The sequence below is a fragment of the Bartonella queenslandensis genome, assembly GCF_018155095.1.
GTDB lineage: Bacteria > Pseudomonadota > Alphaproteobacteria > Rhizobiales > Rhizobiaceae > Bartonella > Bartonella queenslandensis_B.
This window is the reverse complement of sequence record NZ_NAAI01000014.1, coordinates 1-41908: the sequence shown is the minus strand read 5'-3', so window position 1 is coordinate 41908 and position 41908 is coordinate 1. Positions and strand designations below refer to the sequence as shown.

Below are 41908 nucleotides of genomic sequence, written 5' to 3'. Positions count from 1 at the left end.
AACCGTTTTAAAACCAAAAAACATCATACACTAAAAAGTGTAAAATAAAAACCTAAAAGGCAAAACACTACATATATGATAAGTCTTAGTTCATAAAACAAGAGCAAAACCAACCATCGCAAGCAGAAACCGCTCTCGTTACTCGACGTATATAGTACTCTTTCAGCTAAAGAGTCAACATCATTTTTCACTTTTTTTCTATTTTAAAATACTAATACATATAGGTGTAGCAATATATTGTACAACCAAAAAACTTAAAATAAACAGCACACTTTAAAAAAAAACATAAACAAGCAGAGCTCTCTCATAAAGACGAATTGCATGAAAGTTTCTTGCGGAATAACCGGCTGCTCTTAGATCATAAGCCCCCTCCTCTCACAACAGGTTATAACCCTCCTTAAATAGTGCAACGTGCATCATGTAAAAGACGAAAAGACAGGCTACATATTCTACAATCACCATTGCATAAACATCTCACACGCTTTATGCTTTTCCATGAGAGCAAAAGGAAGATGTCAATGTCATCTAAACTAACGCGTAACCAAACATTGGTTTTGAACACTTTAAAAAATGCAAAAGGGCCTTTAAGTGCTTATGCGATTCTTGACCAATTACGTGAAGAAGGTTTTCGTGCACCTCTTCAAGTTTATCGTGCGCTAGAAAAACTCGTACAATTAAAGTGTATTCATCGTCTTGAAAGTGTCAATGCCTTTATGGTCTGTTTACATCCTGAAAAATGTCAACACGAACTCACAACTTTTATCATTTGCGAGAACTGTGACACAGTCAATGAAATACAAAATCAAATGATTGTATCGAGTTTAAAACAAATGGTTCAAGCTGTTGACTTCCAAGCGCACAAAAGCATCCTAGAAATACGAGGTCTTTGTAAAAAATGCGCAACAAAGTAAGACCTCTAACTTGCAAGTTTATATATTTAGCATTATGTGTCAGAGATTGACCTATTATTTGAAAAGCTCTTATCGCCCTTGCATGTATATCACCCTACCCTGTAGTGATAGGCTTACTATATGCATTAGAACATAAATATTGGAAGTGTAAATCATGTCCGTATCTGAGACAATTTCTTCAACAAAAAATCTCGATAAAACGAAACAAAAAAAAATAATCAAGGCTCTTTTTGTTGTCTTTGCACTTTTTGTACTTTGGTTTGGCTATAAGTGGATAACACATTGGCGTTATATGCTGGCCACTGAAGATGCCTATGTGCAAGGAGATATCGCCGCTATTGCGCCTAAATTAAATGGATATATTGAAAAAATTGCTATTAAAGCCAACCAAGTCGTAAAAAAGGACGATATTTTGTTTTACTTAGACAATGGTGATTATCAAATAGCCTTGGATCAAACAGAGGCGCGTCTTAACACACAGAAAAAAACACTTCTACGCATTGATGCACAAATCACAGCAGCGCATAGTGCTTTAGATGATGCAAAAGCGCAAAAAGCAGCCGCTTCAGCCATAGCAACCAATGCACAACTCACCTTAAAACGTGTAACAGAACTGAAAGCCAATCGTTATGCTCCTCAATCTAATGTTGATGATGCCAAATCAACTTATGAACAAGCTATTGCAAATGTTAACCGTGCGGATGCACAAATCGCTTCAGCACGCGCGAATATCCAAGTGCTAGAAGCACAACGAAGTGAAACAGAAAGCCAAACAAAGAGTTTAGAACTTTCACGCGAAAAAGCACAACGTGATCTTGATTCAACCATTATACGCGCGCCATTTGATGGAATTATAGGAAATTTAACAGCAAAAACGGGAGATTTTGTTGTAAATGGCCAGCGTCTTGCAGCATTAGTCCCCATCCATGCACTTTATATTGAAGCAAACTATAAAGAAACACAGTTGCAAAATATTCATGCGGGACAAAAGGCTTATATTTCTGTAGATGCCTTCAAAAATGAAGTCTTTACAGGAACGGTCCTTTCTATTTCGCCCGCAACAGGTGCTGTTTTTTCTCTTCTTCCTCCACAAAACGCTACCGGTAACTTTACAAAGATTGTCCAACGCATTCCCGTACGTATTTCTATTCCAGAAGAAGTCTTAAAAACCGGACATATCCGAGCAGGAATGAGTGTTTCAGTAGAAGTTGATACACGGACAAAACCACAAGATAACAGTCTTTGATAATAACAAGCAAACGACCGCATTAGTATGACATCTTCAAGCCCAAAGCCCATACAGTCTCAAAAGTGTATAGAAATCCGTAACATTGTGATTTTCATCGTTATGGCTTTTGGCATGTTTATGGCGATTTTGGATATACAAATCGTTGCCTCCTCTTTAGCCGAAGTTCAAGCGGGTCTTGCTGCAAGCTCTGAAGAAATTTCATGGGTTCAAACCTCCTATCTCATCGCTGAAGTTATCATGTTACCCCTTTCTGGATTCTTAGGAAGATTGCTTTCAACACGTGTTTTCTTCACCATATCAGCAATCGGGTTTACGATTACTTCTGTTCTTTGTGCAACAGCAACATCGATTGGAGAGATGATTATCTACCGTGCATTGCAAGGTTTTATTGGTGGAGGAATTATCCCAAGCGTTTTTGTCGCCTCTTATGTTCTTTTTCCTCCCTCCAAACGCCCAATTGTTACCCCTATTGTTGGACTAGTCGCAACATTAGCCCCCACTATTGGTCCAACGGTCGGAGGTTATCTCTGTCATATCTTATCATGGCACTGGCTTTTTCTCATCAATGTACCTTTTGGAATTATTATTTCAATTCTCGCTTGGAAATTGATTAATTTTGATAAAGCAAATCCATCTCTCATGGCTAAATTTGACTGGTTGGGGCTCATTTCTATGGCTGTTTTTCTGGGAACTTTAGAGTATGTACTAGAAGAGGGTGCACGTCATGATTGGCTGAATGATCGACTGATTCGAAACTTATTCATTATCATGATCTTGTCTGCCGCCCTCTTCTTCTGGCGCGCATTTACAGCAAAAGAGCCTATTGTTGATCTTACGACTTTTTCTAATTTTAATTTTTCTGCTGCCTCCATTTTTTCCTTTTCTTTGGGAATAGGCCTTTATGGTCTTACATATCTTTATCCTGTCTATTTGAGCCAAATCCGCCATTATGATGCCCTCATGATTGGAGAAACATTGTTTCTTTCAGGGTTTGTCATGTTATTAACGGCCCCTCTTGCCGGATATCTTTCTGCAAGAATGGATGCACGTTTGATGATGGCGATAGGACTTTTAGGCTTTGCAATAGGAACTTGGATGGCGAGTTCTATCACAGACAACTGGGATTTTTGGCAACTCTTTTGGCCGCAAGTTTTCCGGGGTGCTTCTGTAATGTTATGTATGGTTCCTGTTAATAATATTGCCTTAGGAACACTCCCACCCGAACGCATGCAAAATGCCTCTGGACTCTTTAATCTCACACGGAATCTAGGGGGAGCTGTAGGACTTGCCATTATCAGCACTCTCATGACAAAACGCACAGACTTCCATTATGAACGAATAGCCGAAACAATCAACCACGCAAACAGACAAGCAACTGAAGTGCTTTCAAAGTTCACTTTATTCTTCAAAACAGAAACCTTTGATTCGTATACGCTTGCTCTTTCTCAATTGTTTGGTATGGTACGCACACAAGCAACGATTATGGCTTTTAGTGATATTTTCTTTATCATAACCATTGTCTTTGGTATTTTGACATTTATGACTATTTTTCTCAAAAAAATACCGCCTCTCATGGATTCGCCATCAAGTCACTAAGCTCAATTAAAATTGAAAAATACTTTTTATTTTTATTGCTTTCTTCGATTCTTATTCACTTTGTCTTTTCTCAATAGGCAGTATAAATCAACATGTGATTCTAAATGATTCTTCTTGATAAAAATTCTTTTCAAGACAAACTCTTTATGCACTTTAAAATAACGTCTCACATGAAAAGTTATTTTAGATGATAACAAACAAAGAGATCATCTAACCTACTTGCACACCATAAAGACGAAGCAGCTATTTTTATAAGATTTTTGATTTTTCATCATAGAGTGGAAAAAAATATTAAAAGAATATTTGTTTCTGCTATTTATTCTGCCCCCCCATTTTACGTTCCCCTTTATAAAAACTATCCTATAAGATTCTTTATGCTTCACTTTTGTGACACTTACGAGAAACACTTATATCATCATTCTCTTTTCTGATTTCCCCATGATAGCCTTCTTTTTGAAGAGATTCATAAAAGAGACTCTCGTGATTTTTATTTACCTACCCATTTCCCTGATAACGTACAGGACAAAGTTTTTTGATTCTGAATACGAAAATTTGAAATGAGAAAATCATCCTATCTTCGACACGCTTATGCTCATTGCAAAACAGTTTTTTTATAGAAAAAAGTAATGGTAGATTTTTTCAAAAAAGCATCTTTTGAACATGTCATTTTATTTTTTACACTCTTTTTAAAAAAATGGATACTTATAGTTTTGATTCTATAGCCGCATATCTTTCTTAAGAGCCACTTCCCTTTCAGCAAACGCTAACATGGTATAAAATTTTTCTCTTTTGGAATAAAATTGATCGATGAATGGGGGCACCTTTTATGCCCTACTCTTACCACGGTGAGTCCACAACTGTTAACGACAGCAAAACTCCCTCACATCTTTAATATAAACGTCCATATACCTCTTTAATCCCTCAAAAACGCACATTCTGTCCCTATTGAATCCACCCCAAAAATACTTTAGAAAGGCTTTCAATATCTTTTTCCCGATAGTCAACTCATCATTTCTGATATGAAAAATTTAAGGGTACAAACGAAAAGCTCTCGTTGCCAGAATACACTGATTTATAATCATAGCTTACCATCGTGCATATTATAATGAGCAATCTGAATATCGTAAATAGCTTCCCATTTAAAAGCTATTCATGATGAAACAATCAAAACCATACCCTTGTGCATCAAAAGCAGAAAAATAAAAACTATTAAAAAAAAAGAGTAAAAACTGTCTCGATACAAGATCGGCCCATAACGCCCATGATATTGAGAGCAAGAAATTTTATGATGATACGAGAGCTAACGTACCCAAAATCACTCAAGAATTTGGTCTTTCAATATGATGAAATAGGACACGCGTTCAAAAAATAAGCTTTAACTATATTCCTACGACCTTAATTGAAACAATCAAAACAAGAAAGAGGCTCTATAAGAGAGCCATATAACACAATCGCAAAACAAATCTCCAAAACTTTGTACGAACATTTTGCCACCAACCAATATACTCTCTCTCAATTCTAGCACTGTTGAAAGACGCAATAACGACAATCTTCAAGCCACTTTATGATGCTGAAAACGACTCGAAACGGCTCGTTCTCCGCTAGCAACCAAAGTGCCATAACATCCAGAAAGATAGTGTGGTATCAGTTCCAAAGCCTGAAAACGATGCTTTTCGTAAGGACCAGGCATTGCAAAATTTTCTGTTAAGCGATTTGAAAAACCAAAACGTTGATAAAATTCAAAATCTCCTACCAAAAAAATAGCACCATATCCTAATTTTTTTGCTTTTTCAATTGCATGGCGGACGAGAATCGATCCTATTCCCATACCAGCATATTCAGCTGCAACAGCCAAAGGTCCCAAAAGTAAAGCATGTTGTATTTTATTTTTTTCTTTCAAAAAAGAAACATGCCAAAGACGAACACTCCCCACAAGCTCCCCAAGCGCATTTTTAACCACAAAAGAAAGCCCTTGAGCAGCTAACCGACCACGACGTAAAGACTCGGATGATTTACGTTTACGTCCCTGTCCCATCGTTGCATCAAGCAAAATTTCTCGATAAGGCTTATCGGCTTCTTGCTCCAATAAAAGTGTAAAACATGCCCTATTTTTTGTTTGAAAATTAATCATGTTCATCTCGATAACCCACCCTCTTATAGTGCAATGACGAGCATATAAAAAAAATCTAAAAAACCTATAGTTAAAAGGAAATTTCAGATCACATAGGATCGCAAAGGTTCAAAACCATTAAAGGCAACAGATGCGTAAGTTGTTGTGTAAGCACCTGTTCCATGAATCAATATCTTATCTCCTATTTTTAGAGATACAGGAAGCGGATAAGGTGTTTTTTCATAGAGAACATCTGCCGAATCGCATGTTGGCCCAGCCAAAATACAAGGCTCCATAACCTTATCATCATGAGGGGTCTCAATAGGATAACGAATGGCTTCATCCATAGTTTCAGCAAGACCATTAAATTTCCCAATATCAAGATAAACCCATCGGACATTATCATTATCAGCTTTTTTAGAGATCAGCACAACTTCTGTGCGAATAACACCAGCATTGCCAACCATCGCCCGCCCTGGCTCAATAATCGTCTCAGGGATACGATTACCAAAATGCTTTTTCAATGAATCAAAAACTGCCGTGCCATAAGCTTGCTCAGTAGGAACATCTTTCAAGTAACGCGTTGGAAAACCGCCCCCCATATTTACCAATTTCAATGAAATACCTTCTTGTTCCAAATTTTTAAAAACGGTAGCAGCATCCGATAAAGCACGATCCCATGCACTCAGATCAACCTGCTGAGACCCAACATGAAAAGAAACACCATAGGCTTGCAAACCTAATTGGTGCGCACGTTTTAGCACATCAACTGCCATAGCAGGAACACAACCGAATTTACGTGACAATGGCCACTCTGCCCCTTTTCCATCGGTAAGAACTCGGCAAAAAACACGCGCTTCTGGAGCAGCACGCGCAATTTTTTCCACTTCTTCAATACAATCAACGGCATAAAGTGAAACACCCAATGCATAGGCTCGCGCGATATCACACTCTTTTTTAATCGTATTCCCAAAAGAAATACGCCCTGGCGTTGCCCCTGCTTTGAGAGCCATTTCAATTTCTGCAACAGAAGCCGCATCAAAAGAAGATCCTAAAGAACTTAGCAAATGCAAGATTTCAGGAGCTGGATTAGCCTTTATTGCATAAAAAATACGAGACTGCGGCAGAGCTTTTTCAAAATTTAAATAGTTGTCACGAACAACATCAAGGTCAACAATTAAGCATGGACCTTCAGAACGATGTGTTGCAAGAAAATCGCGAATACGTTGCGTTGCCATCTGCAATTCTCCTTGAGGGAATGCTCCCCCACTCTATGCTTGGACAGCCAAAACTGCCAAAAGCCAAAGGACAAAAAACACACAACAACCATCCCCATTCTGATCATAAAAAACCAGAAATTAGCATTGCATGCAGCGAAAGAACAGCGCGAAAGCCGCGTCATTCCGTATTTATCTGCCTTTTTGATTGGAGTTGAGAAAACCACTTCCGCACTGAAGGCAATGAGGTGTGCCTCTATAGTTATCCCAGCATTTAAAAGCTGGAAGACACCAGAAAGGCCCGCACCGTCGTTGCTTCAAGATGTCCTCATTCTTGCAATGGGCTGTAAGAATGACTGGAGCGGTTAGTTCCAGGTACCGTACCGGTTAATCTCACCATTTGAGAACCAGCGGACACCCACAGGCACGTGCGACTTTGGGCAAGGGATTCTATAAAACGAATCCTTTCTCATTTCAATCACTTTTTTAATTTTAAACATTTTTTAATTCTTAAAGAGAATATGATGCAAAAAAACAACACTCTCCCCCACCAAACAAAGCCATTCATCCACTTTCATGGGATCACGTCCCTCCCCCAGCCATACGATATAAATCTCTGTCTTTCTTTAAAAGCACCTTATTTCTTCGCTTCCCCCATTCTATTTCTTAATATCCTTACAGGAAATAACGAAAAAAACTACTCAACACATTAATTTATAATAATAATTTATTATTTTGACCTTAGACAAAAATCCCATCGTACACTGCTTTCATTTCTCCGTCTCTTATCTCTCTTATAATGAAGCATTATCAAAACCATGTCTCTTGCACATCACAAGTAGAAAACAGCATGTCGCTCCAAAACAGTTGAAAAAGGAATAAAATACCTCTTATGAAGTCTCTCAATTGCCAAGAAGATAAACATTGGAATCAGGGGATATCCGAACTGAAGCATCATCATCCTTAAAGATCATGACATCCGCCTTCCAACAAAACACCATGATCTTTCTCATTGATAGCCTATACATTTTTTAAAAAATATCCGTTCTTCCAACGTCCATTTCACCACTTCCTTAAGCAATATATCATGCAAAATCCCCAGCAGCTGGTATGGTATAACGCAATTGCGTGTCCATCATCTTTATACTTATAAAAGAGCAAGCCAAACATAATCACACACTGAACCCCAATGTTGGGACAGCCCTTAAAATTTGAGACGATTCATAAGAGACATAGTATTTTCCATAAGAGACATGTCTTTCTTGTCTCGTTTTACTCCACACGACTTTCACTACTTGTAACGTTCCAAAAACACAGCTTTGATTGATTTAACATAGAACAGGCTTAGAATGAGAGAACCCTCACGGTATTCAGACCTCTTATTCAACATGTCAATTATTATAAATCATTATTATAAATCAATGTGCTAAACTATTCGTAAATGACTTTTCTATTTTAAAATAAAAAGTATTTGCAATACTCAATTCTATAAAATCAAGGAGAGCGAACGACTTACAATGATTATTTATAAACCGAATAATTTAACGCAGACCAAAAAATCAAACAAAATTTGATCTTATAAGAGATTTTTCTACAAAGAGCTACACTCTCTTCTCTCTGTAAAATTTAAGAGAAAAAAGCGAGAATTTTAATCCCTACACGACGATATCCTTATGTCCTCTGATGCGATTCAATTGCACGCAACTTCAACAATTGGAATTGTCTATGGCGCTCACGAAAGCGTTCTCTATCAGCTTCACTGCGCGTGTTATAACAAGCATCACAGGAAACACCTTCCTCATAATGCGGTGATAATTTGCTTTCAGCATTCAAAGGAGAACGACACGCGCGACAGAGTTCGCGTCCACATTCTTCAAGACCATGTTGCACAGAAACGCGCTCATCAAAAACAAAGCACTCTCCCCACCATAAACTTTCCTCTTTTGGAATTTTTTCTAAATATTTCAGAATACCCCCTTTTAAATGGTACACTTGCTCATAACCAAGTTCACGAACATACGCTGTTGATTTTTCACAACGAATACCGCCTGTACAAAACATAGCAATTTTCTTTTTCTTCTTTAAATCAGCTTCATGTTGACGTACCCATTCAGGAAATTCGCGAAATGTTTTAATCTGCGGATCAATCGCTCCTTGAAAACTCCCAATGGCATATTCATAGTCATTCCGCGTATCGATCAAAATTGTCTCTTCATCTTGAATAAGAGCATTCCAATCTTCAGGATCCACATAAGTCCCCACAACTTTTAGCGGATCAACTCCTTCAACGCCCATTGTTACAATCTCTTTTTTCAACCGAACTTTCATGCGATGAAAAGGCATTTTTGATGCCCATGAATACTTAATTTCGGGCGTTTGAAATGCTGGCTCAGCCATAATAAAATCCACCAACGCCTCAATCGCTTCACAAGAACCAGCAACAGTTCCATTAATCCCCTCTTGTGCTAAAAGAAGGGTCCCTTTAATATCATTTGCTTGACATAAATCCTGCAAAGGCTTTTGTAATTGACGGTAATGCTTCAAATCTGCAAAGCAATAAAGTGCAGCAACTTTAAAATTCTTTTCCATGTGTTTTGCCATAACGCGCGTTTCATTCAATTTCAAGATCTATTCATTTACTCTTTAACATATTGTGCTTAATCAAACTATATTAAACCATATTCTTTCCAAGAAGAAAAAATATCATGTGCCAAAAAATAGACAACCTTTTAACACTTCTCCAAGGACAAACTGTTATACCTGTTTTGTTTATCGACAATATACAAAGTGCTGTACCCTTAGCACGTGCTCTTGTCAAAGGTGGATTAAAAACAATTGAAATCACCTTACGAACACCAAACGCCCTCCAAGCAATTAAGACAATTACACAAGAAGTCCCTGAAGCAATTGTTGGAGCAGGAACAATTCTCAACACAACACACTACGAACAAGCTGAACAAGCTGGAGCAAAATTTATCGTAAGCCCCGGATTATCCAATAAATTAATCAATTGTGCAAAAAATAGTGAAATTCCCCTTCTTCCCGGAGCAATAACTCCAAGTGAACTCATGAAAGCATTAGATAAAGGCTATACATATCTTAAATTTTTCCCTGCTGAAGCCTCTGGAGGTATTGCCTTCATCCAAGCCTTAGCATCTCCCTTCTCTGAAATTTTCTTTTGCCCAACAGGGGATATAACACAACAAAGTGCAACGCAATGGCTCCAACTTCCTAACGTTTTTTGTGTTGGCGGTTCTTGGATAGCGCCCCATCAGCTCATCGCAATAAAGGATTGGGATTCAATTAGTGCGTTAGCGTATACTGCAACGCAACTCTCCTCTCTCTCAAAAAAGGCGCACTCGATAACTTGAAGATTCGGGAGCATTATTAGCGCCTTCAACAAGACCAAAGCCTTCACACATCCTTGCGCAATCTTTTAACACTTGGCCATGGAAATGCAAATCATCACCTAATCTTCATCAAGGTTAATTTTGGAAAGACCCTTAGTTTCAAAAAAGCACCAGAGCCCACCATCACTCCACAAAAGCGCGCTCTACGACATAAGTTGCAGGGGCATTATTAGCACCTTCAACAAGACCAAAGCCTTCACACATCCTTGCACAATCTTTTAACATGGCCATGGAACCACAAATCATCACCCGATCTTCATCAGGGTTAATTTTAGGCAAACCGGTGGTTTCAAAAAAGCATCCATTCTCCATAACAGTCGTAATACGTCCCATATGCTCAGAAGATTCACGAGTGGTCATAGGATAAAATTTTAACTGTTGTGCATACACGCCAATGAGTGGATCTTGTTGCAAAGAGTAAACAAGATCTTTTGCATAAGTTAACTCATTCTTTTCACGTGTTGTTTGAATAAGAACAACTTCTGAAAATTTCTCATAGGTTTCAGGATCACGAATAAGGCTTGCAAAAGGGGCAACCCCTGTACCAGTTGAAAGAAGATAAAGGCGTTTCCCAGGAATAAGCGCATCAAGAACCAGCGTTCCTGTAGATTTTTTACGCATGAGAACTGTATCACCAATTTTAATTTTTTGTAGATGCTCGGTTAATGGTCCCCCTGGAACTTTTATCGAAAAAAACTCAAGCTGTTCATCCCAAAAAGGGCTTGCAATTGAATAAGCACGATAAATCGGCTTTTCTGCATTTGGCAAACCGATCATAACAAATTCACCGGAACGAAAACGAAAACTTTCCGGACGATTCAAGCGAAATTTAAATAACCGATCGGTATAGTGACAAACCTCTTGGACAGTCAGAGCAAATACATTCGCAGGAATCGGAAAATTTGCAACGCTGCTGATGTTTGACGGAACATTGGTAGCAGACGTATTCATACTCTTCCCCATATCTTTATTGAACGTTAAATTTCGAATCCCTGACGTGGTATAGTCCTTGTATAATTATCTGCCAACAATTTTCTTAAACCAAAAGCCTTAAGATTAACATCTTTGTGTCAAATTCAATCGAATAAGAAAAATACGAAGACACCTTACCCCCAAAGAAAAATAAAAACATTGGGTATTAAACAATGACCACACTCTTTCTCTTTGCAAAATTTATAACTGAAAACCCTAAAATGAAGAGAGAAAAAACTTCTGTGGATTGAACAATAAACGCACGACTCTTCAACAAAGTTTCCAGCATTCCATCTATTAGTTTTCCTTACTAACCTTCGTTTTACATTGTTCTTACCGTCAATCAATGAGTCCAATGCACTCTATGATCAATAAAATTAATTTCACTTAAAACCAATCAAATGATAGAAAGTAAATCATATCCAAATCAATAGTTTTTAATGTATCAGCAAGTGTTTACACACTCTTTACCCATTTGATAAAAGTGACTTTAAGTGCATGAGACAACGTTCCAAATTGCATATTACAAGTAATCGCTCCCCTCCTTGTGGTAAAAAGCTTGTAAGTCATTGCTTATAATTATTCCTCGAGAGTAGATAATTTATCATTTTGCATTCTCTTGTATGCGTTAAGCCATGTCTGTTTATGAGAAAACACTCCCCACCCACAACAACAGCATGATCTTGCGCTCTTCAAAAGGATACAATAAGTTATGCTTTATTTTTTTAATATGCCTCAACAAGAGCAAATTAAGTAAAAATCAAAAATCTATGTTGCATAAATTATCAGAACACACCGTGTTGCTAACAACACGAATAAAACTAAAATATCTCTTAGATTCAGAGTACCATTTTAGATAAAAAACACGACTTTCATGGTGCATAATTCAGTATGGGAGACTTATGATTTTGACCGTATCAAACAGTATTTTTTTCTATATCATAAGAAACCTCTGTGAAATAACCAAAGAAAAAGCTATACTCACGAACAAAGATAAGATTTTAAAATGAACAAATCCGTTAATGATGAAATAAACACATCCCTCTATGCAGCTGTAGCCACCATTGATGTCAGTGCCATTGTTGCCAATTATATCACTTTAGCCAAACGTGTAGCGCCAACACAATGTTCAGCGGTTGTAAAAGCAAATGCCTATGGGCTAGGAGCGCATAAAATTGCTCCTGCCCTTTATCAAGCTGGTTGTCGTACTTTTTTTGTTGCCCAAATCAGAGAAGCATTGCAATTAAAAAGCATTTTACCATCAAACGTCACAATTGCTCTTCTCAATGGGCTTCCACACACAGCGGAAGAATTTGTAGCACAATCAGGTATTGTTCCTGTTCTAAACTCTTGGAATGCTATTGAGATTTGGCAAAAGATTTGTCAAAAAAAGGATAAAAAATTTCCAGCTATTGTTCAAATCGATACCCATATGAACCGATTAGGACTTGATCAAAAAGAATTAAAAAAGCTCATCAAACATCCTACAATTTTTGAAAACGCAGACATAAAATATATCCTTAGTCATCTTTCTAACGGAGAAGATGATACGCACCCATCAAATGACGCCCAATTAACTTCTTTCAAAACGATCCTTGCACAACTGCCGCCTTGTAGAGCTTCCTTTGCGAATTCTGGAGGTATTTTTCTAGGCTCAGATTTTTATTTTGACCTTGTTCGCCCCGGTATTGCACTTTACGGAAGCGACCCCTCAGGAAAACACGCATCCCTTCTAAAACCTGTTTTAAAACTCGAAGCCCAAGTTCTTCAAAACCGTGTTGTTGATGTAGGAACCCCTGTTGGTTATGGAGAAAGTTTTATAACCAATAGACCCAGCACTCTTGCAACCATTTCTATTGGCTATGCTGATGGTTGGCTGCGTGCTCTCTCAAATAAAGGAACCGTTTATTTCAACGGGCATAAACTTCCCATGGTTGGGCGCGTTTCTATGGATTCTATTATTGTAGATACGACCGAACTTGATCAAAAACCTCAAACAGGTGACTGGATCGAACTCATTGGTCCCCATCAAACACTTGAAAAAGTGGCGACAGATGCCAACACACTTCCCAATGAAATTCTAACGTCTCTTGGATCACGCTATAAATATATTTACACATGAAAAATTCTTTAAACAAATAAACTGATAAAATCATCACCTTAGAAAATCAGAAAGCTTCATCGAAAGATTTTACAACAATTAATCGCATAAAATGATCATGAGACACTGCACATTCACAAAGTTCCCCCAATGGACAAGTTGATCAGATGTTTTATAAAAGTGGACTTCACCCAAAATACAAAAATTGAACCTCTTTCTCACATAAATTAACGGAAAAGAATCTATTGCCAAATTTTTAAAATGACCGCCCAATGAGATCAAAATATTCATTCTCTACATACCGAACAAGACAGCCAATCTCATCAAGTTTTTCTCGCTTTTAGCCTTGTTCATCGTGAAGCAACCAAAATCTTTTGCTTGCCTACTACAAACTAGACTGTGTAAAAATCATTTAATAAGGAAATAAATACTTCTTATAAACCATCCCAAGTACCAAGGGTTTTATACCATTAGGCACTCTCGCGAAGTGTGTGATGGAAAAGTGTATGATGATGCCAACTTTCTCCTTTATGAATCGTAAAAAAGAAGAGTGCTTAATAGATTTATCCTTGTACCATTCACAAAGCGGCGTTTTAAAATAAGATTGGGAGCGAAAGATCTCTTTAAAACAAAGTAGATTAACAACCCCCATATATTCTGTTTGGGGCATTTTATTTTACATGAGAGTTGTGCCCCCATTAAACACCATAAACAAAAGCATGAGATAATGTGTAATTTCTTAAAAACCTTTGTCTTAGATGCTTTTGAAATCTGTAAAGCTAAATTAAAAGGAGATGACAAACTGGAAATTGCTTTTTACCTTTACAGCTTTTCCAAAATGAGATTATCTTCCAGTTTTAAAGATTACGCCACCAGAAATACGCAATCCCCTGCCCTCATCTAACAGACAAAAACTGAAACTGCTTATCAAGCCTCTCGTTTCCCTTAATCTCTGGCTCAAATATACTACTGTATTAGCTTTAGATATAATGGCAACATTTAGATATAATAGGCAACAGTGAAAGCGCACGCGCTCTCAGAAAAATAATGCCATAAAAGAAAAAATTAATCTGTAATGAAGTGAAAGAGATACCGACTTGCTATAAAGGCTCTTAAAAAAACAACTATGACACCATTTGGCTTTGCGGTTACTCATTCTGACAAGTGTTATGACCTATTCTTTGCATCTTCTTCACAAAAAACAGATTGAAGAGAAATACAATTCTTGGCTCGAAAATATCAAAGCTCAACGAGATGCAACAACAGAGTTTCGCATACCTTTATTATCAGAAGCACTCAAATTGATTTTATTCTTTCTGCAATGAATCGTAACCACCTTGGTAAGAACAGTATATCACAACCCATGTAAAAAACTGCGCCTTTCCCCATAGGTTTTACTCTCATTTAGCGGGATTGGCTGGCTAATAACAACCGCCGCACCTAACTACTAAAATCAGATCATACAATAGAAGGAAAAGAAGAGCATGGCTATTGGCTACAAAGTACAACTTTTTTGTCGACTTTTTCGATTTTGCTCATGTTATAAAAACAGGGAGAAATTCTAGAAAATAGATCAATAAAGCCATAAGCACAAAAGCCCACACAAGATGTGTGGGCTTTTTTGATGCAAATAAACAAATTGAATATATATTTTTTATGAATAGCTATTCCCCAATGGCGGACACGAACAAATGAGTGTTCTATCTCCCGCAACATTATCAATACGTGATACAGGAGGCCAATATTTATTGGCTGGATCAAGGGAACTGTTGGGAAAAGCAGCTTCTTGTCGCGAATAGGGGCGCCCCCACACATCATCTAAAGTATCTGCGACTGTATGAGGAGCATTCACCAATGGATTATTATCTTTTGGCCAAACCCCATTCCCAACTTTTTTTGCTTCTTCAGCAATAGAGAGTAATGCATCACAAAGTCGATCAATCTCTGCTTTTGGTTCTGATTCCGTTGGTTCAATCATCAAAGTTCCAGGAACAGGAAAAGACATCGTTGGCGCGTGGAACCCATAATCAATGAGACGTTTTGCAATATCATCAACACTTACCCCATACTGATCTTTCAACACACGTGTATCCACAATACATTCATGAGCAACACGCCCGTGTTTGCCTCGATAAAGAATGGAATACGCAGATGAAAGACGTGCAGCAATATAATTAGCATTTAAAATGGCTATTTGTGTTGCATATTTTAAACCATCAGCGCCCATCATTCGAATATACATCCATGTAATTGCAAGAATAGAAGCACTTCCATAAGGAGCAGCCGAAACCGCATGGGTTGTGCCATCTTGTTCATGCCCCGGTAAGAAGGATGTAAGGTGCTCTGCGACCCCAATTGGCCCCATACCAGGCCCCCCTCCCCCATGAGGAATAGCAAAAGTTTTATGCAGATTCATATGACAAACATCAGCACCAATATCGGCAGGACGAGCAAGCCCTACAAGTGCATTGAGATTAGCACCATCAAAATAAACTTGTCCGCCATTTTCATGAATAATAGAACAAATTTCCTTAATACTTTCCTCATAAACACCATGGGTTGAAGGATAAGTAATCATGAGAGCAGCCAATTTATCCTTATGCAATTGCGCTTTCATTTTAAGATCATCGACATCAACATCGCCATCGCTTAAACATTTTACCACGACAACTTCCATTCCTGCCATATGTGCCGAAGCTGGATTGGTACCGTGTGCAGATGCCGGAATAAGACAAACGGTACGTTGATGTTCACCCCGTGAGTGGTAATAGCGTCGAATAGCTAAAAGCCCCGCATATTCACCTTGAGCACCAGAGTTTGGCTGAAAAGAGACTTGTGAAAATCCTGTAATTTCACACAACCACGCATTTAACTGGTTAATCATCTCCAAATAACCCGCTGCATCCTCTTGTGAAACAAAAGGGTGTATATTGGCCATGCTCGCCCAACTCACAGGCATCAACTCAGCCGCTGCATTAAGCTTCATGGTACAAGAACCAAGAGGGATCATCGCACGATCCAGTGCCAAATCTTTATCTGCCAAACGACGCAAAAAGCGCATCATATCTGTCTCTGAATGAACCGCATGAAAAAAAGGCTGAGAAAGAAAAGCAGCATCCCGTTCTTTGCCAAAGAGTCGTGGAGAAACTTGATCAACGAGTTGTGCCCCCAAAAGCTGTGCTAAAGCACAGGCATCTTCTTCTGTCGACAATTCATCAAAATTGATTACAATGATGTCATCATCAAAAACACGAACAAGGCGTCCACTCATTTTGGCTTGATGTGCAATCTCTCGCGCTTTTCCCTTCACAACAACGCTTACACAATCAAAAAAAGACTCTGCTTCACAAGAAACACCAGCAGCCTCTAACCCCGCAACAAAACGACATGTTAAACGATGAATCCGCTTCGCAATTTCTTGTAAGCCTTTTGGCCCATGCCAAACAGCATAAGCAGTTGCCATATTAGCCAACAAAGCCTGGGCTGTACAAATATTTGACGTCGCTTTATCGCGCCGAATATGTTGTTCACGTGTTTGCAAAGCTAAACGAAAACCAACGCGTCCTTCTGTATCGACAGATTGCCCCACTATACGCCCTGGAATAAGACGTGTGAGCGCATCACTAACCGCAAGGTAACCAGCATGTGGACCGCCAAAACCCATTGGGACTCCATAACGCTGCATAGAGCCAACAACAATATCAGCCCCCCATTTTGCTGGTGCCTCCATAAGAGTAAGCGCTAAAGGGTCAGCCACAACGATAACCAGCGCTCCTTTTTCCTTTGCTTCTTTTATGACCGCACTATAATCATGAAAAGAACCCTTTGTATCAGGCCAAGATAAAACAATTGCCGCTGTATTAGAACAAATTTCCCTCTCTTGGCTAATACGAATCCCTTGTGTTTCAGCACGCGTTTGCACGACACTCAAAGTCTGAGGATGTAAAAGACTCTGAAGAGAAATTTTTGTTTTTTTCTCCCGTGTAAAACGAAAAGCAAGAGCATTTGCTTCAGCTAAAGCTGTTGCTTCATCAAGAAGAGAAGCCGCAGCCACAGGCAAACCTGTCAACTCGCTAATCAATGTCTGAAAATAAAATAAAAGCTCTAGACGACCTTGACTAATTTCTGCTTGATAAGGGGTATAAGCGGTATACCAAGCTGGATTTTCAAACAGATTTCGTAAAATAACCGGAGGCACAAATGTTCCATGATATCCTTGCCCAATAAAACTTTTGTGCAGCTGGTTTTTCTCCATCATCTTAGAGAGTTCTTCCAAGGCTTGGTTCTCACTCGCAGCCTTTGGAAGATTAAGTGAGTGCACTAAATGGATAGAGTTTGGAACCGCTTGAGAAATGAGTGCATCAACACAATCAAGCTCTAAAACATCAAGCATTTTTTGTATTTCATCAGGACGCAGCCCAATATGGCGAGAAGAAAAAGAACGCTCGATCATAATATTCATCCAATCAGAGCCTTATAAGCATCTTCATCCAACAACTCTTCCAGTTGTGTTTCATCCTGCAATGTCATTTTCCATAACCAGCCTTCTGTTTCGGCTTTCTGATTTACCAGTTCAGGATTATCAGCCAGTGCTTCATTGATTTCGACGACTTCACCATCAAGAGGAGAATAAACATCTGAAGCCGCTTTAACGGATTCCACGACAGCCGCCGCCTCCCCCTTGGAAAGTTTTGTACCACTTTGTGGTAAATCAACAAAAACCAAATCCCCTAATTGCTCTTGCGCATAATGTGTAACGCCAACAGTCACCACTTGTCCTTCAACGCTAAGCCATTCGTGGTCTTGTGTAAAATAAGTTTTAGACATAAAAAATCATCCTTTAAAATAACGTTGTTCAACAAAGGGAAGTGAATGAACTGAGAGTGCAATTTTTTTACCTCGCAGTTCTGTAAAGACCTGAGTTCCTTCAGCTTTACAGTCAACAGGAACGTAACCCATGGCAACAGGACCATCAAAAGAAGGACCAAAACCACCTGATGTTACCACACCAATCTCATTATCTTGATCATCGAAGAGCACCGCACCCGCACGAATAGGTTGGCGCGTTTGTGGTTTTAATCCAACACGACAACGCGTAGGTCCTTTTTGCAGCGCTTCAAGAAAAGCTTCTGCGCCGTAAAATTTTGCTTTTTCTCGAACACTTTTAGGAACAGCCCATGTTAGAGCCGCATCAATAGGCGTCGTATCAGGGGTAATATCATTTCCATGCAAACACAACCCAGCTTCCAACCGCAAGCTATCGCGTGCGGCAAGCCCAATCCACTCAACACGAGAATCACTCAGCAATTTTTCCGCCAACGCATGCGCATGCCCTATGGGAACAGCAATTTCAAAACCATCCTCTCCCGTATACCCAGAACGCGTTATAAACCAATCTTGTTGTGGTTCGAATCCCTGCATAAAGAACAATTCATTGCCTGGTAAATCCGCATCAGCAAGAACAGCTGCCGCCTCAGGACCTTGAAGAGCAAGCAAGACCCTTTCAAGGGCAATTACTTGACATTCAAAATCAACGGCACGGCTTTCCAATTCTACAAAATCAGCCTGAGCATTCCCAGCATTGGCAACCAGCATGAAACGATCCTCTGCCAAACGGGTAATGATAAGATCATCAAGAATACCCGCCTGCTTATTAAGCAAATAATTATACCGTGAATGCCCAATCTTTAAAGCTGCTGCATCAATAGGAAAAGCATAGGATAAAAATTCCACGGCTTGTTCCCCTTCAACGGCAATCAATTTCATATGAGAAATATCAAAAAGTCCTGCATGTGCACGCGTATGAAGATGCTCTTTCAAAACGCCAAGAGGATAAGTTAAAGGCATATTCCACCCTGCAAAAGCACCAAATTTTGCTCCTGCTTTTTCATGCAAATCATATAAAGGAAGTGTTTTTAAAAAAGATGTTTCTTGTTCTGTGCCCATAATAACTCCAAAGCTGCGCTAACGCCCACACAATATGGTCGCCTCTGCACCCCTCTGTCATTAGCCTGAGAGACTCGCGAAAAGACTTTTCGCTTACACCTTCGGCGCGGGCTCTCCCGACTTTCCAGATCTGCCTTTCTCCTTTTACGGTCCTTAAAGCCTGAGAGATTATGGGCTATTTCCCCTTCGGCGGCAATGCGAAAATTTGCAATCTGCACTCTCCCGCAAAAGAATGAAAGAAACGATAACGCTCTTTCCAGCATATTTTAATCTATAACCTATCTTTACCACACTGTCATTAGCAAAGTGATAAACATATTTTCATTTTAAAACTTGCATAAGCTGCTTCAAAAGATTTATAATAGCATCCTTTTGAAGCTTACAAAAATTGTAAGGAACACATTTTAAGAAATTTAAAACAAAAATCAAAAACTATAGACAAAAATGCCCCTTGAAAATCATGCAAAACGTCACACACTAAAAGGATCGCAAAGCAATATTCTTTTTGTACAATTCAATCTTAGCGATAGGGTTTCATATTTTTTTAAGAATAAGGACTTCAAGTATTTTCAAGTATTTTATAGTATGATTTTAATGCACAAGAAGTAGATTTTCTGCTTTCTCAATAGTGTCATAAGTTGCAACGATTGACAGACTAAAATTACCGAATAAAGGTCACAACATACTCATGAAAGCTGGTAATATCTCCTACAATTGCGAAAATGATCTTCCAAAGCAAATTGCGCTTTTCCCTTTAGAAGGTGCACTCTTACTGCCTGGTGGTTTTTTATCTCTCAACATTTTTGAACCAGAATCGCTTGAAATGATTGAAAATGTTATGGTATCCGATCGTCTATTGGGCATTATTCAACCACTTTCATCGGACACAAACCGCTTCTCTAAACAACTTTATAAAACAGGCTGTATCGGGCGCATTACAAACTACAGTGAAACAGGCAACGGGCAACTGTTCATTATATTACAAGGTGTTTGCCGCTTCACCTTAGAACAAGAATTGACGAATACAAAATCCTATCGAACAGCTCTCATCCAATCAAACATAAACGACTTACAAGAACTCGATATTGAAGAAAGCATTAATCGAGAAAGCTTACTTGATGTTGTTGAAAAATATCTAACGATCCATGAAATGGAGTATAATTGGAGCAGTATCATAGAAGCCCCTACACCTATATTGGTTAATGCTTTTTCAGCTCTTATCCCCTTTACGCCGGCAGAAAAACAAGCTCTCCTTGAAGCGCCAGATATTAAAAGCCGTGCCCAAACGCTTCTTGCATTAACAGAACGCTCACTGATGAAACAAACAGGAACGGATTACCGTTTAAACTAATAAACGTAAAAACATGAAAAAAATGACCACAGATCCCAAAATGCTCGAATTGCTTGTCTGCCCAATGACGAAAGGCACGCTCTCTTTCAACCGAAAAACACAAGAGCTTATTTCTCTCAAAGCCAAACTTGCTTATCCTATTCGTGATGGTGTTCCCATTATGCTTGCTTCAGAAGCGCGCCCTTTGCAAAACAATGAAGAGAAAACGCATAAAAAATAAAAAAATCTTCATGTACTTTCCCTTCAAAAGCCCACTGTTATCAAGCCTCTATCCATAGGGGCTTTCAATATTCATGCGTTCTGAGAAAAGGCGTTTTATAATATAGCAGTACATTGATTTATAAAGATATTTATATCGCTCTACCTCTTGCAATAAAAGCCCAAAATAGCATCAAATTCCCTCGTTTCAGCCTTTTCATTCTGAAGCAATCAAAACCATATCTCTTACACAACACAAATATCCGAATAAAAATAACTGAAAAAAGGATTCAAACAGCCCTTGTTTTTACCCACACAGCCCACCCGTTTATGATGTACAAGCAAGTGATTTGAATGAATCCAACATGAGAAAATTTGTGATGAGAGATTTTACGATATTCGTCGTTGTGTTTTTAGTGAAAAAGGGTGATCTATCATGACAAATCAATTTGTTGATCTATCGCGGAAGTACAATACAAAAGCGCTTACACCAGATCAGGAGAGAAGTATTAAGTGCAACTGAATATTCACGTTTTCATGACATTGCTACAAGCTCTATGGGTTAAAAAATGCGTTTTATTTGCTTGAAATAAGCAATTTGAATTTCGATTGACGATTGAAAATAATTCTCTTATGAATGACGCTTGTGTTTTTGGTCATATATGCGACGATCAATAGGTCATAGAAGCCCGAAAAACTCAAACACGAAAAATGAACCCGCTTTGCGGACATCTCTGAGTTCCGGGGATTCTTGTTATGTCCAAGTACTTTAAGCACTAAAAGCAAGGAGCTGTTTTGAGTCAGCACTTCCAGCCCCCGGATACTAATGCGAAGACGCTTGCGACTGATAGAAGCGTAAGTACAAACTGGATATCCGTGTTTTCATGATATTTCTACAGGCTCTATAGGCTAAAAAATGCATTTTATTTGCTTGGAATAAGCAATTTGAATTTCGATTGACGATTGAAAATAATTCCCTTATGAATAAAACTTGTGTTTTTGGTCGTATACGCGACGATCAAAAGGGCCTGGAAGCCCTAACATCGAACGCAGAACAAATCTGCTTTGCGGATATCCCGGAATTTCCGGGGGCTCTTGTTATGTCCAAGTGCTTTAAGCACTAAAAGCAAGAGGCTGATTCGATGTCAGCACTTCCAGACCCCGGATACTAATGCGAGGGCGCTCGCACCCAGTGGGGGCTTTAAGTGCAAAAAGTGCAAACTAAAAATCCACATTTTTACGATATTTCTTTAGGCAAGAAAATTCGCTTCAGAAGAAAAGTCATGGGGATTTCTCAAAAACAATTGGGAAATCATTTGGGTGTAACATTCCAACAAATACAAAAGTATGAAAAAGGTTTAAATCGCGTAAGTGCAAGGTGTTTACAGGAAATTGCTGATATCCTCGATGTTCCCATTTCCTTCTTTTTAGCAGATAACGCACAAAAAGAAGATCGCCTCTATGATGATGATAACAAAATATCGAGCAAAGAAGAGTATTTACTTTTGAAAAACTTCAGAATTCTTACCCGTAAAAAACAAAAGGCGATCTTGCAATTGATTTCTGATGAAAAAAATACCCCCTTATTTTCATAAATTTGCTGAACACAATAATCAATGTCCTTCATAACTTTAAAAAGAATTTTAACTATCTCCTCTATAGAGGACAAAATTTTTTATCCGGTCTGGAAACAGACTAAATAGAAATCTTCGTCTTTAAAGAGAAAAGAGATGAAATCATTAAATACTGAATAAATAAAAGATCAAAAAAATCTTCCAACACGATGCATCATACTATCTTTTAAAAATTCAAAAGAGTAAAGAGAAACGATTGACAGAAGAGAAAGAATTCACTTAATTGCTCTCTTAAAGAGATGAAGACTTAGCATAAAATATCCAATTTTTTCAACTCTGAAAGACTAAAAAAGACTGTATTATTTGAAATAAGACAATTTATTGTGCTAACGATTATGATTGGTATGCACAAAATGGGATTATTGAAGATATAATTTTATAATGATGTTCCTTGACCAGCTCACTCTCTCCTGAGTATAGCGCGGGGAATAAACGTGGAGAGACGCGAAGGAGTATAGAAAATGAGTTTTAAAGTTGCAATTGTCGGCGCAACAGGAAATGTCGGTCGTGAAATGCTTACAATTTTAGAAGAACGTGGTTTTCCTGCGCACGAAATTGTTCCTCTGGCATCACGACGCTCATTAGGGCAAGAAGTTTCTTATGGAGACAAAACTTTAAAAGTAAAAGCACTGGATACTTACGATTTTTCTGACACAGATTTTTGTCTTATGTCTGCGGGGGGAAGCATTTCCAAAGAATATGCCCCTAAAATCGCTGCAGCCGGCTGTGTTGTCATCGATAATTCGTCCACATGGCGCTATGATGTCAATGTTCCCTTGATTGTTCCTGAAGTCAATGCTGAAGCCATAAGTGCCTTTTCTAAACGTAATATTATAGCCAATCCCAATTGCTCAACAATTCAACTGGTCTTAGCTTTAAAACCTCTCCATGATGCTGCCATCATTAAACGTGTTGTTGTCTCTACATATCAGTCTGTTTCCGGAGCTGGTAAAGAAGGAATGGATGAACTTTTCGAACAATCACGTGCAGTTTTTGTTGCCGATCCAATTACATCAAAAAAATTCACCAAACGCATTGCGTTTAATGTCATTCCTCATATCGATGTTTTCATGGAAGATGGTTATACAAAAGAAGAATGGAAAATGACCGTGGAAACGAAGAAAATTCTCGATCCGAAAATTAAATTAACAGCCACTGCTGTTCGGGTTCCTGTCTTTATCGGTCATGCGGAAGCCGTCCATGTTGAATTTGAAAAACCACTCAGTGCATCTGAAGCACAAGCGCTTCTCCGTGAGGCCCCTGGTTGTCAACTTATCGATAAACACGAAGATGGTGGTTATACCACACCTTATGAAAGTACAGGCGAAGATGACACCTTTATTAGTCGTGTTCGTGAAGATATCACTGTTGAAAATGGTTTAGCTTTCTGGGTTGTCGCTGATAATTTAAGAAAAGGAGCAGCATTGAATGCTGTTCAAATTGCTGAATTGCTCATTTCTCGTAATTTGATAAAGTCTAAGTCGGCAAATTAACCCTTTCTCTATCCAAAAGAACGAAGAAGCATAGAGAGCCGGTCTTTAAATAAAGTCCGGCTTATTTAATGTAACATGTTGATTTATAAATATAATTCACTGTTTTGTATATTGAATCAGAATCTCGAATAACCTAAGATTCTCTTATTTTGAATCTGATTTATCTTGAATCAATCAAAACTATTCGCTTGCACGTCACAAGCGGGGGTAACGTGTGAGGAAAAACTGTATAAGAAAGGATTTAAAAATGGCTCTTATGAACGCTCTCAAGTGCCAAGATCTATCGCAACACCCACCGGTTGGCAAAGTGTGTGATGGTGCCGACTTGTGACTTCACAAGCATAAAGATGAGAGTGCTCAATGGCTTTATCGTTATACCATTCATAGGCAGCGTCGTGAAATGGGATTAGGAGCATTGCGAGATGTCTCTTTAAAACAAGCCCGTGAATGTGCAAACAAATGGTGTTCTGTTTTATGCAAAAGTCGTGCCCCCATTAAAGAATGTAATAAACAAAAGCGTGAGGCAATCTCCATTATTTAAAAGACATTGCTTTAGATACTTTTGAAAGTCGTACAGCTAAACTAAAAATGATGGTAAAGATGGAAACTGGTTTTCACCTTTAAAGCACTTCTCTCTAACACTGTCATAAAGGACGGTGTTTTGAAACGTTAGCCAATTTTACCTGAAATATTCTTAACTCTTTCTCCCTTAAAGAACGAAGCTCTCTCTACACCGATCTGTACACAATCGCACTTTTTAAGTCGTTTCCACCAATCACTACCTTGAAGCTGCTTTACAGTACAAGCAAAACCAACAGCATAAAGCATTTTTTGCTTCATGCTGCCGTAATTTTTGTCATCTCTATTGTAAGATTTACTTCATCCTTATGGAGCAGGATAAGTCACAACACGATAACGCGTTTCATTGCGTTCAAAATTTTTGTAATTGACGTCATCAGGAAAGATGGGATTATAAGCACTCACGTGCTTTACAGAGACACCTTGTGCTTTTGGAGACGGATTTAAAATTGTCCGTTCATCCCCTTTTTTAACACCAGTGGAATCGATAATCGCATCTGTTTCTTGTAGTTTTTGCATGTTTTTCCGTGTTTTTTGAATTGCTGGAAGAGCTTTAAAATCGGAAACAGCTTGTTTTACTATTTCCTTTGGTGATTTTATTTCTTTTGGTGATTTTATCATGGCATTTGATGTTACAGGCATCTTCTTCAAAGCATTTACAGGCATCTTTTTAAAAGCAATGGTTGGAACATTGTCGACATTGACATAACGTGCTGATGCCCAGCCAACTTTTCCATTATAACCAAGAGAACACCAAGTTTTATCGGATAGACAGCCATGAACTTGTACTTTTTCTCCCATCGGAACCATTGCGATAACTTTATAATCCATCGCAGGACCTTTGCGTAAAGATACCTGACCTGATGCAACACGAGCAACTTTTCCTGCAATGTTTCCAGCTTGCGCGTGAAAAGCAGTCATTGTCACCCCTGATGCTCCTAAAGCCCATAAAGTCATCATTGTTGATAAAAATTTCTTTTTTAACATTATTTTTTTCCTCTCTAACATGTGAAGGGTAAAATATTCACCTATGCAAAAGTTTGCCGCGTTTAAATCCAGTGATCATCGCCTTTATCCCCCCCAAGCCCCTGCAACATTGCAACAAAATCTCTCTTATCCCCCTCCCCCCTCGACACGAACATGGTCTCTTGATCTTGATTGCGTAATATGTTCCTCATGAATTGGCGGCTCAAACATCATCTGATTGCTTAACTTTTCAATCAATTGTCCCTTACAGAAGTTTTTACAGGGCCATTGGTTCCCTCAACAAATGATTGCAATAAAAGAATTGATTATTTGAATTTCAGCGCGTTTCTTCTCACGCATGATGCGTTTTCACCAAAACTGGTGAAAATAGAGGAAAAATAATAATATTTTTAAGATAAAAGGGATTGAATATTCTCTAAAGCTTGTATAGCCTCAGATCTTTAAAAAAAGAACACAGAGTATAGTAAAGCTTCCCTCAAAAAAAGCTTTTGCAAAAGAAAGTTAAAAGCACATGACATTAAAATTTTTTTCTCGTAGTCGAATTATAGGATTATTTCTCTCTCTCTTTGCTCTTTTTTTATCTACGGTTTTTGTCATGGCTACAGACAAATCAAAAATCAAACTTGGTATTATGGAAGGGCGGGATGCGATTATCTGGAAAATGGCTGCTGAACAGGCTAAAAAGGCCGGTTTAGATATTGAACTGGTTTATTTTTCTGATTACGCTTTGCCTAACGATGCTGTTAACGCAGGAGAAATCGATGCAAATGCTTTTCAGCACGCCCCTTATCTTAATGAACAAATGAAACAACGTGGCTATAAACTTTCAATTGTCGGCTATACATTTATTGCTCCAATCGGTGTTTATTCACACAAAATCAAAGATTTAAAAGATCTTGGTGATGGTGCACATGTTGGCATCCCAAACGACCCATCTAATGGTGGAAGAGCCCTACTTCTTCTCAATTCTTTAGGTCTGATTAAGTTAAAAGATCCTCATAATATTCTTGCATCTCCCCTTGATATTATTGAAAATCCTAAAAACCTGCAAATTCGTGAGCTCGATGCCGGTATGTTAGGGCGTGCAATCGATGATTTTGATATTGCGATTGTAAATACAAACTGGGCCATTGTTTCCGGATTAAACTTCGAAAAAGATGTGGTCGCATGGGAGAGCGCAAAAAATAATCCTTATGATAATATCATCGTTGTACGCACGAGCGAAAAAGATGAACCATGGGTTAAAAAATTAGTTGCCGCTTACAACAACGATCTTATCCGTGCAAAAATCAAAGAGATTTTTGGCAAAACGGCCCAAACATCTTGGTAATTTTGCCAAATATCTCGGTAATTGTTAATGGAAAACCCTACTCTTATCTCCTTAAAAAACATCAGCCGTTGTTTTAACAAAACGGCTGGTATTCCGGTAATTAATAATCTCTCTTTGAATATCCATGCTGGTGAAATCCTTGGCATTATTGGGCGTAGTGGAGCAGGAAAATCAACGCTTATTCGTTGTTTAAATGGGTTAGAGAAGATTGATGCAGGATCCATTTTTTTTGAAGGTGTTGATATTTCAAATCTATCAGAGATAGAATGGGCGCCTTACCGTCAACGAATTGGGATGATTTTTCAACATTTCAATCTTCTCTCATCGAAAAATATTCTTGATAACATTGCATTGCCACTTAAATTGAGTGGTGTAAGTAAAAGACAACGCCACAAACGTGCTCTTGAACTGATTGAATTGGTCGGATTACATGGAAAAGAATATTGTTATCCAGCACAATTATCAGGAGGGCAAAAGCAGCGTGTTGGGATTGCGCGCGCTCTTGCGGCTAATCCTAAAATATTGCTATCCGATGAAGCAACTTCTGCTCTTGACCCTGAAACAACACAATCTATTCTAGAGCTCCTTGCTGATATTAATAAACATCTCAATCTCACGATTGTGCTCATTACCCATGAAATGGAAGTTGTGCGCACCATAGCGCATCGCGTCGTTGTTCTCAATCAGGGAAACATTGTAGAAGAAGGACGTGTAAAAGACATCTTTACATCACCGCAAGATGATGCAACCATCGCCATGCTCAAGCTTGTCACCCCGCAACTTCCTGAAAAATTTGCAAAAAATCTCAAACCAATCGGGCGAGAAGCTGTCATTGAAATCAATATTGCAGGTGAAATTGCCCAGCAACCTTTTCTTCATCTTTTAGAAAATGAGAGTGGTTTAAAAGCCCGTATTTTACATGGTGGTATTGATACCGTTCAAGATGAAACCATTGGGCGACTCTTCTTAGCCCTTCCTGGAGAAGATAAAGAAGCTTTAGAAAAAGCTGTTCAATGGTTAACAAAAAAAGGACGATATTGTGAGGTCTTAGGCTATGTTTAATGTTCTTACTCATGAACTTCCTCAAGCTGTTATTGATACGATACTGATGACACTGAGTGCTTCTTTTATGGCACTGATTATAGGGCTTCCCCTTGGTCTTCTTCTTCACACAACAGCACGCGGAGAGATTTTTGCCTCATCTCTCATCAATCGCCCTTTAAGTATAATCGTTGACAGTATTCGTGCTATTCCCTTTATTATTCTTGCATTTTATCTTCTTCCCGTTACACGTATCGTTGTAGGAAGAGGGATAGGAATGCCTGCTGTCATTTTTATACTGACCATTTCAGCCACTCCTTTTTATGCACGCATGGCAGAACTCTCTTTTAAAACCGTTGAAAAAGGTCTCATTGAAGCGATCCGCTCTATGGGTGCAAGCCGTCTTCAAATTATCAGATATGTTCTTATTCCTGAAGCTCTTCCTAGCCTGATTACAGGTTTTACAGTCATGGTCATTTCTCTCATAGGCGCGACCTCACTTGCCGGCTATCTCGGTGGAGGCGGTTTAGGAGATATGGCAATCCGCTATGGCTACCAACGCTACAATACCTTCATCATGACCATCGTCATTATCCTTTTGATTGTCCTCAATATTACAACCCAATGGACTTCTGATAAAATCGTACAAAAACTTGATAAAACAAAACATTAAAGGACTTAGAATTTCACTATTATCATCCTCTTTGCCACGTCTAAAGCGCTTTCCCGCTTGCCTATCAAACACTCATAAAAGGCCAAACACTTTTCCTCTTTTCTTAAACAGTTTTATCTACATAAGCCCCAATTTATAATCCAGAAAATAAGTTTTAAGAGCTTCAATATGAAAGGGGATAAAATGAGAGATCTTACAACATTCAAAATTCTCTCTCACCATAAAACGATAAATTATCATGTTAAATCACTTTATTGATCACGATCTGCCCCAACCATACCCCATAAAAAACGATCGAGCAGACATCACAATCAGCTATGGCGATCAAGGCTGAAACTCCTTCACTATAATTATGATTGATTATTCTGAATATATGATTGTTCTCTCCCAAAGCCTTTGATAAAAAAACAGAAACATCTCTCCAATCCATTGCTCGTTTATTAATGGTTTTATGGCGTTATTTTCTTAAAACAAGTTTTGTGCTTTAACCAACTGCTTGTCAATCAACATCGAGACCGAACGCGGCAGCATATTTTAGAGACATATTGAATTGGATAAAATCTCTAAACATTATTCCTGCTTTTTTATGCCAAAGTTCAAGCGAGCGTATTACCTATCTGTTTTAGGCGTAATTTCAAAATGGAAAGACTGCCTCATTGTAAAAGAATATTAAAGGTATAAAGGTGTAAACCAATTTCTACCTTTATTATCATTCTTTAGTCCGGCATTAAAGCTTTCAAAAGCAATATACTTTAAATAATGGAGATTACGCATTGCCCCACACTTTTGTTTATCACGTTCTTTAATGGATCTCGATCTACCCGTGCAAAAGAATGCCCAAACGGTATAGACCTTGCAATTGCATATTCATGTACCTGTTTGAAAGAGGTATCAAGGCTCTTAAATCCATTTCACCACTGCGTCCGTGAATGGTATAACAGTCGTAATCCATTGAGCCCTCCATCTTTACCTTCATAAAAGAGCAGACCGACTTCATCATACACTTTGCCAGCACCCAATGTTGCAAACCAACCTTTGAAACTTGAGATAGGGACATACCTTTCTTGTACAGTTCCACTCCATACAAGCTTCCGCGCTTTTAAACGTGCAAATGAATGGTTTTGATTATTTCAACATGGAAATAGATTTAGAATGAGAAAATCCTATGATGTTCTAAACTCGTACTCAGGATGAATGACACGAGACCATTATTATAAATCACTATATTACTCATGTTATCATCAAAGATAAATTCTCACAAAATAAAGCACTCAAATAATCTTAAGAATTCGAAAATTTTTCTCCCACCACAGCAACAATAAGCCATTGAGCAGTAAGGGCTGGTTTTTTTAATTTTTCTACTTCCACTATAACCCCATAATGGAAAATCACGCGACCAGAAGGGCGAATTTCAGCATCATCTAACACAAAACGCGCACGCACCCGCGCCCCTGTTTTCACAGGACTCATGAAACGTACTTTATCAAAACCATAATTAATCCCCATTGTCGCCCCTTCTAGCTCTGGAAGAGCCTCATAGGCAAGCGTAGACAAAAGCGATAATGTTAAAAAACCATGAGCAATCGTTCCCCCAAAAGGTGTCTTTTTGGCTTTTTCTTCATCAACGTGTATCCATTGATGATCATCTGTAGCGCATGCAAATTGATTAATCATATCCTGTGTAACAAGGCGCCACTCCGATAATCCTATTTCTTTTCCAATAAAAGTAGCGACATCTTGTACTGCGATTTTTTGCTGCATAACACTATTCCTATTTTATTTGATAAAGCAACAACCCCTCTTGCTTTTATAAAACCCATTGATTAGAGCATCAAGAATAAAAGATTAATTAATTGTCTTAAAAACAAATACATCTTATGAATAAGAAATCTTTTTTAGCAGAATAGTTTTCAAATGGGAAAAAAGAATGGCAAGCAATGTAAACCTAACAGGTTTAGCGCATGATTTAAAGCACCGTGCAGAAAACCATCCCCCCATCCGTATTGGACTGATTGGTTGTGGTGAAATGGGCACAGATTTATTATCAAGTATTGCACATATGGAGGGTATAACAGTCGCCGCCGTAGCTACGAGGACACCATCACGTATTTTTGATGCTGCAACACTCGCCTATGGTGAAGAAGGACATGTCTGTGAAGTTGAAAATACGCATGCCCTCACACAAAGCATTGAAAAAGGTTTGATTGCGGCCACAAATGATATCGACCTTGTTTTACGCCATGAACAAATTGATATTATCGTTGATGCAACAGGTTATCCAGAAGCCGGAGCAGAAATTGGCTTTAAAGCGCTTGAAAACAACAAACACCTTGTCATGATGAATGTTGAAGCGGATGTTACGATTGGCACGTATCTGAAACATGAAGCAGAAAAACGAGGACTTATTTATACCCTTGGTGCTGGTGATGAACCTACTGCATGCATGGAACTCATCGAGTTTGTTTCAGCTCTTGGGCATAAAATTGTTGCAGCGGGGAAGGGAAAAAATAACCCTCTCCTCTTTGATGCGACACCCGATGCTTACGAAGAAGAAGCACTCCGGCGTAATATGAATGTGCGCATGTTGGTTGAATTTATTGATGGTTCCAAAACGATGGTTGAAATGGCAGCAATTGCTAATGCCACTGGACTTCTTCCCGATTGCCCAGGAATGCACGGTCCCCAAGCAGCACTGCAAGATTTACACAAAGTACTTATCCCCAAACAAGATGGGGGCATTTTGCAACAATATGGTGTGGTGGATTATTCAATAGGTCAAGGTGTTTCCCCAGGGGTCTTTGTCATTGCAGAAATAGCACACCCACGTTTACGCGAGCGTATGGAAGATTTAAAAATGGGACAGGGTCCTTATTTCACCTTTCACCGCCCCTATCATTTAACAGCCATGGAAGTTCCCCTCACCTGTGCACGCATTATGCTTTATGGCAAAAAAGATATGGTTCCCCTCAGCCACCCAGTCGTAGAAGTCTGTGCTGTTGCTAAAAAAGATTTATACCCAGGCGATCAGTTGGATTTTATTGGGCTTTATAGTTATCGTGCTTGGATCATGAACATTGCAGAAGCACGTGCTCACCAAGCTATTCCTTGTGGTCTTTTAGAAAAAGCAACAGTAACAGCTGCAATTAAAAAAAATGAACTCATTACAGTCCATAATACGGCTATTCGTGAAGATCAATGGATTGCGCGTCTTCGTGCCAAACAAGACCTTTTACTTCATTGCCCTTCTCTCGGCTAAGCTATAAATATCCTCTTTTTATCCTAACATAAAAATCCATTAACTTATAAGACAAGATATTGATTTATAATGATAATATAGCGTTATTCATATTGAATGAGAGTCCTAAATAACGTAAGATTCTCTCATTTAAAACTTGGCTTATCTTGAATCAATCAAAACCGTTCACTTGCACGTTACAAACGGAGCTGGTGTGTGGGTAAAATTTATACAAGAAAGGACTAAAATGGCCCTTATGAACCGTCTTAATGCAAGATCTGTCGTAACATTGGGAGCTGGCAAAGCGTGTGATGGTACTAGCTTGTTACTCCATAAGCATAAAGATGAGTCAGATGCGCCTCATTCATGAATGATGCGTTCAAAGAGCTTGCGGTGATTTTTCGTCCAACAGAGCCTCAATGCGCTTTTGAAGCTTTTGCATTTGTGGAGTGTCGTCTAATGCCTTTTCATAAGCTTTAAAGCCGAGTTCTGGATGTTCTGTCGCTTCCATGATAACGCCAAGTTCAAAATAAGCTACATAGCTATATAATTGTGTGGGGGCGTTTGATGGTATGGTTTTCAGCATGGCAAGTTTGCAATCATTCCGTGGGATGTGAAGCCAAGCGCGTTTTATTGTCAAGCTTAAAGATGGAGATACTCAATGGATTGACCATTATACCATTCATGGTCGCCGCCATAAAATGGGATTGGGGACCTTAAGACATGTCTTTGTAAAAAAACTCGTGAATGTGCAAATCAATGGCGCTCTGTTTTGCATGAGGGGCGTAACCCTATTAAGGAACAACGTTTCTTTTCTATACGAAAGTAATACATCAAAAATAAACGCATTCTGGGTTAGGAATACTTCCTTCGTGAAGATCACGTAGATTGCAAATTTCTATGTCAAGCAAGACTTTATATTTGCTTTTCCTCTCCCCTCCTTATACCCTTACTTAACAGCAACCTTCCCTAACGTAATAGAACAACCCAAAGTACACTTGCATTGCAAATCTAAGTGTCTGTTTTAATAAAAACATTTTCCAACACCGCACATCAGCGCTTCTCTCTCACAAGAGAGGCTGTAAACTATAATATAAACCTCTCCATGAGATAATATAAGATTCCTTTTGTGTCACTATCTTTACGCCATAAAGATATAAACCAGCATCATCATTGGATTTTACAATTCCCAATATTACTACGAAAATCCTTGAGCCTTAGAGAGAATTCATGAGAGAGTTTTTGCCTTTTTCTTGAATAATTTTACCTACACACGAATGCAACTTATTATATGCAAAAAATGCTTTTGATTGGTTAAATATAAATAGATTTGAAATAATAAATATCTATAAAGCAATAAATTCGTTTTTAATTTAAAAAATTTATTTATAATGATAAATTATCATAAACTACTTGTTAGAAGAGAGAATACAGAATTTTTTATTTTATCTCTTCTTATTTTTTATTTTATAAATATAAATAACTTTTAAAAATAATAAATATACCTTTGATGAAGAACCTTTATATAAAAGGAGCAAGACAATATGAAATGGCCGATAAAGAGGGTGAAAACGCTAGCCTTACAACAAAGAAATAACCATAAACTATAAAAATCAGGTTACACCACTTTGAAAATGAAAAACTTTATTTTCAAGATATTAAGCTTTAATAATACCAACAAAAGATACATTTAATATTAATAATAGTGATTTTTGCATCCAATACAGCATAAGCCACTTCAAATATTGATTTTTTAAAAATAAGGAAGTGAACGAAAAACATATCGACAAATTCAATGAATCTTTTACTAAACTCAGTCTTCTCCTAAAGTGTACATAACATTCCTAAAATAGAAACAACGGCACCAACTATATCGCCACAACATAAAGAAACAAGAAGAGACACAATACCTATCCCACCCCAAAAAGCTGAACCTGAATATGCAGAAACTTTTTCAGCTCTTCCAAAAGCAACGCTACCTTGTTTCTCAACACCGTAAACGACAGCTCTATCCACTCCTTTAATAACTGCATTGTTTCTTGCTATAGAAGCATTAACGACCATTTTTTCTTGAAATTGATTTTTTACAAAACTTGCATTCCCCTCTATAATCTGTACAAAAAAAAGAATAAGTAGTGTAAAAGTAAATGAACATACACGATTTTTAAATATTTTAAACATAGCTTTCTTTGCTCCTCTTTTTCTTCGCTGAAAAAGTTAAAGAATACTAATATATATATATAAACAAATAATACAATATGATATATTATATGTAATTTCAATATACAATATAATACATTCTGTATTACATGTAAAGTAAAAAAATATAATTTAAATTAAAAAAATAAACACGAATAAATTAAAAGTGATAATAGAAGTTTTTTTTAATATCATACTTAATAAAATTTATTTGAAAATAAAATAACTATAAAGCTTAGCGAAAACAATTGCGCATAGTCTCATATTATGAAAATAATTTCATTAAAGTAAAATATATTGCTAGTTTTTATCTTCCATTATCATTAATTAAAATTTAAAAACTGCATGAAAATTAAAAATAAGTTATTATCTCTTCATAAGAAGAATTTATAAACTTTTATATCAAAATAAATTTTAAAACAGTATAATATTTAAAATATATAAATATAATTGCTAAAATAAGAGAATGATGAAACAGTATTTTAAAGATCTTTTATTACATCAATCATCGATTGATAACACAGATTTCTATCGATCATGTCAAAAAATAAATTTGTCTAAAAAGTAAAAACAGCGATCTAAAACAAATATATAACCATAAATACGTCTCCTAAAATAGAAGACTATTTTAAAACAATTATCAATCGTCAAAGAGCTATAACAACCTCTATTTTCAAACAGGGAATGGATTAACGAAATGAGTTTCACTTTTTATTAATATATAAAACATCTCATAGCATCTTTACAAAGATCATATAGCTCCCTCTATTTCATACAGTATAAAATATTGAGAATTTTAATTTTTAAACTTAACAAAACGCACTTATAAAATACGTCAGCCTATCAGATTTACAAAAACATTATAAGAAAAACTAGAGCGATAGAAAACTACCTACAACCAAAAACAAAGAGTGTCATGAAAAATGAGATGATCCCCCAAAATACTGAAAAACAACTTTCTTGCTTAACTTTCATAAAAGTTATCTTATTTGTTTCTCCAATAGTATAAATCAAATTCATATCTATATTTTTATTAACTATATTTTCTTCTTGATTAGTAAAAAATTGTTTACTTTGAGATAAATCTTTATCAAAATTTACATAGCTCTCTGCAGTTTGTGCAAAAAGAAAAATAAATGATATAAAAATATAGAAATAAAACTTATTTTTAAATATTTTAAGCATAAATTTATTTTACAAAATTATTTTTTAAAATAAAATATCAAACTTATAATAGTAAAAGTTATAAAAATAAAAAATATTATTTTATAATTTATTCTTATACGATGCAATAGTATATATTATATTTAATGAAAGCGTCATTAAAATCTGAATAAAAAAGTTAATCAAATATTTGAAGGAAAATTGAAAGAGTAACCTATTAGAAAATCCTATTTTGAAGAACCAGATTCAAGATAAGTATATTGAAAATATATCCCTTGAAAACCGATATTAAACAATCACTTGATCAACCATGCATCTTAAAAGAAAGGGACTGATTTATAATCATTTTATAATCATAATGTATCGTTTTACATGTTAAATAAAAAACTGATGATTATAAATTTCTCTTCATTTAAACTCTATTTATTTGAACCAATAAAATTTATTTTCTTGTAGATTACAAGCAAGGGTGGTGTGCAGGTAAAGAAATTGAAGAAAAATATAACTTATGAGGTATTTTAAGAACTAAATGCTGTTGTAAAAATTGGGAGTTGATAAAGCGTATGATGGCACTCCTCTTTTACCTCAATAAATATAAAGATGATCCCAATAAGTATAAAGATGATAATGTACAATGGTTTTGCTATTATATGGGGTTTTGCTATTATATGGATTTACCATTATACCATTCACGAACAGCTTAGAAAAATAGGCTTGTATACCTGATGTTTTTTTAAAACAAGCGATGTGCAACACAACGAGATTTTGTTTATCATGATTTCAACGATGTTTTTATCATCTTATAAGCTCATCAGGCTCTCTGCAATTTTGCAGCGGTACCAGTGAACGACATAAGAGTTAATTCATTGAACATCATCATCATTACACTGAATAAAAGAGCAAGCCGGCACCATCACATATTTTGCCAGAATCCAATGTTGCAAACCAGCTCGTAGTACTTGAAGATGATTCATAAGAGACATACCCTTCTTGTACAGTTTCACTCTACGCAGTTAATCCCCTTGTGGTATGTAAGAAGCACGATTTTTATTGATTCAACATAGAATACGTTTGAAATAAAAAATCTTACGATATTCAAGACTCTTATTCAAAACATTCTTTACAAATCAATGGTCATTATGCGATTTTACCTCACGTAAATTCTTCTCATTCCATTCATTTTTCTCACGAATACTAAAATCTGTTAAGCTACTGTTCAAAGTAATAATGAGTGAACCAACATTTCTACCCTTTTGTAAAGATATATACGTAAATTTGAATTAAGAACGCAAGAATCCTCGTTAAAACCAACGTCTGTGTCCGCATAACCTGCGCTACATCAGAAATGCTTTGATTATCCTAGCTCTATAATAGATAAGGAGAATATTAAACTTGGTCTAATCTTACCTTTTTAAAACGTAAGGAAAAAAATATTTTCATTATATGATATGAAGTATTTAATCTTCCTAAATATTTATTTATCAAAAACGCTTACAAAAGAGATCTATTTTTAGAAGGGATGCCGCATATTACATTAAAAACTGTGTTCGTTTTTCTCAAAAAAAACTTCGCTATTTTTCATAAAGTTCTCATTTTTAGAACATCCCTATAGGATTTAAAATCCGCCTATTTGCATTTCTGTTATAGATAGATTAAATAATAACAGCACCTTTGATTACTTTGTCTGTGTTAACGTCTCTTTTAGGCAATAATTTATGGTATCTAATACGCCTTTTCTCGCTCTTTTACCTTTGGGCGCACACGAATATCACGGTGAGCACCTTCCCTTTGAAACCGACTGGATTATTGCTGAAGCTTTTGCAAAAGCCCTCACTTTACAAACAAAAGAACGATTTCATATCGCACTTTTACCGGTTGAAAAGATTGGCTATTCTATAGAGCATATAGATGTTACAGGCACACAAACCCTTAGCTTTTCTGACGCGATTAAGCGCTGGATCAAGATTGGTGAGAACTGCTATCACAAAGGGATCAACCGCCTTCTTCTTCTCAATGCTCACGGAGGCAATTCACCTTTAATGAGCATTGTTATCACCGAATTACGAAGACGCTTTTCCATGCTCGCTGTAGCAACAAGCTGGAGCCGTTTTGGTTTGCCACAAGGTCTGATAGAGCCTGCTCAACAGCATCTTGATATCCATGGCGGTTTTATCGAGACCTCTCTCATGCTCTATTTAGCTCCAGAAAAAGTCCATATGGAAAAGGCTGAAAATTTTCATAATAAACAAGCGGATATGATTGCTAATTATCGGTATTTACGCGCTTATGGTCCTCATGCTTTTGGCTGGACAATGCGTGATCTAAACACGCAAGGTGCAGCAGGAAATGCAAGCAAAGCAACACCACAAGCTGGTGAAGCAATTTTTTCTCATGTTCTCTCTCAGCTTCGTGATTTACTTGATGATATCAATCGATTTAACATAAACACATGGCAATAAAGAACAATAAAAGGTTTTCTCATGCAAACGACACCTCCCCCAAAGCTTCCTGTTACAGTTCTCACGGGCTATCTTGGTGCAGGAAAAACCACCCTTCTCAACCGCATTCTCAGTGAAAATCATGGCAAACGTTATGCCGTCATTGTTAATGAATTTGGTGAAATTGGTATTGATAATGACTTGATCATTGAATCAGATGAAGAAATTTATGAAATGAACAACGGCTGTGTTTGCTGTACCGTGCGCGGTGATCTCATTCGCATTCTGGAAAGTTTGATGCAACGCTCTCATCGATTTGATGCAATTATTATAGAAACAACAGGGCTTGCTGATCCCGTTCCTGTTGCACAAACCTTTTTCATGGATGATACTGTCCATGAAAAAACAACCCTTGACAGTGTCATCGCGGTCGTTGATGCGAGGCATTTTCCCTCTCAACTGAAAAAAAGTCGTGAAGTTGAAGAGCAAATTGCCTTCGCAGACATCGTTCTTTTAAATAAAATTGACCTCGTTACGGCACAGGAACGTTCCCATGCAGAATCTCTTATTCTTGCGATTAATCCTCGCGCTATACTCTATAGAACACAGCGCACCAATATTCCTCTTGATAAACTCCTCAATCGTGGTTTCTTTGATCTCCAACGCGCTCTAGACCATGAGCCTCATTTTCTTGATCAGCAACAGACAAACCAGCATGAAGATCATATATGTGGTCCCGATTGCCATCATGACCATCATCATCACACATCCACCATTCATGATATCACCGTCACTTCTATAAGTTTAAAAACAGGTGCTCTGCAACCAGAAAAATTTTTTCCTTGGATCCAACAGATTACACAGCAACAAGGACCTGATATTTTGCGTCTCAAAGGCATTATTGCCTTTCAAGGAGATGATGATCGTTATGTCATTCAGGGCATTCATATGCTTCTTGAGGGGCAACATCAACGCCCATGGCGTGAAGATGAAAAACGAGAAAGCCGCCTTGTTTTTATCGGACGCTCTCTTGATGCTGAAAAGTTAAAAACTGGTTTTGAACGTTGTGCATAAGTGAGTGACAATGTCAAACATTATCCATTATAATCTCCAAAATTACTGCCTTTCCTGTGGTTTTATAGGCAATAAACCAGCCTTTGTTTCCGTGGAAGGTTTGATTGTTTTTTTAACCCCAACCCCACAAGTCTTTGAAGTTCATCAAGGAATAATTTCAAGTCATTTCTCTTCTGACAATACTGCGGTCATCACAGGAGGAGAAGACGGAAAAATCTGTCAAACAAGAGCAAATGGTCACACAGAACTGCTCAACCAAAAAGAACGCAAATGGATCAATAACGTTTCTTTTGGCCCCCAAAAAGCTTTTGCCTTTTCCTCCTCACGTCTTGCATTTGTGCATGTTGGAAAAGAACAACAAGAGCTCAAGCATGAGCGCAGTGTAGAAGGACTGGCTTTTGCCCCAAAAGGTTTACGACTTGCCGTTGCTCATTACAATGGTGTTACGCTTCATTGGTTATCAACGCAAACATCTCCCACTACATTGGTGTGGAAAGGCGCTCATTGTGGTGTCACCTTTTCACCAGATAACCGCTATGTCATTTCCACGATGCAAGAAAACGCCTTGCACGGCTGGCGTCTTACTGATCATCAACATTTACGCATGAGTGGTTACCCAAGCAAAGTCAAAAGCTGGTCTTGGAGTGCAAAAGGAAAATGGCTCGCAACATCAGGTGCCTCTGCCGCAATTGTTTGGCCCTTTCATACAAAAGATGGTCCCATAGGAAAAACACCCCTAGAACTTGGAACACGTGCAAATGCACTTGTTAGCACCGTTTCATGCCACCCAAGCAAAGAAATTGTAGCCATAGGCTTCAATGATGGAATGATTTTAGCGACACATTTTCGTGATGGAAAAGAAGTCCTTCTAAAAGGTTATGGGAAAAGCGCCATCTCAGCACTCAACTGGGATCAAACAGGGCATAACCTCACCTTCGGCAGTGAAACTGGTGAATGTGGTGTGATCAATATCACTGATTAAGCCAAATCCCAACAAGTATAATCATCACCGATAAAAATACCCTCGCAATCTTCTAGAAACCTCAGCTCTTACGCATCTCTAGAGCTTGCAGAAATCCCAAACACCTCAAAAGCTTCCCAAAGTCTTCATAATCATGAAATCTTCCATCTTCCTAATCTCTCCCCTTTAAACAAAAAAAGGCCTTAAACATATTTTAACCTTTGAGCATTATTTCCTCCGTACAAAAATACCACCCATAAAACCAAACCGCTCCATTATCTATAAAGCCCCCCCTTTCTATAGGAACCTATGCCACGCGTTGCAGACTCCCATAAAAACACTTTTCTGAGAATTTAAGCAAAATATAGCGCACATCATCATCGAAAAGGCTTATTTATTCCGATGATCAGAAGAAAGAAACGCGACATTATTTTTCTAAATAAAAATTTTTTAACCTCCGCTCCACACCTCAAAGGACGAAAATCCCTGCTAATCCTAATCTACAATCCAGCTTCTAGTCTTAACATATCCAATTAGTTTAAGCGTGTCCATTATTTATATGTTGAATGAAAACCCTTAAAATCGTAAATTTTTCTCAATTTTAAATCTATTTATATTGAAGCGACCCAAGCCTTTTGCTTGCACATTGCAAACAGGGAAACCCCATGCAGATAAAAAACATTTAAGAAAGGACTAAAAAACACTTCTTATGAATACTCTCAAATACTAAAGTCACCGCAATATTGGGATCTGAAAAATAAAATGATGATGCCCACTTATTATAACAATGAAAATAATCTGTATTTTATCAAAGTTGTTCTTGGCAGCTATCGTTTGCAAAAAAGAAAAAACTCCCCTAAAAAACGATAAAGCATTCTTTACTTTTTATAATAATTTCTCCTTAAACTTTCTCACCTTGTCTAAAAAATAAGTCTTTCTCCAAACTCCTCAATTAAACAGCTTAAAAAAGAAAACAAAAAATATGCATAAAGATCATAAGCCTTAAACTTGCAATCTATAAAAATTAATAAAGAAACGAATAAATATAACCATAAAAACGCTTAAAAAAACACCTAAAAACCAACCCTCGTCCACTTTATATTAACAAAACAACCACCAATACCGCCTCTTTTTAAAGATTAGTTACAAGTATTTAATCCTCTCATATTCACAATAAAATCTGTTTTTCATCTTATAAGATAAAAAACTTTAGAAAAACGCTTCATCACAGATGAAGAACGTGTATAATGAGGATTTTCAATCTATAAATCAAAATGAATTTTAACATAGTAAAAGGCAGAAAAACTTCTGCCTTTCATCTAAAAAATACATATTGTACCCCTCAAAAAAGATGGCGCAATCCTGCAGAGAAACTCGCTCCAGAAAAACCAACTTTCTTTAACCCATGTTGATAAGTAACATCTCCATGAAAAGAAAGTTTTGAAGAAAGACGCGCATTAAACCCAAGTCCTGCTTCCAAAGAAGAGCCAAAAGAACCTAACTGAAAATCGTTTTTAAAAGAAACAAATTGCTTATTTTCAAAACTATGCAAATAAGAAAGCTTACTATAAAAAGAAACCTTATGTCCCTTTTCAGAAACACCTAGCGTCTTGCTTAAACGTCCTCCAACACGCCCCACCCATTGATGAAATTTTCCTAAATCAACATCAAGATAATCAACATCAAGCGCTTGATGAAACTGAAGATGCTGGTAAATAATCTGAACCTGCGGATCAAAAACAACGCCTTTATAGCCTATTGCAAACGTTCTGCCACTCGTTAAAGAACCGCTAAACTGTTTACCCTTTAATGCCACAACTTTGCCTCGTGCAAGGGTCAAAACATCCCCCTTAAAAAGGCCATACGATAACACCCCATCCATATAAAAACCAGTATCATGTTGCAAACTTCCATAAGCCCCGACAGACCATTTATGAAATGCGCTTTTTTTGCTGTGTTCAACATCCTGAGGGTGTAGAGAAAGATTTCCATAATTCCCCAAAGCTCCAAAGAATGTACGCGTATATAAACTCTCAGTC

Annotated in this window: 30 protein-coding genes, 3 pseudogenes and 1 riboswitch; of the genes and pseudogenes, 20 read left to right on the top strand and 13 right to left on the bottom strand. The window is 37.5% G+C overall.

The window, feature by feature from the left end; translation table 11 throughout:
• Positions 1-518 precede the first annotated feature (518 nt).
• The 3 genes from B5V81_RS08230 to B5V81_RS08220 all read left to right on the top strand — a co-directional run bounded on the left by B5V81_RS08230 (position 519) and on the right by B5V81_RS08220 (position 3756).
• Complete coding sequence (locus B5V81_RS08230; RefSeq protein ID WP_212113046.1) at positions 519-911, top strand: Fur family transcriptional regulator; 393 nt, start codon at positions 519-521, stop codon at positions 909-911.
• Positions 912-1065: 154 nt separating this feature from the next.
• Complete coding sequence (locus tag B5V81_RS08225) at positions 1066-2157, top strand: HlyD family secretion protein (RefSeq protein WP_212113045.1); 1092 nt, start codon at positions 1066-1068, stop codon at positions 2155-2157.
• A 27-nt stretch (positions 2158-2184) separates the two neighbouring features.
• Complete coding sequence (locus B5V81_RS08220) at positions 2185-3756, top strand: DHA2 family efflux MFS transporter permease subunit (RefSeq protein ID WP_212113044.1); 1572 nt, start codon at positions 2185-2187, stop codon at positions 3754-3756.
• Between the two features lie 1552 nt (positions 3757-5308).
• On the opposite strand, the gene B5V81_RS08215 is transcribed toward B5V81_RS08220, so the two are convergent.
• Complete coding sequence (locus B5V81_RS08215) at positions 5309-5893, bottom strand: GNAT family N-acetyltransferase (RefSeq protein ID WP_212113043.1); 585 nt, start codon at positions 5891-5893, stop codon at positions 5309-5311.
• A 77-nt stretch (positions 5894-5970) separates the two neighbouring features.
• The gene (locus B5V81_RS08210; RefSeq protein ID WP_212113042.1) at positions 5971-7104 is read right to left on the bottom strand and encodes a type III PLP-dependent enzyme; all 1134 of its coding nucleotides are present in this window, start codon (positions 7102-7104) and stop codon (positions 5971-5973) included.
• 39 nt (positions 7105-7143) lie between these two features.
• Here B5V81_RS08210 and B5V81_RS08205 point away from each other — a divergent pair, with 39 nt between their 5' ends.
• On the top strand, positions 7144-7452 hold the full coding sequence (locus B5V81_RS08205) for a hypothetical protein (protein ID WP_212113041.1): 309 nt from the start codon (positions 7144-7146) through the stop codon (positions 7450-7452).
• 1302 nt (positions 7453-8754) lie between these two features.
• Here B5V81_RS08205 and trhO read toward each other — a convergent pair.
• Complete coding sequence (gene trhO, locus B5V81_RS08200) at positions 8755-9672, bottom strand: oxygen-dependent tRNA uridine(34) hydroxylase TrhO (protein WP_212113040.1); 918 nt, start codon at positions 9670-9672, stop codon at positions 8755-8757.
• A gap of 116 nt (positions 9673-9788) precedes the next feature.
• On the opposite strand from trhO, the gene eda reads away from it, so the two are divergent.
• Positions 9789-10454, top strand: a complete 666-nt coding sequence (eda, locus tag B5V81_RS08195; RefSeq protein ID WP_212113039.1) for a bifunctional 4-hydroxy-2-oxoglutarate aldolase/2-dehydro-3-deoxy-phosphogluconate aldolase — start codon at positions 9789-9791, stop codon at positions 10452-10454.
• 162 nt (positions 10455-10616) lie between these two features.
• Here eda and B5V81_RS08190 read toward each other — a convergent pair whose 3' ends face one another.
• Positions 10617-11444, bottom strand: coding sequence for a ferredoxin--NADP reductase (locus B5V81_RS08190; RefSeq protein WP_212113038.1), 828 nt, complete (start codon positions 11442-11444; stop codon positions 10617-10619).
• A 1027-nt stretch (positions 11445-12471) separates the two neighbouring features.
• On the opposite strand from B5V81_RS08190, the gene alr reads away from it, so the two are divergent.
• Entirely contained in the window at positions 12472-13587 is a 1116-nt protein-coding gene (alr, locus tag B5V81_RS08185) for an alanine racemase (protein WP_212113037.1), read from the top strand.
• Between the two features lie 1633 nt (positions 13588-15220).
• On the opposite strand, the gene gcvP is transcribed toward alr, so the two are convergent.
• The 3 genes from gcvP to gcvT are packed head-to-tail and all read right to left on the bottom strand — an operon-like array spanning position 15221 to position 19512.
• Positions 15221-18019 carry an aminomethyl-transferring glycine dehydrogenase gene (gene gcvP, locus B5V81_RS08180; protein WP_212113048.1) on the bottom strand — a complete coding sequence of 933 codons (2799 nt, stop codon included), beginning with the start codon at positions 18017-18019 and terminating at the stop codon, positions 15221-15223.
• A 5-nt stretch (positions 18020-18024) separates the two neighbouring features.
• Positions 18025-18393 (bottom strand): glycine cleavage system protein GcvH, encoded by a 369-nt coding sequence (gene gcvH, locus B5V81_RS08175; RefSeq protein ID WP_212113036.1) that lies wholly within the window; start codon positions 18391-18393, stop codon positions 18025-18027.
• Between the two features lie 6 nt (positions 18394-18399).
• Entirely contained in the window at positions 18400-19512 is a 1113-nt protein-coding gene (gene gcvT, locus B5V81_RS08170; protein WP_212113035.1) for a glycine cleavage system aminomethyltransferase GcvT, read from the bottom strand.
• Between the two features lie 137 nt (positions 19513-19649).
• Positions 19650-19747: riboswitch (glycine riboswitch) on the bottom strand.
• Positions 19748-20200: 453 nt separating this feature from the next.
• On the opposite strand from gcvT, the gene B5V81_RS08165 reads away from it, so the two are divergent.
• The 5 genes and pseudogenes from B5V81_RS08165 to B5V81_RS08990 all read left to right on the top strand — a co-directional run.
• A complete protein-coding gene (locus B5V81_RS08165; protein ID WP_212113034.1) occupies positions 20201-20863 on the top strand; it encodes an LON peptidase substrate-binding domain-containing protein in 663 nt (220 codons plus the stop codon).
• Between the two features lie 13 nt (positions 20864-20876).
• A complete protein-coding gene (locus tag B5V81_RS08160) occupies positions 20877-21083 on the top strand; it encodes a Trm112 family protein (RefSeq protein WP_212113033.1) in 207 nt (68 codons plus the stop codon).
• Positions 21084-22275: 1192 nt separating this feature from the next.
• A complete protein-coding gene (locus tag B5V81_RS08155) occupies positions 22276-22656 on the top strand; it encodes a helix-turn-helix domain-containing protein (RefSeq protein WP_212113047.1) in 381 nt (126 codons plus the stop codon).
• 500 nt (positions 22657-23156) lie between these two features.
• Complete coding sequence (locus tag B5V81_RS08150; protein WP_212113032.1) at positions 23157-24188, top strand: aspartate-semialdehyde dehydrogenase; 1032 nt, start codon at positions 23157-23159, stop codon at positions 24186-24188.
• A 247-nt stretch (positions 24189-24435) separates the two neighbouring features.
• Positions 24436-24814, top strand: a pseudogene (locus B5V81_RS08990) (Arm DNA-binding domain-containing protein); the annotation flags it as partial.
• A 43-nt stretch (positions 24815-24857) separates the two neighbouring features.
• Here the strand turns inward: B5V81_RS08990 and B5V81_RS08140 are convergent.
• Together B5V81_RS08140 and B5V81_RS08135 are read right to left on the bottom strand one after the other, a co-directional pair.
• Positions 24858-25028 (bottom strand): hypothetical protein, encoded by a 171-nt coding sequence (locus tag B5V81_RS08140; RefSeq protein ID WP_212113030.1) that lies wholly within the window; start codon positions 25026-25028, stop codon positions 24858-24860.
• 45 nt (positions 25029-25073) lie between these two features.
• Entirely contained in the window at positions 25074-25754 is a 681-nt protein-coding gene (locus tag B5V81_RS08135) for an SH3 domain-containing protein (RefSeq protein WP_212113029.1), read from the bottom strand.
• Between the two features lie 511 nt (positions 25755-26265).
• Between B5V81_RS08135 and B5V81_RS08130 the strand changes: the two genes are divergently transcribed.
• The 3 genes from B5V81_RS08130 to B5V81_RS08120 are packed head-to-tail and all read left to right on the top strand — an operon-like array spanning position 26266 to position 28798.
• Positions 26266-27084, top strand: a complete 819-nt coding sequence (locus tag B5V81_RS08130) for a MetQ/NlpA family ABC transporter substrate-binding protein (RefSeq protein WP_212113028.1) — start codon at positions 26266-26268, stop codon at positions 27082-27084.
• Between the two features lie 27 nt (positions 27085-27111).
• Complete coding sequence (locus B5V81_RS08125) at positions 27112-28146, top strand: methionine ABC transporter ATP-binding protein (protein WP_212113027.1); 1035 nt, start codon at positions 27112-27114, stop codon at positions 28144-28146.
• The gene (locus B5V81_RS08120; protein WP_212113026.1) at positions 28139-28798 is read left to right on the top strand and encodes a methionine ABC transporter permease; all 660 of its coding nucleotides are present in this window, start codon (positions 28139-28141) and stop codon (positions 28796-28798) included. The genes B5V81_RS08125 and B5V81_RS08120 overlap by 8 nt, the downstream gene beginning before the upstream one ends.
• A 1281-nt stretch (positions 28799-30079) precedes the next feature.
• Here B5V81_RS08120 and B5V81_RS08115 read toward each other — a convergent pair.
• On the bottom strand, positions 30080-30559 hold the full coding sequence (locus tag B5V81_RS08115; RefSeq protein ID WP_212113025.1) for a MaoC family dehydratase: 480 nt from the start codon (positions 30557-30559) through the stop codon (positions 30080-30082).
• Between the two features lie 166 nt (positions 30560-30725).
• Here B5V81_RS08115 and B5V81_RS08110 point away from each other — a divergent pair, with 166 nt between their 5' ends.
• Together B5V81_RS08110 and B5V81_RS09065 are read left to right on the top strand one after the other, a co-directional pair.
• Positions 30726-32054, top strand: coding sequence for an NAD(P)H-dependent oxidoreductase (locus B5V81_RS08110; RefSeq protein ID WP_212113024.1), 1329 nt, complete (start codon positions 30726-30728; stop codon positions 32052-32054).
• A gap of 226 nt (positions 32055-32280) precedes the next feature.
• Positions 32281-32379, top strand: a pseudogene (locus tag B5V81_RS09065) (integrase); the annotation flags it as partial.
• Between the two features lie 33 nt (positions 32380-32412).
• On the opposite strand, the gene B5V81_RS09125 reads toward B5V81_RS09065, so the two are convergent.
• Positions 32413-32544, bottom strand: a complete 132-nt coding sequence (locus tag B5V81_RS09125) for a hypothetical protein (RefSeq protein ID WP_342356090.1) — start codon at positions 32542-32544, stop codon at positions 32413-32415.
• 127 nt (positions 32545-32671) lie between these two features.
• Between B5V81_RS09125 and B5V81_RS08980 the strand changes: the two are divergent.
• A pseudogene (locus tag B5V81_RS08980) lies at positions 32672-32838 on the top strand (integrase arm-type DNA-binding domain-containing protein); the annotation flags it as partial.
• A gap of 1019 nt (positions 32839-33857) precedes the next feature.
• On the opposite strand, the gene B5V81_RS08100 reads toward B5V81_RS08980, so the two are convergent.
• Positions 33858-34214 (bottom strand): hypothetical protein, encoded by a 357-nt coding sequence (locus B5V81_RS08100; protein ID WP_212113022.1) that lies wholly within the window; start codon positions 34212-34214, stop codon positions 33858-33860.
• A 2897-nt stretch (positions 34215-37111) separates the two neighbouring features.
• Here B5V81_RS08100 and B5V81_RS08095 point away from each other — a divergent pair.
• Genes B5V81_RS08095 through B5V81_RS08085 form a run of 3 tightly spaced genes read left to right on the top strand, consistent with a single transcriptional unit; the run spans position 37112 to position 39890 of the window.
• Positions 37112-37855 (top strand): creatininase family protein, encoded by a 744-nt coding sequence (locus B5V81_RS08095; protein WP_212113021.1) that lies wholly within the window; start codon positions 37112-37114, stop codon positions 37853-37855.
• Positions 37856-37876: 21 nt separating this feature from the next.
• Complete coding sequence (locus B5V81_RS08090) at positions 37877-38908, top strand: CobW family GTP-binding protein (RefSeq protein ID WP_212113020.1); 1032 nt, start codon at positions 37877-37879, stop codon at positions 38906-38908.
• Between the two features lie 10 nt (positions 38909-38918).
• The gene (locus tag B5V81_RS08085; protein WP_212113019.1) at positions 38919-39890 is read left to right on the top strand and encodes a WD40 repeat domain-containing protein; all 972 of its coding nucleotides are present in this window, start codon (positions 38919-38921) and stop codon (positions 39888-39890) included.
• Between the two features lie 1321 nt (positions 39891-41211).
• Here the strand turns inward: B5V81_RS08085 and B5V81_RS08080 are convergent.
• Positions 41212-41908 (bottom strand): autotransporter outer membrane beta-barrel domain-containing protein (locus tag B5V81_RS08080; protein WP_212113018.1); only part of this gene is annotated, 697 nt, incomplete at its 5' end.

Excerpts from the sequence above, each read along its gene's own strand:
- B5V81_RS08230 (WP_212113046.1), top strand. The coding sequence starts at position 519 with ATGTCATCTAAACTAACGCGTAACCAAACATTGGTTTTGAACACTTTA.
- B5V81_RS08225 (WP_212113045.1), top strand. The coding sequence starts at position 1,066 with ATGTCCGTATCTGAGACAATTTCTTCAACAAAAAATCTCGATAAAACG.
- B5V81_RS08220 (WP_212113044.1), top strand. The coding sequence starts at position 2,185 with ATGACATCTTCAAGCCCAAAGCCCATACAGTCTCAAAAGTGTATAGAA.
- B5V81_RS08215 (WP_212113043.1), bottom strand. The coding sequence starts at position 5,893 with ATGAACATGATTAATTTTCAAACAAAAAATAGGGCATGTTTTACACTT.
- B5V81_RS08210 (WP_212113042.1), bottom strand. The coding sequence starts at position 7,104 with ATGGCAACGCAACGTATTCGCGATTTTCTTGCAACACATCGTTCTGAA.
- trhO (WP_212113040.1), bottom strand. The coding sequence starts at position 9,672 with ATGGAAAAGAATTTTAAAGTTGCTGCACTTTATTGCTTTGCAGATTTG.
- eda (WP_212113039.1), top strand. The coding sequence starts at position 9,789 with ATGTGCCAAAAAATAGACAACCTTTTAACACTTCTCCAAGGACAAACT.
- B5V81_RS08190 (WP_212113038.1), bottom strand. The coding sequence starts at position 11,444 with ATGAATACGTCTGCTACCAATGTTCCGTCAAACATCAGCAGCGTTGCA.
- alr (WP_212113037.1), top strand. The coding sequence starts at position 12,472 with ATGAACAAATCCGTTAATGATGAAATAAACACATCCCTCTATGCAGCT.
- gcvP (WP_212113048.1), bottom strand. The coding sequence starts at position 18,019 with ATGATCGAGCGTTCTTTTTCTTCTCGCCATATTGGGCTGCGTCCTGAT.
- gcvH (WP_212113036.1), bottom strand. The coding sequence starts at position 18,393 with ATGTCTAAAACTTATTTTACACAAGACCACGAATGGCTTAGCGTTGAA.
- gcvT (WP_212113035.1), bottom strand. The coding sequence starts at position 19,512 with ATGGGCACAGAACAAGAAACATCTTTTTTAAAAACACTTCCTTTATAT.
- B5V81_RS08165 (WP_212113034.1), top strand. The coding sequence starts at position 20,201 with ATGAAAGCTGGTAATATCTCCTACAATTGCGAAAATGATCTTCCAAAG.
- B5V81_RS08160 (WP_212113033.1), top strand. The coding sequence starts at position 20,877 with ATGAAAAAAATGACCACAGATCCCAAAATGCTCGAATTGCTTGTCTGC.
- B5V81_RS08150 (WP_212113032.1), top strand. The coding sequence starts at position 23,157 with ATGAGTTTTAAAGTTGCAATTGTCGGCGCAACAGGAAATGTCGGTCGT.
- B5V81_RS08140 (WP_212113030.1), bottom strand. The coding sequence starts at position 25,028 with ATGAAGCAAAAAATGCTTTATGCTGTTGGTTTTGCTTGTACTGTAAAG.
- B5V81_RS08135 (WP_212113029.1), bottom strand. The coding sequence starts at position 25,754 with ATGTTAAAAAAGAAATTTTTATCAACAATGATGACTTTATGGGCTTTA.
- B5V81_RS08130 (WP_212113028.1), top strand. The coding sequence starts at position 26,266 with ATGACATTAAAATTTTTTTCTCGTAGTCGAATTATAGGATTATTTCTC.
- B5V81_RS08125 (WP_212113027.1), top strand. The coding sequence starts at position 27,112 with ATGGAAAACCCTACTCTTATCTCCTTAAAAAACATCAGCCGTTGTTTT.
- B5V81_RS08120 (WP_212113026.1), top strand. The coding sequence starts at position 28,139 with ATGTTTAATGTTCTTACTCATGAACTTCCTCAAGCTGTTATTGATACG.
- B5V81_RS08115 (WP_212113025.1), bottom strand. The coding sequence starts at position 30,559 with ATGCAGCAAAAAATCGCAGTACAAGATGTCGCTACTTTTATTGGAAAA.
- B5V81_RS08110 (WP_212113024.1), top strand. The coding sequence starts at position 30,726 with ATGGCAAGCAATGTAAACCTAACAGGTTTAGCGCATGATTTAAAGCAC.
- B5V81_RS09125 (WP_342356090.1), bottom strand. The coding sequence starts at position 32,544 with ATGGAAGCGACAGAACATCCAGAACTCGGCTTTAAAGCTTATGAAAAG.
- B5V81_RS08100 (WP_212113022.1), bottom strand. The coding sequence starts at position 34,214 with ATGTTTAAAATATTTAAAAATCGTGTATGTTCATTTACTTTTACACTA.
- B5V81_RS08095 (WP_212113021.1), top strand. The coding sequence starts at position 37,112 with ATGGTATCTAATACGCCTTTTCTCGCTCTTTTACCTTTGGGCGCACAC.
- B5V81_RS08090 (WP_212113020.1), top strand. The coding sequence starts at position 37,877 with ATGCAAACGACACCTCCCCCAAAGCTTCCTGTTACAGTTCTCACGGGC.
- B5V81_RS08085 (WP_212113019.1), top strand. The coding sequence starts at position 38,919 with ATGTCAAACATTATCCATTATAATCTCCAAAATTACTGCCTTTCCTGT.